Consider the following 57,230-nt stretch of genomic DNA (forward strand, 5'->3'; position numbering starts at 1 on the left):
CCTGACCCAGGCCTATCGGCAAAGCCTTGCCCAGGCCGATGAATTGCAGGCCATCAACGTCAATCTGCAACGTTCCAACGCCGAACTGGAAGAATTCGCCTATATCGCCTCGCACGATCTGCAATCCCCCTTGCGCAACATCGCCAGTTTTTCGCAATTGCTGCACCGCCGGTTCAAGGATCAATTGGGAACCGAGGGCGCGGAATTCATTGACTTTATCGTCAGCAACACCATGCGCATGTCCGGCCTGATCCAAGATCTTCTGACCTATGCGCGGGTATCGCGGCAATGCGCGCCGCCCCCGCCTGTCTCCGTCAACGACGTCGTTAATGTGGTGCTGACCGATCTGGCCCAACCCATCAGCGAGGCGGGAGCCAATATCGACATTGCCAGCCTGCCGGTCATCCCCATCAACGAACACCAATTGTCCAGCTTGTTCATGAACCTGCTCGACAACGCCCTCAAGTACCGCCATCCCGACCGCACACCGGAAATCACCATCGCCGCCGAGCCGACGCAAAACAACATGTGGCTGTTTTCCATCGCCGATAACGGCATCGGCATCGCCCCTGAATACTGGGAGCGGATTTTCAGCATCTTCCAACGCTTGCATACCGTCGATCGCTACGAAGGAACCGGGATCGGCCTTGCCTTGTGTCGACGCATCGTCCATCGCTGGGGCGGCACCATCTGGGTGACCTCGGTTCCGGATACGGGCTCGACCTTTTTCTTCACCGTCCCCGCCCAATAAGCCCGTTATCGGCGGGGCTTGACCCTGGCCGTCGGCTCGGCCTGCATGGGGTCGTCGGGCCACCAATGCTTGGGATATTGCCCTTTCAGGTCGGCTTTGACGGCGTGATAGGCATTGGCCCAAAAGCTGGCGAGATCGCGGGTGACCTGGACCGGACGTCGCGCCGGACTGAGGAGGTGCAACAGCAACGCCACCTGTCCGTCCGCCACGCGCGGCGTATCGGCACAGCCGAACATTTCCTGCAACCGCACCGCCAACACCGGCACCTCCCCGTCGTAATCAAGCGGCACCCGACTGCCCGACGGCACCGCCATATGGGTCGGGGCCATCTCGTCCAGACGCTTGCTCATCCGCCAGTCCAACATCGCGCGCAAGGCGGCGTTCAAATCCAGTTTGTGCAAATGAGCGCGGCGGGTAATGCCGGTCAGATAAGGGACCAGCCAGATTTCCAGGTTATCGACCAGGGCCTGATCCGACAAATCGGGCCAGCCGCCATGCGGATCATTAATCCGCAAGAAGCTGACCCGACGGCGGAATTTGCGCAACTCGTCCGACCATGGCAGGCATTCAAGCCCCATCTGCCGCACGCCCTCGGCCATGGCGGCGGCCAGATCGGCCGGCGGCACCTTGTCGAGTTTGCGTTCTTCCAACACCAAGGCGAACAGGCGCGTCTGTCGCACCGCCTGCACCACCTCGTCGCGCCGATCCCAGACCACCTTGGTTTCGCTTCGGATGGCATCGGCGAAATGTTCGTCAAGATCGCTCCGGGTCAATGGCGCGGCCAGGAAGATCTTGGCCTCGCGGCGGTCGCCGTCCAGTTCCGCCGCCACCAGCCAATCCTCGGCCGCCAGCGGTTCGTGTTGCTGAAAAAAGGCGCCGCGGCCACCCGACAGGGCATAGCGCGGCTCGCCCCCCGGACGGCGCTTGGCGATGCGATCCGGATAGGCGAAGGCCAGCAACACCCCGCAATCGCGCATATGGCCATCCTGCTCGCCGGGCCGCAGCCCCAGCCGCCGCCGCCAGTCCTTGGCCGATTGGCGGGCGCGGGCCAAAGCGCCGCGATCCGCCGCCAAGCCATGGCGCGGATCAAGTCGGTCACCGCCGCGCAAAGCTTCGAGACGCAACCGGATATCGCCGTCACGGGCGCCACGTTCGGCCCGGAGCACGTCGCGTTCCGACAAGATGGCGGCGATGTCGCAAGCCAGCCCGGCCATTGCCAAATCCCGCGCCCGCAAGACCATATGGGCAAGACGCGGATGCATGGATAAGCGGTTCATGGCCTGACCATGGGCGGTGATCGCCCCGTTTTCCCCCACCGCCCCCAATTCGCCCAGCAGATCGCGTGCTTGCGCCAGGGCGGCGGCCGGCGGCGGGTCAAGCCAGGCCAGGGTGCTGACATCGCGCACGCCCCATTGCGCCAGATCCAAAGCCAGCGGGGCCAGATCGGCTTCGGTGATTTCCGGGGCGGTGAAGCCGGCCAAGGCCCGATCCTCGGCTTCCGACCACAGCCGCCAGCAGGTTCCGGGGGCTTGCCGGCCCGCTCGCCCTCGGCGCTGATCGGCGGATGCGCGGCTGACGGGGACGGTGACCAACCGGGTCATGCCGGAACTGGGATCAAAGCGCGGCAACCGCATCAGACCGCCATCGACGACAACGCGTACGCCGTCGATGGTCAGCGAGGTTTCGGCAATCGAGGTGGCCAGCACCACCTTGCGCATTCCCCGGCCCAAGGGACGGATGGCGCGGTCCTGATCGGCCTGCGACAAATCGCCATAAAGCGGCGACACCTGGGCGTCAATCCCGGCCAAGCCAGCCTGCACCCGGCGGATTTCGCCCGAACCAGGCAGAAAGGCCAAAACGTCGCCATCATCCTCGGCCAGGGCTTGACCGATGGCCGCGACCATCGCGTCGACGAATCGCCGTGGCTCGGGCCGGGCCAAAAAGCGGGTTTGCACCGGGTGGGCGCGGCCGGCGCTGGTGACCAGCGGCACGCCGCCCATCAATGCCGCGACCGGGCCGCCATCCAAGGTTGCCGACATCACCAGCAATTTCAGATCGTCGCGCAGGGCGCCTTGGCTTTCCAGACATAGGGCCAGCCCCACATCGGCATTGAGCGAGCGTTCGTGAAATTCGTCGAAAATCACCAGCCCGATTCCCGGCAATGACGGATCGTCTTGCAGCATGCGGGTCAGAATGCCCTCGGTCACCACTTCGATGCGGGTGGCCGGACCGACCTTGGAATCCAGCCGGACGCGATAGCCCACGGTTTCCCCCACCGCCTGGCCCAAGGTCTCGGCCATGCGGGCGGCGGCGGCGCGGGCGGCGAGACGGCGCGGTTCCAGCATCAAGATGCGTTGTCCGCCAAGCCAATCCTGGTCCAACAGAGCCAACGGCACGCGTGTCGTCTTGCCGGCTCCGGGCGGTGCCTGCAAAACCAATCCGGGCGCGGCGGCCAGGGTCTGAAGGATCTCGGGCAGGATGGAATCGATGGGCAGAGCTGTCATGGGGATTTCTTAGCGTTTTCGTGGCCATTAGGGAACCGCAAGCGGTTGAAGTTCGCTTCAATGTGAATGATAATGCGCGCCCGATGCACCCCTAGACGGGTCTGCGGGAGGAAGATGTTTTTCGCCAAGGCCGCGCGCCCTTCAGCCAAGGCGAATTGCCCTATTTCCGCCCAGAAGTTTTTCTATTCTGATCATGGGTCGGTCACCACGCCGGATCGGGCCTGACGTCATAGGACATGGTGTTATTTTCACACTCGCTTAAATAAGCAATTGGGAGATGATGATGAATAAGATGCTCGGTCTGGCTTTCGCCGCTTTGCTGCTCGCCCCGGTCGCCGCCAACGCGGCCGACGCCCCCAAGGCTTTCGACAAGTGCAAGGCCTGTCACAAGGTCGAAGCCGGCAAGCACGGCGTTGGCCCCTCGCTGGCTGGCGTGTACGGCACCAAGGCCGGCACCAACTATCCCGATTTCAAGTACTCGCCGGCTCACACGGCTTCCGGCGTGACCTGGGATGACGCCACCCTGACCAAGTACCTGGAAAACCCCAAGGGCGTCATTCCGGGCAACCGTATGGTGTTCGCCGGCTTCAAGGACGAAGCCGACGCCAAGGCCGTCATCGAATACTTGAAGACCCTGAAGAAGTAATCCTCCACGGATTGCCGACAGGACGCCGCCGCCCCCATCGGGCGGCGGCGTTTTTCATGGCGAAAGGTCCTTGCGCATCAACACCGCGTCGCGCAGGGCGCCAAGGCCGTCAACGCGGTCGAATGCGCTCCATCCGGCGGCGGCGTAAGTCGCGGCGGAATGCTGGGTCATCAGATAAAGCCGGCGAAAGCCAAGAATGACCGCCTCTTGTTCGATACGTGCGAACAAGCTGGTGCCGATTCCGTATCCTCGGGCCGGCGGCGCCACGTAAAGCGAGGCAACCCAAGGCGTCAGCTCTGACCGCAACGGGCAATCGCTGGCCCACAAACTGACCATCCCCACCGCCTGCCCCGCCTCGGAACAAGCAACCAGCGTCAACGGCACGCCATCACGGCGAACGCCTTCATAGCTGGCCATGGCCTCGGTGATCGTCTTGCCCCCGCCCCGTCCCCATTCGGCGTGTTCCCATTCGGCACAGACCGGGATATCGCCGCGCCGATCGGCAAGATAATGAAGGTTAAAGCGCATGCGCCGCTAATGCCCGCGAACGCCACGGCAAAAAGCCGCGAAGCGCGCCGCCCACGGACTGGCTCCGACGCTGCGCATATGGGCGTAATTGGCCAAGGCATTGCCGACGATCAGGCCGTCGCGATGCTGGCCCATGCCGGCGCCGCGCACCACTTCATAGGCGAAGCGCATCTCTCCCGTCAGATTCTCGATGCGGGAATGGTGGAATTCATGCGCCGGAGTGATGCCGGGGCCGGGCTCGAGCCGGGGCCAGGGGAAATCGGCGGTTTCGCGCAGGCGGACATAGCCGCGCCCCTGCGGCCGCGCATGCATCACCGCGTCACCGGGAAGGATGCCGACCATGGCGCGCCGTTCGCCGTTCCAGACAATCGCCCGCGACAGATACATCAACCCGCCGCATTCGGCATAAATGGGCAAGCCGGCCTTGGCCTTGGCCGCCACATCGGCGCGGAACCCCGCATTCGCTTCCAGCCGTTCAGCCTGGGTTTCGGGAAAACCGCCGCCGATGAACAGACCGTCCACATGGTCGGGCAACTTGGCGTCGCCCAAGGCGTCGACGAACAGCAATTCGGCCCCGGCCTGACGCAGTGCCTCAAGGTCATCGGCGTAATAAAAGCCAAAGGCGGCATCGCGGATGACGGCGATGCGCAAATCGGCGGCCGGCGCGGCGGCAGCGTGATGGGGCGAGACCTCCACCGGAATGGTGTCGCCGGCCAAGGCGATGACCGCGTCCAGATCAACCTGGGCGGCGACGCAATCGCGCAATTGGGCGATGGCGGCCTGGGCCTCCGTCTCTTCGTTGGCCGGAACCAATCCCAAGTGACGTTCCATGATGCGCATGGCGCTGGCCCGCTGCACCGCCCCCAGCACCGGAATACCGGTATAATGGGCGACCACCTCGCGCAGCTTCTTTTCGTGGCGCGGCCCGCCCACCTTGTTCAGAATCACCCCGGCGATGCGCAAGGACGGATCGAAGCCGCGATAGCCCAACAACAACGGCGCGATGCCCCTGGTCATGCCCGAGGTATCGACCACCAGCACCACCGGGGCATCCAGCCATTGCGCCAGGCTGGCCGAGGAATTGGAGCCTTCCAGATCGACGCCGTCATACAGACCCTTGTTGCCTTCGATCAGGCTGATATCGGCGTCACGGCTGGCGCTTTCGAACAGGGCGCGGATGTGCTTGGGCGGCTGGGTGTGGAAATCCAGGTTGCGACACGGCCGCCCGGTGGCGGCGGACAGCCATAACGGATCGATATAATCAGGGCCTTTCTTGAACGGCTGCACCACCAGCCCGCGCGCCGCCAAAGCGGCGGCCAGCCCCACGGTCACCGTTGTCTTGCCCGACGATTTATGCGCGGCTGAAATCAGCAGCCGTGGCGCCGCCCGGTAGCTCACGCCGCCCCCGGCAGCGCGCCCTTGATTCGGTCGCGCCACATGGCCAGGGCGGCGCCTTCGGCCTCCGCCACCGATTTGGCCCGGCCGCAATAGCGCAAGACAATGGCCATGGTCCCGGCAATGGCGGCAACCGCCATCTCGTCGTTGCCTTCCCCGCGCCACAACGCCTTGAGCCGGGCGAGGTCCAGGCTTTCCTCCTTTTCGCGCACACCGCTGACCAAGGCCGGCCAATCCTCGGTTCCCGGCTGGCCGTCTTGCAAAAAGAACACCTCGCACGATTTTTCCGGCCGCCGCTCGACTTCGCCGCCATCGCCCTTGAAGGCGGCCATGGCCTTTTCGCCCATCAGCCGCGAGCCTTCCTGGTGGACCGGCAGATAGGGCGGGTGGGTGACGCCATTGATGGAAAAGGCGGCGTTGAGCGGGTTGACCATGCGCGCCACCGTGTGAATGGGCGAGCGCAGCCCCAGCAATTGGCGCAAGCCCATGATCTGATGCAGGGCCGGCGACAGGTGCTCCAGCCGCATATAGGCGAAGGCGTGATCGTTCAGATGAGCCGCCGCCTGGGCAAAGTCAGTGGCCACGGGGACGCCCAACGCCGCCAACACCTGCGACGTATAGACGCGGCCGCCGGTATGGCCCTCGGCCCCGTGCATGAACACCTTGACGCCGTGCTGGGCCAGACAGAGGGCGGCCGGCACGTAATAGGGCAATTGCCGCGACTTGCCGGCATAAGAGGCCCAATCCACATCCACCGCCGGCAGCCCGGCCGGCACGTTCAGATGATCCTTGATCCCCAAGGCCAGCCCGGCGGCTTCTTCCGGCAATTCGGTCTTGACCCGCAGCAGGCACAAAAAGGCCCCCAATTGCGCCTGTTCAACCTCGCCCCGCATGACCATGCCCATGGCGGTCCGGGCTTCGTCCAGGCTGAGCGGGCGCGACAAATTCGGCCCCTTGCCAAGAATGCGCACATATTGGGCAAAGGGATGTTCAAGCGGCGAAGCGGCTGAATGGCTCACGGGACGGTGCCTCCTGGCTGGAATTCTTTCCCACATGATACGCTAATATAGCGGGCAGGAAACAAGCCCGATTCTTCTGGAACAAAAGCGGAACATGCATTAAATTCGACAAATGTCCCACAGCATCTCCCATCGCGGCGTCCGGAGCAATCCCGATGGCCGCTTCGAAAACCAGCGCCGCCAGGCATTCGATGACGGCTGGGACCACCCCGAAGACGCCTTGCCGCCGCTGGCCACCACGGTGATGGTCGATGCCACCCGCACCATCATCACCCGCAACGATTCCCCCGACATTGCCTTCGACCGCTCGATCAATCCCTATCGCGGCTGCGAGCATGGCTGCGCCTATTGCTTTGCCCGACCGGGACATTCCTATCTGGGGCTGTCCCCCGGACTGGATTTCGAAACCAAATTGTTTGCCAAGCCCGAAGCCGCCCGCCTGTTGGAACGCGAATTGCGCAAACGATCCTATCGCCCCGCCCCCATCGCCTTTGGCACCAACACCGACCCCTATCAGCCGATCGAAGGAAAATGGCGGGTGATGCGGCATTGCCTGGAAGTCTTGCGCGATTTCAATCATCCCCTGACCATCGTCACCAAGGGCCATCTGATCACCCGTGACCTTGACATCCTGGCCCCGATGGCGGCGCGGCGGCTGGTGCATGTGGGGATTTCGCTGACCACCTTGGACCGCGATCTTTGCCGCCGCCTCGAGCCCCGCGCCAGCGTGCCGGCCGCCCGGATCAGGGCGATCCGAGCCTTAACCGAGGCCGGAATCCCGGTCACCGCCATGGTGGCGCCGATCATCCCCATGCTCACCGATCATGAATTGGAACGCATCCTGGCGGCGGCGGCGGCGGCCGGCGCCAGCTCCGCCATTTATATCTTGCTGCGCCTGCCGCACGAAGTGAAGGACCTGTTCGCCCAATGGCTGGGCGAACACCGGCCCGAGCGCGCCGCGCATATCTTGTCGCTGTTGAGCCAAAACCGGCATGGTCGCCTTAATGACCCGCGCTTCGGCGCCCGCATGAAAGGACACGGCCACCACGCCGACCTCTTGGCCCAGCGCTTCCATCTGGCGTGCCGGAAATTCGGCCTGCATCACAAGCGTGATTGGGACCTCGATTGCAGCCAATTCGCCCCGCCGCACCAAGCCGGCGATCAATTGGCCTTGCTATGATTTGCCCGCTCACAGCCAAAAGGATATTATCCGCCGCGCAAATGACCATTACGGGTTAATTCCGACAAGGGGGAATGATGTCAGTGAAGATTCTATGCGCCGCCATGGGCCTGTGCCTTAGCCTGGCGGCCTGCGCGGTCGGCAACACCACCGATTACCGCGACGTGGTGCCGCCGCTGGGAGTGGCGACGCAAAAGACCGTCGCCGTCGAAACCATCGACATGCGTCCCTATGTGCTGGCCGACGACAATACGCCGCAATGGGTTGGCATGGTCCGTGGCGGCTTTGGCAATCCCTTCGGCGTGCACACCCAATCGGGCGCCCCCTTAGCCACCGACCTGACCCAGGCGACCATCTCCAGCTTGAAGGCCAGCGGCGTCAAGGCGGCGCCAGCGACGGCGCGCACCGCCTCGGACCGCAACTTGCGCATTACCGTCCGCGATTGGAAAACCGATTCCATGTTCACCACCTCGGTCTATTTCAACGCCGAGGCCGAAGTGCGGGATCAAGCCGGAACGGTTCTGGCCCGGAATGCCGTCAATGACAAGGTCGTGCACGACAACGAATCCATGAACTTGCCGTCCACCAAACTGGAACGGGCCAAGGCCGCCTTTAAGACTTTCATGGATCGCCTGCTCGATGGCGGCATCCGCCAAGCGCTGCGCTGACCGCTTGCGGGCCGGGCGCGATCAGGCGTGCCCGGCTTCCACCGACAACAGGCTGGGATCGACCCCCAGCTTGTGGATGGCCGCTTCCCATTTGTGGGCAAGGTCGGTGGCGAACAGCAAGGATGGATCGGCCGGCACGTTCAGCCAGGAATTTTCCTTGATCTCGGCATCCAATTGCCCGGCGCTCCAGCCGGCATAGCCCAGCGCCAGAATGCTTTTTTCCGGCCCGTCGCCCAACGCGATGGCGCGCAGCACGTCAACGGTGGCGGTCAGGGCGATGCCCTCTTGCACCAGCATGGACGAATCGTGCATGTAATCGTCGGAATGCAGAACGAAGCCGCGGCCACCTTCCACCGGACCGCCCAAATGGACGCGAATGCGCGAACATTCCGGCCCGGTCTCGATCCCCAATTGCTCCAGCAACTCGCCGAAAGTCAGCCCGTCGAACAGGCGGTTAACCACCAGCCCCATGGCGCCTTCGGCCGAATGGGCGCACAGATAGACCACGGCACGCTCGAATCGGGGATCCTTCATCTGCGGCATGGCGATCAGGAATTGGCCGGACAAATAGCCTTGGGTTTTTTGCATCGTCATGGCTCCACAGATAGGCCGGAACGCGTCTCGGTGCAACCCCGCAGACGTGTTGCGGCGCAGCCACCGCATGACCGCCAGTTAAGTTGACAAATGGCCGTGGTATTGCTGTGCTGCGCCGGTTCGGATGCAAGGAATTGATGATGCGACGGCTGCTGCTGGCCCTGGTGGGAATGATGACGGTGCTGGGATCGGCGGCCATGGCGGCGCCGGCAACGTCCGACTGGGTCGAAAACGAAGCCGGCAAGGTCCGCCTGATCGCCGCCGCCACCACCACCGGCAAGGCGGCGAGCATGCGCTTGGGCGTTCATTTCCAATTGCTGCCGGGCTGGAAAATCTATTGGCGCACCCCCGGCGACGCCGGCTATCCGCCCAAGATCGACTGGAGCGGCTCGAAGAATGCCGGCGCGGTGACGGTGCTGTGGCCGGCCCCCAAGCGTTTTGTCCTCGCCGGCCTGCAAAACCACGGCTATGCCGGCGAAGTGGTGCTGCCCCTGGACGTGGCCTTGCCGCGCCCGCACAAGGCGGTCAGCTTGAAGGCCAATCTGGATTATCTGGCCTGTTCCCAGATTTGCGTGCCCATGCAGGCGGATTTAAACCTGACCGTGCCCGCCGGGCCGGCCCAGCCCTCGGATTTCGCCGACGTGATCAGCCGCTTCGCCGCCCGCGTGCCCGGCCCCGCCGATGTTCAAGGCATCAGCATCGATTCGGTGGAATTCATCAGCGCCGGCGAGACGACATCGGTGCGCCTCAGCGTCAGCAGCGCCACCCCCTTCGATCACCCGGATCTATTCATCGAACCCGCCGAAACCGCCAGCTTCGAGGCGCCACGCCTGCGTTTGTCGGCGGATCGCACCCAGGCGATCCTGGAATCGGCAGTGGTGCCCGGCACCCTGACCGCCCCGTTGGGGCAAACCCCGCTGACCGTCACCCTGGTCGATGGCGAACGCGCCATGGAACTGACCGCGATCCCGGTGGCCGGCGCCGCCTTGCCGCCCATGACCGCCGACGCCGTTGACGGGGCGTCTTTTCTGGCCATGCTGGGCATCGCCTTGTTGGGCGGGTTGATTTTGAACCTGATGCCCTGCGTGCTGCCGGTGCTGTCCATCAAGGTGCTGGGCGCCCTGGGCCATGGCGGCGCCCAATTACATCATATCCGCGCAGCCTTCATCGCCTCGGCCGCCGGCATCGTCGTCTCGTTCCTGGCCCTGGCCGCACTGGCCATCGCCATCAAATCGGCCGGCGCGGCGGTGGGCTGGGGCATTCAGTTCCAGCAGCCCGCTTTTCTGGCGGTGATGATCGTGCTGTTGCTGGGCTTTGCCCTCAATCTATGGGGCGCCTTCGAAATCCGTCTGCCTTCGGCGTTGATGAACGTCGGCGGCGGCGGCGGCGGCCATCACACCTTGTTGGGTCATTTCCTTTCCGGCGCTTTCGCCACAGTGCTGGCGACACCGTGCTCGGCCCCGTTCCTGGGCACCGCCATCGGCTTTGCCTTGGCCCGCGGTCCGGTTGAAATCCTGACCATCTTCACCGCCTTGGCTTTGGGCATGGCCGCCCCCTATTTGCTGGTCGCGGTGTGGCCGCAGGCGGCGCACAAGCTCCCCCGTCCGGGCCGTTGGATGGTCCGGGTCAAGCATGTGATGGGCTTGGCCCTGGTCGCCACCGCATTGTGGCTGGGACTCATTCTCGCCACCCAGACCGGCCTGCTGAGCGAAGGCGACAAGGCCGACGGCGCCACCGCCTGGGTCAAATTCGACCAAGCCGCCATCGCCCGCGCCGTCTCCGAGGGCAAGGTGGTGTTCGTCGATGTTACCGCCGATTGGTGCATTACCTGCAAGGTCAACAAGGCCGCCGTGCTGGACCGCGCCCCGGTGGCGACACGGCTTCGGGACGGCTCGGTCATCGCCATGCGCGCCGACTGGACCACCCCCGATTCCGGTGTTGCCGCCTATCTGGCGTCGTTCGGCCGCTATGGCATTCCGTTCAACGCCGTCTATGGGCCGAAGGCGGCGAACGGCATTGCCTTATCCGAATTGCTGAGCAGCGACGAGGTATTGGCGGCGCTCCGCCAAGCCGCCGGGCCTTAACCCCGCGTCACCCGCGCTTGGCCCGCACCCGCGACCGCGCCTCGGCCAGTTCACGGCCCATCTTGCGAATGTCGTGCAGCAGGGTTTCCAGCACCAGGATCACCAGATCGGGGGTCCGGTTCAGCTGCGATTTCAACGCCGCCTTGGGCAAAACCAGACAAACGGTATCCTCGCAGGCTTCAGCCCAGGCCATGCGCGGCTGATCATCGATCAACGCCATTTCACCGAACACGCCGTTATCAATCAGCTCGGCCAAAACCACCTTGTCGCCATTAACCATCTTAAAGATGGAAACCCGGCCGCTTTCGATGACATAGGCCTCGTCGCCCACATCGCCTTCGGCAAAAATCGGCTCCCCCGCCTTGAACCGTCGCCGCGACGACCGTTCCCCCCCGGTCTTGGCCGCCTGCGCCCCCTGCGCCATGGCCTTGCGCACCATCGGCTGGGCAATGCCCGGCGGAATTTCGATCAGCGGCCGAGGTTTCGGCAACGGCGCCGACAATCGCCGATTGACGCCTTCCGGCGGCGGCCGATCCATGCTCCGCCGACAGGGGCCGACGAAGGGATCGGCCTGGACGAATGGTCGCGGGTTCAGCAACACATTGCGCACCCGCCGAAACAGCGATTCAGCCGATACCGGTTTGGCCAGGAATTCGGTGATGCCGGCATTGCGGGCCAACACCACGGTATCCATGTCGGCCGCCCCCGAGACCATGATGATGGGGATATCCGCGCATAAGGGGATTTCCCCGATCCGGATCAGCCGGGTAAAGGCGATGCCGTCCAAGGGCTGCATTTCGTAATCCACCAAGACCAGATCAATCTTGCGATCACGCAGGATTTGCACGCCTTCGGGGCCATCGCCCGCCTCCACCACCTGACGGGCGCCGAACGAATTCAGCGCCGATTTGATGAACGAGCGGGCATAACGGCTATCATCGATGACCAGCACGGTGATGGTGCTGAGGTCGATGTCGACGATCATGGGACAGGTCCTTGCGCCGTGACGGCGGATAATTGATATGATTGTCCTTTCTAACGACAAACAAGTTTCGTTCCAAGGGGCCTCGGCCCTATCTTGCTGTCGCTTGACGGTGGTCAACGCGCGAGGCTATGACCGTTGCCAACAATTGGCCCCCTCCTCCGAAGGACGCGAAAAGATGATGGAAGGGCAATTCCGGCCGGGGCACCGCCCCATGACGCCGCCGTTTTCCCCAGTGTTACTGCTGGGTCTGGCCTTGAAACCGCTGCGCCCGGCCTTGCTGCAACCGCTGTTCGACGCCATGCTCAAGCTGGTGCGCAACCGCCACCCCGATATCTTGGAGCGGATGGAGGCCTATGGCGACAGGATAGTGTGCATTGATCCGGTTGACCTGCCCTTCGCTTTGTTGCTGGAACCCAATCCGGCCGAGCCGCGCCTGACCGTGCGCCGCTTCGTCGATGCCGACGAGGTGCATGCCACCATTCGCGGGCCGCTGGAAACCCTGATCGCCCTGGCCGAGGGCAAGGTCGATGGCGACGCCTTGTTCTTTTCCCGTCAGTTGCAGGTGGAAGGCGACACCGAGGTGGTGGTGGCCTTGCGCAACGCCATCGACGGCGCCGGCATCGACCTGATCGCCGATCTGGCCTCGGCCCTGGGGCCGCTGGCCACCCCGGCCCAACGCGCCGCCAGCAGCGTGCTGGAAACGCTGTCGGCCTTGCGCGGCGGCGTCGAGACCATGCGCCAATCGCTGATCGCTCCGGCCATGCAAAACGCCGCCGCGCGCGACGCCCGCCTGGCCGAGCTGGAAGCGGAGGTCAAAGCCCTGCGCAAGGCCAGCCGCCGAGGACATGCCTGATGACTGAACTGATCCGCCCGGAACTGGTTTGCCCCGCCGGCACCCCGGCCGCGTTGAAAAGCGCCGTCGATGCCGGCGCCGATTGCGTCTATGTCGGCTTTCGCGACGAAACCAACGCCCGCAATTTTCCCGGCCTGAATTTCAATCGCAAGGAACTGGAAGACGGCATCGGTTATGCCCATGCCCGTGGGGCCAAGGTTCTGGTGGCCATCAATACCTTTCCCCGCGCCGGTCACCCCGAAATCTGGCATGCGGCGGTCGATGACGCGGCGCGACTGCAAGCCGACGCCGTCATCTTGGCCGATATCGGCCTGATCGATTACGCCGCCCGCACCCATCCCGATTTGCGCCTGCATTTGTCGGTGCAGGCGGCGGCGTCGAACCCGCAGGCCATCCGCTTTTACGCCGAACGTTTCGGCGTCCGCCGGGTGGTGTTGCCGCGGGTGCTGACCGTGCCGGAAATCGCCGCCATCAACGCCATCATCGCCCCCATCGAAACCGAAGTATTCGTCTTCGGCGGCCTGTGCGTCATGGCCGAGGGCCGTTGCGCCCTGTCGTCTTACGCCACCGGCCAATCCCCCAACATGAACGGGGTCTGCTCTCCCGCCAGCCACGTCCGCTATGTGGAAAGCGGCCACGGCATCACCTCGCAACTGGCCGGCTTCACCATCAACCAATTCGGTCTGAACGAACCGGCCGGCTATCCGACCCTGTGCAAGGGCCGCTTCATCGCCAACGGCAAGACCAGCTATCTGTTCGAGGAACCGACCTCGCTCAACACGCTGACCATGCTGCCCGATCTGATCAAGGCCGGGGTCACCGCCTTCAAGATCGAAGGCCGCCAGCGCGGCCGGGCCTATGTGGCGGCGGTGGTCCAGGCCTTTCGCGCAGGGATCGACGCGGTGATGGCCGGACAGCCGGTTCCCGACATGGATTTGGACTGCATCACCGAAGGCGGCCGCCAAACCACCGGCGCCTATGAAAAGGCTTGGCGATGACCAAACACGATCCCCTTTCGCCGCTGCGCCTGACCCTGGGTCCGGTGCTGTTCAACTGGCGCCCCGAAAAGCTGCGCGATTTTTATTTCCGCATCGCCGACGAAGCCGAGATCGACAGCGTCTGCGTTGGCGAGGTGGTGTGTTCCAAACGCACGCCGTTCTTCGCCCCCTTCGTCGGCGAAGTGGTCGAGCGACTGCGCGCGGCGGGCAAGGAAGTCATCTTGTCGTCACTGGCCCTGATCATGACCGAGCGCGAAGCCAAGCAGGCCGAGGAATTGAGCCAGGCCGGGGATTTTCTCATCGAAGCCAACGATATATCGGTCGCCTCGATGCTGGCTGGCCGGCCTTTTGTCGCCGGCCCCTTGCTGAACATCTACAACGAAGGAACCTTGGCCTATCTGCATGGTTTGGGTGCGGTCCGCGCCTGCCTGCCGGCAGAGCTGCCCGCCACCATCATCGCCACCCTGGCCAAGAACAGCGGCGCTGAAATCGAAGTGCAAAGCTTTGGCCGCCTGCCGCTGGCCATCTCGGCCCGCTGCTATCACGCCCGCTCGCGCAATCTGGCCAAGGATGGCTGCCAATACGTCTGTGCCGACGATCCCGACGGCATGGCCGTCGATACCTTGGACGACGAGCCGTTCCTCGCCGTCAACGGCACCCAGACCATGTCCTATCATTACCTTGACCTGTTGGCCGAGCTGGCGCCGCTGCGCGCCATCGGCGTCAATCGCTTGCGGCTGTGGCCGCACGATGTCGACATGGTCGCGGTCGCGGCCCTGTTCCGCGCCGCCGCCAACGGCTTGATCGCCCCCGAAGACGCCGCCCAGCACCTGGCGCAATTGTGCCCCAAGGCGGAATTCGCCAATGGATATTTCCATGGCCGCGAAGGGCATGCCTTTGTTCAGGCCCAAGCGTGACAGCAGCCCTTGTTCCCGCCCGCAACCCTCGGCATAATCCTTTGCTTGGGTGATGGCGGTACAGGGGGGCTGTGCCGCCGGGGCTAGTTTGGGGACCGGGTATGGCAGAGGCAGTCAACAGCAGCGCCAAATCAAGCGAAGGCGATGACGGTATCGTCCGTTTCGATCACAAGTTCTTTAGCTCGTTCGACGACCTGTATTTTCGCACCACCGATGTCGGCGAACCCGTCGCCGTGCTCAAACTGGCCGCCAACGAAGCCATTTTGGGCTTCGAGGGCATCAAGCGCGAATTCATGCTCAAACCCGATTCCCATGACGCCAAGATGCTGGATCGGGTGGCGGAAGGGCTGCAATTCATCCGCGGCCTGCGTCCGGGCGAGGCCCTGCCCAAGGAAATCACCACCCGCGAAGCATCGTGGGACCCGACCGAGCGCCACCGCCGCATCGCCCGGCAACGTCTGACCATGCAGTTGGTCACCTGGCTGACCGGCAACGAACATATCTTCACCTCGGCCGAGGAACTGATGCAGGTGGCCGAAGATCCGCAGGTGAAGAAGAACATCAACCTCGCCTTCGCCGAAGCCGCCGAAGAACTGGGCCTGGGCCGCGACCGCCGCGAAGAGGTGGTGCAATACATCGAAACCCTGGCCAAGGAACTTGCCTATATCGAATGCGAGCGCGACGTCTTCGCCGAAATCTGCAAGATCGACGACAAGGTGCAGGATTTGCGCCGCATCTATTCCGCCGACCGCTCGATGATTGACACCACCGATCAAGTGGCGCGCCTGTCGCAACGGGCTTTGAAGGTCTTTCGCGATTATTTCGAACAGGTGGATGCCCAGACCGGCGAAATTCTCGCCATGCTGAAGAACATCGACAACCAGATCGAATATATCCGTTCGGTCCGCGACGAAGTGCATCGCCGGCAATTGCCGTGGGAAGATTTCATTCCAATCTGGAAGTCGCTTTATGCCGTGCGGTCGGATGAAAACACCAACCGCATCCGCGACCTTTACCAGTTCCTGGCGCCGCGCTTCATGCAGGTGAACGAATGGGTGCTGGTGACCAAACGCGGATTTGAAACCGGCGGCAAGAAAAAGCCGATCGGCGGGATCATGCGCTGGTAATACCGGCCGCCCTTTAAAATGATCCGTTCCGGCGGCCGGCAAGCCCGAGCGGCATTTGAGCCGGCCGTCTCGGCATGAATTGATCCAACGGATCAGTTCATTGGCCGGGCGGTATAAGACGATCCTTGTTGCAATATTGCTCGACCTCTTCCAGCAATTTGCGCACGGAAATCGGCTTGGTGATGACCTGATTAAAGCCTTCACTCAGGAAGCCGTTGACCGATTCCGGGTCGGCGAAAGCGGTCACCGCCAACACCGGCATGGCGCGGGTGCGGGGATCCTCGCGCAGCTCCTTCAACAAATCGACACCCGAACGTTTCGGCAGTTGAATGTCCATCAGCACCACGTCGGCACCGCCGGCAGCCATCTCGACCAGCCCATCGCCGTCGGACGATTTCAGCGTCCGATAACCGGCGATGGACAGCGCTTGATCAAGCAGCTTCATGTTCATGGCGTTATCTTCGACGATGATTACCGTGCCGCTCATGCCTTCCCCCCCTTGCTCCAGGACGTTCCGTCATAGCCGGCGGCAAACGTACAAAAATCTCCGACCGGCATTGGACGGCCAATCAGATAGCCCTGGATTTCATCACAACCATGGTGCAACAGCAACGAGGCCTGGGCCTCGGTTTCAACGCCTTCGGCGATGGTCTTCAAATTCAACGAATGAGCCAGCGAAATGATCGCCTTGGCGATGGTGCGGCCGTCTTCGTCATGGTCCAGATCGCGCACGAAGGCGCGGTCGATCTTGACCGTATCGACAGGGAAACGCTTTAGGTAAGCCAGCGACGAATAGCCGGTGCCGAAATCGTCGATGGACAGGGTCACCCCCAGATCGGCCAGCCCGCGCAGCACCCGCAGCGTGCTTTCGCCATCGGCCATCAGCATGCTTTCGGTCAGTTCCAGATCCAACAAGCGGGCGTCGATGCCGCTGCCGCGAATGACTTCGGCCACGGTCTCGGCCAAATCGGCTTCGCGGAATTGGCGGCCCGAGATATTGACCCCCATGCGCACATGGGCCAGGGGCGAGCCTTCCCAGATCTTCAACTGCCGACAGGCCTGTTCCAGCACCCAGCGGCCCAAGGGCACGATCAGGCCGGTTTCCTCGGCCACCGGGATGAACTTGTCGGGGGCGATGGTGCCCAGTTCCGGGTGCCGCCAGCGGATCAGCGCCTCGGTGCCGACCAGGGCGTAATCGGACAGCCGCACCTGGGGCTGATAGAACAATTCGAACTGTCCGGCCTTGAGCGCCTCTTTCAGCGAACGCTCCAGCGTCAGCCGCTCCGACACCGCATAAGACATGGCGGTATCGAAGAACCCCAGACGTTGATCGTCACGCTTTTTCACCTGGTGCAAAGCCATTTCGGCGTTGCGCAACAGGTCCAGCGGCTCGTCGCCGTCACGCGGGAACACCGATACGCCGATATCCACCGGCAAGGCCAGATCGCTGCCGCCGATATTCATCGGCCGGTTCAGCAATTCCAGCACCTGCTCGGTGCCGGCGGTAACCCCGGCCAGATCACGCAAGCCCGGCAGCACCACGGCGAATTCATCGCCAGCCAAGCGAGCGGCGGTGCCGTTATGCAGACTGACCCATTGTGACAACCGCCGCGCGGTTTCACGCAGCACGCCGTTGCCGACATCATGGCCCAGCGAATCGTTGATCATGGTGAAGCCGGCCAGATCAATGGTCATCACCGCCACGTGCTGGCCGGTGCCGCGCGCCGCCGCCAACGCCTGGCCCAAACGATCGCACAGCAAGGTGCGGTTGGGCAGATCGGTCAACGAATCGTGATTGGCCAGATAGGCCACGCGCTGGGCCAATTGCTTGTTTTCGGTCAGATCGCGAATGGTCCCGGTGAACAGGCGGCGCTTGTCCAGGCGCAGTTCCGATACCGACAGATGTACCGGGAACAAAGCGCCGTCCTTGCGCTTGGCCATTACCTCGCGCCCGGTGCCGATCAGACCGCCGCCCTGGCCCTGCATATAGGCCTTCATATAGCCGTCATGGCGGCCGGCATCGGGTTCAGGCATCAGAACCGAGACATTGGTGCCGATCAATTCCGACAACGGATAGCCGAAAATGCGCTCCACCGACAAATTGGCGGAAACGATCAGCCCCTCCTCGTCGATGGTGACGATCCCGTCCAGCACGGTATCCATGATGGCGCGAATCCGGTGTTCGCGCGCCGCCACCGCCCGCATGGCCGCCGTCACCTCGGTGGTGTCGCGACCAACCAACAACGCCGCTGTATGGCCATCGCGGCGCAGCGGCACGGCGTTGATTTCCACATCGCGGGTCCGGCCGGCGAAGGTCAGAATCTTGACCGGAACCGGATGATCTTCCTCGTACAGGGCTTCGATGCCCATGTCGAACAAGCCACGGTAATCGGGATGGACGAAATCGACGAACGCCTTGCCCTCGCAGGCCGAGGCGGCCGGAGAGCGCAACAGCCCCAGACCGGCGGCGTTGATGCGTTCGATCTTGCCATCGACGCAAACACAGATCAGATCAGGCGACAATTCGACCAGATCGCGATAGGACGACTGATCTTTCAGCAGCGCCGATTCCAACATGGAAACGTCGGTGATGCGGTCCAGCATCTTCAGGATCTGCGACCCGGAACTGAGGATGGTTTCGCCATATTCGCGATAGCCGACAGGAGCCAACGGCCCCAGCATTTCGGTCGCGATCATCTCAGAGAAGCCGATAACATCATTAAGCGGCGTGCGAATATCCCGGCTCATGCGGCCCATGAACTCGGTTTTCGACCGATTGGCCAGTTCCGCCTCTTCCTTGGCCGCTTCCAAATTGGTTGCCGCCGCCCGCTCGCCGGTGATATCGCGGGTGAAGATAGCGCAGCGCCGCGCCTGGCCCTCGGCCCCGACCGCCAAAAAGCGATGGGTGAACCAGCGCGGGCCGTCATTGTCCTCGGATTGGATGGTGCGCCCAGACCCCAGGGCCTTGTCGAAAAAGGCGCGGCGACGCTCTGCCAGTTCGGGCGGCATCAGGGCAAAGGCGTCCATGCCTTCCAGTTCCTCGGAACGCCGGCCGAAAGCCTCGGCCGCCTGGGCGTTCAAGGTGATGACGTGGCCGTCTTCGTCCAACAGCATCGCCATGTCATGGCTGGCGTCGAGCAACGCCTGGGCGGTCTGGTGCGACAGCTCCAACGCCGTGCGCGATTGCTGGCGCTCGATGGCATGACGGATGACGCGGGGCAGCATATCAAGCCCGGCCAACGACTTGACCACGTAATCCTGCGCCCCGGCGCGGATGGCGTCTTGCGCCACCCGTTCGTCGTCCAGCCCGGTCAGCACCACCAACGCCTTATCCGAAGCGACTTCGGTCAGGCGCAACACCGAGGTCAGGCCGGCGGCATCGGGCAGCCCCAGATCGGCCAGGATACAAGCATAATCATTGGCCCGCGCCAGGGCGACGCCATCGGCCAGAGTGCCACAGCAATCGGCTTTCCACCCGGCCATCGCCTCAGCGAGCTTGATCTCGATGAGGCGTTGGTCGCCAGGGTTATCCTCGATGACGAGGAGCCGTTTGGAGGGGGCGCGGCTATTCATGGTTTCATGAAGATGACGCATGATGGACGGCTTGTAAACGGACTGAAAACAATTGCTTTTACAAGCAGAGCGGTCATAGCAGCACCCCGACCACCGCACCGGTCAGGCACGACGCCAAGGTTCCCGAAACAATCGACCGTCCCCCAAGCGCGACAATGTCGTCGCGCCGCGATGGCGCCATGGCCGACAGCCCGGCGATCATGATCCCAAGCGAGCCGAAATTGGCGAAACCGCACAGCCCATAGGTCATGATGACGCGCGAGCGTTCCGACAGCACGCCGGCCGGTAAATGGGCCAGATCCACATAGGCCAGCAATTCATTCAGCACCGTCTTGGTGCCCATCAGCGCCCCAGCCGCCACCATTTCCGACGCCGGAATCCCCATCAGCCAGACGATGGGGGCCATGACCCAGCCGAACAATCGCTGCAAGGTGACCGGCGCCCCGAACAGATCGGGAAACAGGCCGAGCAGGCTGTTGACCAACGCCACCAGCGCCACCAAGACGATGAGCATGGCGATGATGTTGATGAGCAAGGCGACCCCGTCGGTGGTGCCGCGCACCACCGCATCCATGGAGCTGCCGTAAGCCGTCGGCGCTTCGCCACCGCCGGTCCGGGTATCGTCGGGGACCATGATCTTGGCCACCATGACGGCGGCGGGCACGCTGATCAACGACGCCGTCAGCAGATGGCCGACCGGATCGGCAATCACCCCGGTCAGGAACGTGGCGTAAAGCACCATCATGGTGCCGGCGATGGTGGCCATGCCGCCGGTCATCACCACGAACAGCTCGCCCCGGGACATGGTCGCCATATAGGGGCGGATCAGCAGCGGCGCCTCGACCATGCCGACGAAGGCATTGGCCGCTGACGACACCCCGACCGCGCCGCCCAGGCCCAGGCTGCGTTCAAGCAGCCGCGAAAAGCCTTTGACCACCAGCGGCAGGATGCGCCAGTGATACAGCAGCGCCGACAGCGCGCTCATCAGCAAGACCAGCGGCAGCGCCTGAAAGGCCAAGACAAAGCCGGCGGCCGGATCGGTGATTGAAAACGGCGAGCGCCCCCCGCCGACATACCCGAAAACAAAGGAGGTGCCGGCGATCGTCGCCGATTGCACCGCCGCCACCACCCGGTTCAGTCCCAAAAACAGCGTCTGCGACAGCGGGAATTTCAGCAACAAGGCGGCGATGAGAAATTGCAGGAGCAATCCAGCCACCACCACCCGCCACGAAACGTGGCGGCGTTGCTCGGACAAGGCCCAGGTGATGGCCACCAATCCGGCAATCCCGACGATGCTTTGAATCGCGGCGCCAAACTCCGCTGCCATCACATTCACGGACGCGGCTGCTTGGCCAGCCATTCCATCACGCCGGGGACCATGGATTTGCAGGTCAGGGCAAAGGACGTCATCAGCTTGTCCTTTTCCTGGCTCATGTGCAGCAGGTTGTCGACCACCTTGCGCAAGATGTCTTTGCCCAGATTGGGGTGCCCCAGGACCACGGGCGCCTTATTGCCAAAGGCCTGGCGCAGCGAGGTGACCAGAACTTCCGCCTTGTCGATATTCAGGCGCTGGATTTCCTCAAGGTTTTCGGCGGCGATATAGCAGAGAACCTCGCCATAGACCTTGGCGTTGGCCTTGTCCAGGGCGGCGACGACGTTAAAGAACGCCTTGTCGCGGGCGAAGAAATCCCAGGCGTGATCTTCCAGCAACTTGCGGTAAAATTCGTACATCTCGCGGTTCCAGACGGCGACGCCGGCGATCGCCTGGGGCCGGTTCAGCAAGATATCGACGAAATCGGGACCGGCGGCAGCCTTGACCTTGGTCAGCACTTCCGGGCTGAACGTCCCCACCGTGGCCACCGATTCGGCGCTGCGCAGCGCTAAAATATCCTCTTCGATGGCCATCACCTGCTGGTAATGCAGATGCTGGCGATAGGCCTCCAGCAACGGCAATTGCCAGCCAAAGGCGATATAGCGCATCAATTCGCGGACCTTGCGTTCTTCCACCGGATCGGCGGCGACGCGGGTGACCTCGACCTGCTCGGTCTTTTTGATCAGGCCAAACAGCGCCTTTTTGGTCACCGTCTCGGTCACCGTCTGCGGCGTCTTTTCCGCCTCGAACACTTTTTTGGCGCAGGTGCGCACCAACAATTGCTGAATTTGATTGAGCGAGACATTGCAGACCAGAATCTGGTCGTCGTCGCGCACCGGCTTGCCCCCCTTGGCAATCACGATGTCGTCGCACTCGGCCCGATGCTCGATGAACACCGAGATGAAATGTTCCAGCGGCTGCGGATGGGCGATCAAATCCTGATAGCTGAGGCCAGGATCGATCAGACTCGCCTGCTGGAAGCGGGCCAACACCCTTTTGAGGCCGTCGATGATAGCCTTCTTGGTGGGGCCGTCGATGTCAACCGGCGGCGGCAGAGTGATGGCGTTCATGTGATAAAGAACCTTGGATTAAGCCCGAACCCCAATGGTTTACCGCGTCCACCCTTCCTAGGCAACATTGCCTTCGTTTTGATCCTTAAGAAGGAGCCAAGTCAGTTCATGTTTGTTGTGGGACAAATGCATGAGTTTCGAGCCGGGAATGGCGGCGAAGGCGGCGGCGGTGGCGTGGTCGGTCTCGCCCTGGAACTTGATGGTGCACAGGAAATTCCGCACCAAACCGCTGTCTTGCCAATTCCGCACCAGCCGGTACAGCCGCTCGGGATAGCAGATGATATCGGAAAACAGCCAATCCACCGGCCCGATACTGGCGGGATCAAGACCAAAGGCGCTTTCCTGGCGGATGGAAACCCCGGGCATGGCCACCACGCGCGGGTCCAACGGCGCCTTGTCGATGGCGATCACCGACGCCCCCAACGACGCCAAAACCCAACTCCAGCCGCCCGGACAGGCGCCCAGGTCCAGACAGGTCTCGCCCGGTCCGGGGGCACGGCCCAGCACGGTGAAGGCATCCCATAATTTCAGATAGGCGCGGCTGGGCGGATTGACCCGGTCCTCGATCAGCTGACATTCGCCGTTGGCGAAGGGCGACGAACAGACCGGCGCCGCCAATAATGTGTGTTCGTCCAGCAAGGTGAACGACCCCAAGGGGGCGCTGGGGGCCTTTTGGCCAAATTCCAGCGGCTTGGCCGACACCTTGGGCAATTTATCCACCATCAGCGCCGTGCGCCGATGCAGCCCCGGCGCATAGGGCCACCAGTTGCGCTGAATGGCCTTCAACGCCCGCGCCCCCTCGCCAATGGAAGCGACGGGAATGCGCAGCACGTCGTGCCAGACATTCTGCGCCCAGGCAGCCGGCTTGGCCGGACCGGGGGAAAACAACAGCCGGCCATGCTCGGCGACGATATCGCCCAGTTCATGGCGCAACTCGGCCTCGAACCCCTCGGGGGCCAGATAGCCGGTCCAGCCGGTGGGCTGAGGCGGAGAAGAAAGAGCGTCGTGGATCATGGTGCGGGCTCTATAGCACAGCCGCGCGCCGAAAACCTCATCGGCTCGATTGCGCCAGATTGCTTTCCATCTGCGACAGGTAAGAGTTGACGATGCGGTCGAATTCGCCGCTGGCCCTCAACTGCGCCAGCCCGTCGTTGAAGCGGGCGCACAATGCCGGATCGCGAAAGGCCACTTGGTACGGGGTGGGGGGAAAAACCTCGTGCAGACGCAATTTCTGCGTCACGTCCACCCGGCTGCGCACGTCGGTTTGACCGGCAAACCAGCGAAAGATGTTATCGTCGGCCACCACCGCCTGCACCCGCCCGCTATACAGCAGCAAGGCCTGGACCGCCTGATTGGCTTCCTCGCGGTAGCTGGCGGCGGTATTGGTGGCGCGGGCGTAATCCTCGCCCAGATAGATGTGCGCGTTTTGGAACGCGACCACCGATTTGTCGGCCAGATCGGCGACCGAGTCGATGCGCAGGTCGTCCTTGGCCAAGGTGATGACGTAATTGTGATAGGTGACGTGGGATTGGGAATAACACGCCGCCACCCCGGTGCCCGGCTGCATGGTCAATGCCGCCTCGACATCGTTCGATTGCATTTCCTTGGGCACACGGGCCAGCACCGTCAGCTTGGGCACCATGGTCAGCCCGACCTTGGCCAGGGATTGGCGCACCACGTCATATTCGATGCCGCGCCAGCCATCGGCGATGACATAAGGCGGCACCGAACGCGGCACCGCCACGGTGATGTCGCGCGCTTGCGCCCCACCACAGGCCAGCATCGCCGCCACCCCGGCGCCGACAATCTGCATTGCAGCGTTTTTCATCGCCTTATCTCCCCCCCGTTCGGGCGAGTTTAGCGGCTTCGCCTTGTGCGCAGAAACCAGCTTTATGGTGTAAACGGCGAATTATTGGGAAAGCGGGAAATCCTACTCCGCCTCTTCCGTTTTACGGCGGTGCTGGGTCATGCCGACCTCGTCGAGGAAAATCTGTTCCTTGTGGTCGGCCTCTTCCTGTTCGCGTTTCTCGCGATTGGCTTGGGTGACTTCATAGGTTTTTTGGGTGCGAAAGGCCTCGGCCAGTTCGTCGCGGGCGATTTCGACCTGTTGGCGGATGGTGTTGAGACGGGCGAACAAATTCTGCCGCTGCACCATCCAGGCGCGGTGATACGCACCGTACATGAAGCCGATGCCGGTGGCGTCGGCGGCGGCCAATTCCTGTTCCTGGCGCAACCGCACCTCGGATTGCAGGATGTCATGCAGGGTTTTTTCTTCCTGACTCTGGAGCGCGGTCAGCACCCGCCGCTTTTCATCCACTTCGAACTTGGCCAGACGGATCAGCGTCTTCAAGCCTTTTGCCGGCTTGGCCATGGCTTAGCGCCGGCCCATTCCATCGCCGTCGAACGGCATGCCCAACACCTGGGCCAGCTGGGCATAGCAATCGTGCAACGAGGTGGCGTCCTTCTTGCCCTGGGTCAGCAGTTTTTCCAGCATGGGGTAATAATGGACAGCCTCATCCACCGCCGGATCGGTGCCCTTGCGATAGGCGCCCAGGCGGATCAGCTCGGCCATGTCTTCATAGGTGGCCAGCAGCTTGCGGGCGCGGCTGACCAGGGCGTTTTCCTGTTCGTTGTTGCAGCCCGGCATGGTGCGCGAGACGCTGCGCAAAATATTGACCGCCGGATAGCGGCCACGATCGGCGATGGCGCGGTCCAGCACGATGTGGCCATCCAAGATCCCGCGCACCGCGTCGGAAATGGGTTCGTTGTGGTCGTCGCCATCGACCAGAACGGTGAACAGACCGGTGATCGAGCCCTTGCCGGTGCCCGGCCCGGCGCGCTCCAGCAGACGCGGCAACTCGGCGAACACGGTTGGGGTATAGCCCTTCGAGGCCGGCGGCTCGCCCGCCGACAGGGAAATTTCGCGCTGGGCCATGGCGAAGCGGGTGACCGAATCCATCATGCACAGCACGTCCTTGCCCTGATCGCGGAAAAATTCCGCCACCGACAGGGTCAGATAGGCGGCTTGACGCCGCATCAGCGGACTTTCGTCCGAGGTCGAGACCACGATGACCGAGCGTTTCATGCCCTCGGGGCCAAGATCATCCTCGATGAACTCACGCGCTTCGCGGCCTCGTTCGCCGATCAGGCCGATGACCGAAACATCGCATGACGTGTTCTTGGCCATCATCGACAAAATCGACGATTTGCCGACGCCGGAACCGGCGAAAATGCCCATGCGCTGCCCCCGACACATGGTCAGGAAGGTGTTGACGGCGCGCACCCCCAGATCGACCTTGCCGGAAACGCGTTGACGGGCATGGGCTGAAGGCGGGGTGGCGCGGATGGGATAGGAATCGTCGCCCATGGGCAGCGGCCCCAGGCCATCCACCGGTTGGGCGAAAGCATTGATGACCCGGCCCAGCCAGGCCTCGCAGGGGTGAACCACCGGATCGGTTTCGTGGACTTCGGTGCGACACCCCAGGCCGATGCCGTCAATGGCGGTGAACGGCATCAGCAAGGCGCGGCCATTGCGGAACCCCACCGCCTCGCACGGGACCCGCCGCCCATCACGGGCGACAACGTGGCAGCGATCCCCGACGGAAATCTGGCGTTGCACGCCGCCAGCCTCGACCAACATGCCCTGAACCCCGGCCACACGCCCGTAAACCTGGACGTTGGGAAGGCGGTCGATATCGGAGATGACGTTGCGAACCTGAAATTTCAAGGCGATATCCCATCTTGTTGGGCGCTTGCCGACTTGCAGTCGCCAGCTTACCCCCGTATGGTTACTCAATCCTCAAGAAGTCGGTACGGGGTACGGGGAATGCGTGTGCTGGTGGTCGAAGACGACCGGATGATGGCTCAGGTCATCGAGACCATGCTCAAGGCCGAGGGAATGGTGGTCGACACCACCGCTCTGGGCGAGGATGGGCTTGAGATCGGCAAGCTGTACGATTACGACATCATCCTGCTGGACCTGATGCTGCCGGACATGGACGGCTATGAGGTGCTGCGCCGCCTGCGCGCCTCGCGCATTGAAACGCCGGTGCTGATCCTGTCGGGCTTGACCGAGCCGGACAAGAAGATCAAGGGACTGGGCTTCGGCGCCGACGATTACCTGACCAAGCCCTTCGACAAAGGCGAATTGGTCGCCCGCATTCAGGCCATTGTCCGCCGCTCCAAGGGCCACGCCCAATCCATCATCAAAACCGGCAAATTGTCCGTCAATCTGGACCAGCGCACCGTCGACGTCACCGGCGACCCCTTGCACCTGACCGCCAAGGAATATGGCATCTTGGAATTGCTGTCCCTGCGCAAGGGCCAGACCCTGACCAAGGAACAATTCCTCAATCATCTCTATGGCGGCATCGACGAGCCGGAACTGAAGATCATCGACGTCTTCATCTGCAAATTGCGCAAGAAATTGTCCACCGCCACCGGCGGCGACAATTACATTGAAACCGTCTGGGGACGCGGCTATGTGCTGCGCGACCCCGACGGCCTGGGTCATGCCCACGCGGTTTAATTTTTTTCATTCCCCCAGGATGCGCAACGCCAGCTTGCCCCCATATGATGGGGAAATGCGGGCTTGACGCTGCAAACGCGAAAGCGTTTGCTGAGTGTCGGCTTGTTCCCTGCCCCCCATGTCGCCAAGGTCCACCCTTCATGTCAGCACCCGCCAAACCCAGCGCCGAGCCCATCACCGCGCGCGCGCAACTGGTCGATTGGCTGGCCTCGGGCAGCAAGCCGTCATCGCATTGGCGCATCGGCACCGAACACGAAAAGTTCGCCTTCACCACCGACGATTTGCGACCGCTGCCATACGAAGGCGAGCGCGGCATCCGCGCCTTGCTTGAGGGCATGACCCAATTCGGCTGGCGACCGATCGAGGAAGACGGCCACGTCATCGCCCTGATCGACGATAGCGGCGCCTCGGTGACGCTGGAACCGGGCGGACAGGTGGAATTATCAGGCGCGCCGCTGGAAGATATCCACCAAACCAATTGCGAGACCTATACCCACCTCAAGCAGGTCAAGCAGGTGGCTCAGGGCTTGGGCATCGGTTTTCTCGGCATGGGCTTTCAGCCGAAATGGGGGCGCGCCGACACCCCGTGGATGCCCAAGGGCCGCTACCAGATCATGCGCGATTATATGCCCAAGCGCGGGGCCAAGGGCCTGGACATGATGCTGCGCACCTGCACCGTGCAGGTTAATCTGGATTTCGCCAACGAAGCCGACATGGTCAAGAAGTTCCGGGTTTCGCTGGCCCTGCAACCCCTGGCAACGGCGCTGTTCGCCTCCAGCCCGTTCATCGACGGCAAGCCCTCGGGCCTGTTGTCGTCGCGGTCGGATGTGTGGACCGATACCGACCCCGACCGCTGCGGCATGCTGCCCTTCGTCTTCGAAGACGGCTTCGGCTTTGAGCGCTATGTGGATTACATGCTCGACGTCCCCATGTATTTCGTCTATCGCGACGGCAAATACATCGACGCCTCGGGCCAGTCATTCCGCGATTTCCTCGCCGGGCGGCTGCCGGCCCTGCCGGGCCAGGTGCCGACCATCGGTGATTGGGCCGATCACATGACCACGGCCTTCCCCGAAGTGCGGCTGAAGAAGTTCCTGGAAATGCGCGGCGCCGATGGCGGGCCGTGGCGGCGTCTGGCGGCGCTGCCGGCCTTTTGGGTCGGCCTGCTTTACGACAGCGCCGTCTTGGATGCCGCTTGGGACGTGGTCAAGGATTGGTCCTTGCCCGAACGCGAGCAATTGCGCACCGACGCCCCACGCCTGGGCTTGCGGGCACAGGTCGGCGGCCGCAGCCTGCGCGACATCGGCGTCGAAATCCTGGCCCTATCGGCGCAGGGCTTGCGCAACCGCAAGCGCTGCAATGATTCGGGCCGTGACGAAAGCATCTATCTCGACACCTTGCAGGCCATCGCCGCCTCGGGCCGCACTCCGGCCGAAGAAATGCTGGATGCCTATCAGGGGCGCTGGAACCACAGCGTCGATCCGATTTTTTCCGAATACGCTTATTAAGAACAAAGGGGACGCGACCATGGCAAAGTGCCAAAATCTGGCTGACGTGCGGGAAAACATCGACCGCCTGGACCGTCAGATCGTGCCGCTTTTGGCCGAACGTGCCGATTACGTGCGACAGGCCGCCGGCTTCAAGCAGACCAAGGCCGCCGTCGTTGACCAAGACCGCATCGAGGCCATTGTCTTGAAGGTCCGCCACATGGCCATGGAAGAAAGCTGCGATCCCGACGTCATCGAGCGCATCTATCGGTCGATGATCGACGCCTTCATCATCTTCGAAAGCCGCGAGTGGATGCATCTGCACGAGACCAAAGAGTAACGCAAAAGGGTCACTTAAGAGTCCGTTAACCTTCACTGTTGCACCGCAACATCAGCGCATAGAATCCGACTCCTCCGAAAGCTGAAATCGTGGGGGCGTCATGCGGCTTCATTCCTTGTCCATCGGCCAGCGCATGCTGGGCGGCTTCGCCGTTGTTCTGGTCATTTTGTCGATGGTTTCCGGCTTCGCCCTCCATGGCATGGGCCGGGCCGACGACCATCTCGACCAATTGCGCCAAACCCAGCGCGTCGTCTTGGCCGCCAATCAGGTCGAGCGCGAGTTCCTGGTGCTGCGCCGGGCCTTGCGGGAATATTCCCTGGAAGCCACCCCGCAGACCCAAGCCACCCTGACCGGCGCCGACGAAGCCTTGGCCAGCGCCATTGCCGCCCTGGTGCGACAAGACGAAAATGACAGCCGCCTCAGCGAACTCAAACGCATCTTCGCCGATTACCGCGCGGGCATGGCGGTCCTGGTGGCGGAAATCAACACCAGCGGCGCCATGTCCTCCGCCAGCTATGATCGCATGCTGGATCTGGGCAACCGCACCACCACCCTGGTCGGGCAAATCGGCACCGAGTATCAGGCTCTCTCCGAGCGCCAGGGCGAAGCGGCGGAACAGACATCCCATGCGGGCCGCGACCGCGTGCTGGTGGGAACGGTTCTCGCCCTGATCGCCGGCATCGTCCTGGCTTCGGCCCTGACCCGCGCCATCGCCGGCCCGTTGCGGCAGATGACCAACGCCATGAACGCCCTGGCCCAAGGCAACCTGTTCGTCGATATCCCGGCGTGGCGCCGCTCGGACGAGGTCGGGGCCATGGCCCAGGCCATGGATGTGTTCAAGCAAAATGCCTTGGGCCTGGAAAAAATGCGTCTGGAACAGGAAGAAGCCAAAAGGCGGGCCGAAGCCGAACGCACCCAAGCCCTGCGCGACATGGCCCGCGTGTTCGAGGAACGGGTGTCCAGCGTGGTCACCCAGGTGTTCGCCTCGGCCAATACCTTGCGCGGGGCGGCCGAAAGCATGAACAGCGGCGCCAGTCACGCCGGCCATCACGCCGTCAGCGTGGCGCAATCGTCGGAACAAGCCTCGGCCGGCGTGCAAAACGTCGCCACCGCCACCGAGGAATTGGCCGCATCGATTCGTGAAATCGCCCGCCAGGTCACCTTGTCCGCCGATACCAGCCGCATGGCGGTCGCGGAAGTGGACACCGCCATGGCCAGCGCCGACCAACTGGCCGAAGTGGCCCGGCATATTGGTCAAGTGGTCACCCTGATCAACGAAATCGCCGGCCAGACCAATCTGCTGGCGCTCAACGCCACCATCGAAGCCGCCCGCGCCGGCGAGGCCGGCAAGGGTTTCGCCGTGGTCGCCAACGAGGTCAAGTCCTTGGCCAATCAGACCACGCGGGCCACCGCCGAAATCGCCACCCAGATCGACCAGATTCGCGGTGCCGCCCATGCGGTGGTCGGCGTCATTGGCGGTATCGGCCAGACCATCCGCACCTTGGATGGGATTTCCCAAGGCATCGCCGCCGCCGTCGAAGAACAAGAAGCGGCGACAGCGGAAATCGCATCCTCGCTGGAACGGGTGGCCGGCAGCGCCCAGGCCGTCAGCGACAGCATCACCCAGGTCAGCCACGCCACCGAAACCAACGCCAGCACCGCCGAAACCGTGCTGGTGGCGGCCAATGACCTTAATGCCCAGTCGCAAACCCTGGGCGAGGCGGTGGACGGCTTCTTGTCCACCGTCCGCGCCGCCTGAACGGCCGGCGATCATGACGCCGCGCCGCCACGGGCTTGAACGCGATTATCCGTATCCGTGCCATCCCCTACCGCCCCGACTCCGGCCTTATGGCCGGGGCCGGGGCCAAGGTCGGGGCCAAGGTCGGGGATGGAGCGGCGCTGTGCTTACGCCGGTAGAGACGGATAATCCACATACCCTTCACGGCCGCCACCATATAACGTGGCCCGGTCCAGGCTGTTCAGGTCCGCACCCTGACGCAGGCGGCGGACCAGATCGGGGTTGGCGATGAAATCGCGCCCGAACGACACCAGATCGGCGGCATGGCTGTCGATGGCCGCCTTGGCGCTGTCCACGTTCAGGCAGTTATTGGCCATATAGACGCCGCTGAAACGGCGGCGAAGGGCGGCGAAATCCACCGCCGGGTTGGTGTCCCGAGTCTGACCGGTGAGACCTTCGATCATGTGGATATAAACCGGACCGATGGCGTTGAGCTTGTCCACGGCCATCTCGAACAAGGGCTGCGGATTGCTGTCGGCGCAATCATTGATGGGACCGGCCGGCGAGAGCCGCACGCCGACGCGATCGCGTCCGATTTGGTCGCAGACCGCCTGCGTCACCTCGGCCAGCAAGCGGGTGCGGTTGTCGATAGAGCCGCCATAAGCGTCGTCGCGCTTATTGGCGCCATCCTTCATGAACTGATCGATCAGATAGCCGTTGGCGCCGTGGATTTCCACGCCATCAAAGCCAGCGGCCCGAGCATTGGCGGCGGCGCGGCGAAAATCGTCGACGATGCCGGCAATCTCGGACACTTCCAACGCCCGCGGCGCCGACACCGCTTCGAAACCCTGCCCCAGATAGGTCTTGGTCTCGGCGGTGATGGCCGAAGGCGCCAGCGGCGCCGCCTGCCCCGGCAACAACGAAACATGGGATATCCGCCCCACATGCCACAATTGCATGAAGATACGGCCGCCGGCCGCATGGACGGCGGCGGTGACCGGCTTCCAGCCCTCGACCTGTTCGGCGGAATGAATGCCCGGCGTCGCCAGATAGCCCTGGCCCATGGGACTGACCTGCGAGCCTTCGCTGACGATCAGGCCGGCACTGGCCCGCTGCGCATAATATTCGGCGGTCATCGGCGCGGCGACGTTGCCGGCGCCAGCGCGGTTGCGGGTCAGCGGCGCCATAACCAGGCGGTTGGAAAGCTCTAAACCACCAAGACGGAACGGCTGAAACAGCGGATGAATATCGGCGTTGGTCACGCGCATCTCCTTTGCGATACAGTTTGTCGGCTTGACTGGTGAAAATGTGTATTATAATGTTCGTTAATCTTATCGTATAGCGCGGATTTCCTATCATGAGCGCCTTGCAAATTATCAAATCAGAACACCGGAATTTGTACCGCGTTCTTCACGTTCTGCGCAGCGTCGGCTTCGCCATGCGCGATGGTCAAAGCTTCGACACCGCCTTGCTGGCCGCCATCATCGACTATATCGACGCCTTCCCGGAACGCTTCCACCACCCCAAGGAAAACGAATATCTTTTCAAAGCCTTGCGCCGGGTGTGCTCGGTGGCTGAAACCACCTTGGCCGAGTTGGAAAAGGAACACCACGAAGGCCCCGAGGAAATCGCCCGCCTGCGCGCCGCCTTGGCCGAGATCGATGCCAATGTTGCCGGCGCCCCCGCCCGTTTCGCCGAAATGCTGATCGTTTACGCCGAAATGAGCATGGGCCACATGCACAAGGAAGAAAGCATCATCCTGCCGCTGGCGGCCAAGGAACTGAGCCCCGAGGACTGGGGCGCCCTGGATGCCGCTTTCGCCGATAACCGCGACCCGCTGTTTTCCGAGGACGCCCGCGAGGAAATGCGGTCGCTGTACAGCCGCATCGTCGCCCTGGCGCCGGCTCCGTGGGGCGTCGGCGGCTAAGAGGTTAAGCTTCGTCTGGGGTTTTCGTCACCAATTGCAGGGCATGGACCGGACCGGCCAATTCATCGGCCAAGACGGTGTTGACCATGCGGTGACGTTCGACCCGCGACTTGCCGGCAAAGGCTTGGGCGACAATGGCGACCTTGAAATGGGTTTCGCCGACATGGTCGGCGTGGCCCGGCTCGGTCATGCGATGGGCATGGCCGGCATGACGATGGGAATCGTCGATGATCTCCAGGCTTTGCGGCGTCAGGGCCGAGGTCAACTTGCTTTCGATGGCGGCACGAACCGACATGAGGACATCCTTTCGCCGATGGAAAGCAGGATCTGGGGGGGAAAACCACCAGCGTCAAGCCCCGCCCGGCAAAAAGCCGGCACTCACAGCCAGTGGGAAACGACAATCCGGCCCTTGATCAATCCGGTCGGCGTGCGCTCCTCCATCGAGGTTTTTTGCGCGAAGCGCAACCCATCGACGGCGACGTCGGCAACGTTCTGGTCGGCGACGCTGGGCACGCCATGGAACGTCCCCTGACCCCCGAAAAAATAATGGGCATCCTGAATTTCGCGTTCTTCCTCGGTAACCTCGCCCAGGGTGGTGGTTTTGTCATAGGCGCCGACGACGATGCCGGGCTGGTCGTCGAAAGCGTCATCAATGGCAATGAAGACCAGGGTACACAGACCGGCGATGGTGTATGGCACCCGATCTTTCAGCGGCACTTTTTGCTGGCCCTGAACCCAAGCCATCACCTTGGCGCTTTCCCCCGCCCAATCAATCGCCGCATCCAGAATGGAGGCACCCCCCGCCCCCTTGCGCGCCATTATCAGGGCGAAATGCAGGCAATTGGCCGGACTGGTCCGCGGCGCGCTTTTCTTCGCCGTGGCCTTGGTTTTTTCCAGCACTGCTTGGCGGATGATTCCTTCAAAGGCCATTTTTTTGACCGTCGCATTGCCCTCCTTGTTCGCGGCCGCCTGTTGGGCGGCGGCAATGATCTCGTCCTGCAACGTGACGTCGCCGATGCCCGCCATCTTCAGCTTCATCCGCACGGAGGCGAAAGGATCCTTGGCCGGAACGTTCACCTTCATCTCCATTGCCTGCAAGCAGCGACCAGGGACGAGCGGCCGGGCGGCGGCGGCCGGGCCGAAGCGGGTGGGCGGAATGGCGGCGGCGGTCTTGGCCTGCACCGTCATCGCCGGAGCGGAACCGTAGCGGGTGGGCGGAATGGCGTGACCGGCCACCGGCTTGACTGGCGCAGCCCGAACAGGCTGCGCCACCGCGGCGGCAGGGGCGGGATAGCGAGTCGGCGGAATCGGATGCCTGGCCATGGAGCTTCTCCGGCGGAAACGAACACCGGAGAAGCTAACATGGAAAGCGGCGCAGAGCCGCAACAAGCGCAACTTAGGCGATCAAGCCGCCCGCACCGAGTGCAGGAAGTTTTGCACTTCGGCCCGCAACCTTTCGCTTTGGCTGCCCAGCAATTCGGCCGCCGACAGCAACCCCTCGGCCGCTTGCGCGGTTTCGCCGGCGGCTTCGCGGACAGTGCTGATATTGCGCGAGACACTGTTGGTGCCCTCGGCCGCCAATTGGACGTTGCGGCTGATTTCCTGGGTTGCCGCGTTCTGCTCTTCAACCGCGGCCGCGATGGCCGAAGCGATTTGGTTGATATTGGTGATGGTGCCGCCCATGCCCTCGATCGACGTCACGGTCGCCCGCGTCTCGGCTTGAATGCCGTTGATCTGGGAGCCGATTTCCTCGGTCGCCTTGGCGGTCTGATTGGCCAGCGCCTTGACCTCGTTGGCGACCACGGCGAAACCCTTGCCGGCATCGCCGGCGCGCGCCGCCTCGATGGTGGCGTTCAACGCCAGCAAATTGGTCTGGCTGGCGATGTCGTTGATCAGCTTGACCACCTCGCCGATGCGGGCCGCCGCCTGGGACAGCCCCTGCACCATCTCGTTGGCGCGGCCGGCCTCGGTCACCGCTTCGGCGCTGATGTCGGATGACCGCGTGACCTGTTGGCCGATCTCGCTGATCGCCGCCGACAATTCCTCGCTGGCGGCGGCCACCGTCTGCACGTTGGCCGAAGCCTCTTCCGCCGCGCTGACCACCTGAGTGGCGCTTTCACGGCCGATGGCGGCGGTTTCCCGCATTCCTTGGGCGATGGAGCGCAGATTGCCGGCGGCACTGACCACGGCGCCGACGATATCGCCGACACTGGCTTCGAAGCTGTCGGCGACACGAGCCATGCCGGCGACGCGCTCGGCTTCGGCCCGCTTGGCCGCCTCTTCCTGTTCGGCTTCCAGTCGCACCTTGTCGCGAGCATTGTCGCGGAACACCAGCAGGGCCTTGGCCATGCCGCCGATCTCGTCGCCGCGATCATCGCCGACCACCGGGCTATCGACATCCCCCGTCGCCAAGCCATGCATGCGCCGTGTCAAGCCCCCCAGCGGCGAGACCACCGAATGGATCGCCAACCAGGCCAACGTCAAACCAATAACGATGACAAGAGCGGCAACCATGCCCATTTCCAGGGCCAGACCACGGACCATCTCATCGACGTCATCGACATAGACACCCGTTCCGACCACCACATTCCAGCCCTTGGCGAGTTGGGCGTATGACACCTTGGGAGAAGGTTTGTCCGATCCTGCCCGGATCCAACTATACGACACAAAACCACCGCCTTGCTGGGCGGCCTTGATCAGGTCCAAGGCGAAGGAAACGCCGTTGGCGTCCTTGACCCCGGCCATGTTTTTCCCGATCATCGCCTTGTTGGTGTTCACCAAAGTGGTCCCATCCAGGGCGGTGACGAAAACGTAGTCGCCTTTTCCAAAGCGCATGCCGTCAAGGGCCAGGAACGCGAGACGGCGGGCCTCGTCCTCGGACAGGCGCCCGGCTTCGACTTCTTGACGATAGTTGGCCATGACGCCGATAGCGGTCTCGACGATGTCTTGGACCTTGGCCTGATGCTCGTCCATCACCGATGCCGAAATCAGCTTCAGGCTGTATCCCGCCATCAGCACGAAGGCGACAATCAAAAGAATGACTGGCGACCAGATTCGAACACTAATAGATGCATTCCGTAAATTCATGGCAACCCCCGCCTTTGATCCACTAAAGCGAATGTCAGCCGACATTAGTAGTGGGCTTAGTTAAATTAGACAAAACTAACCATAAAGCCATACAAACGAAAAGCTATATTTGCCAGAATCTTAATGGTTACCATCAACCGGTTTGATCTTCGCGCCTCGACACGCAACAGGTGGCAAAGCATGCCTTTTGTATGCCAGATTATCCTCACCTTGCCTCGCTCGCCGCCGCCCATCATTATAGGCGGATGAAAGCCAACGCTTCGAAACGCGCGTGGTCGAACAGGTCCCCCGAACCGCCGCCGCAAGCGGCAACGCGGACTTGCGACCACCCTGAGTGCACCGCCGCCGGCGAATACCGGGCGCCGCGGGCCCGCGACCAATTGAATCAGTATTACTGGTTCTGCCTGAACCATGTCCGCGCCTATAACGCCTCGTGGGATTTCTACAAAGGCATGACCGCCAGCGAGATCGAGGACGAGATCCGCCGCTCGACCACCTGGCAACGCCAGACCTGGCCGCTGGGGGCCAAAACCGGCAACAAGCACTTTACCTTTTCCATGCACGACCCCTTGGGCGTGTTCGAGGAAGAGGCGGAAGAGATGAAAAAAGCCCGCACCCGCCCCCCTTCCCCGGAAGAAGAAGCCCTGCGCGTCCTGGGGTTGACGGAAATGCCATCCGTTGCCACCCTGAAAGCGTGTTACAAGAAACTGGTCAAAAAGCATCATCCCGATGCCAATGGCGGCGACAAGGATGCCGAGGAGACCTTCAAACAGATCTCTTTGGCCTATAAGGCCTTGCTTGACAGCCTGACCGCTGAAGACTGAACGCCGGACTCGACCGGCCAAAAGGGAAAAGCTCACCATCATGACCGCGAATACTGCCAGCCCGCTCGCTTCGGACCACCCGCTCGCCATGCCCGACATCACCTTGAACGTCCGTGACGTTTTCGGCCTCGACGTCGATCTGAGCGTCCCCGCCTTCAGCGTCGGCTCGGAACACGTTCCGGACATTGATCCCGCCTATCGCTTCGACCGCGACACCACCTTGGCCATCCTTGCCGGTTTCGCCTTTAATCGCCGCGTCATGGTTCAGGGCTATCACGGCACCGGCAAGTCCACCCATATCGAACAAGTGGCGGCGCGGCTGAACTGGCCATGCATCCGCGTCAATCTGGACAGCCATGTCAGCCGGATCGACCTGATCGGCAAGGACGCCATCGTCTTGAAGGACGGCAAGCAGATCACCGAATTCCGCGAAGGCATCCTGCCGTGGGCGTTGCAGCATCCCTGTGCCCTGGTGTTCGATGAATACGATGCCGGCCGCCCCGACGTCATGTTCGTCATCCAGCGCGTGCTGGAAGTCGAGGGCAAGCTGACCCTGCTGGATCAGAACCGGGTCATCCGCCCGCATCCGGCCTTTCGCCTGTTCTCCACCGCTAACACCGTCGGCCTGGGCGACACCACCGGCCTGTACCACGGCACCCAGCAGATCAACCAAGGCCAGATGGACCGGTGGAACATCGTCGCCACCTTGAACTACCTGGAACACGACGCCGAATGCGCCATCATCGCCGCCAAGCTGCCGACATATGACACCGACGAAGGCCGCACCCAGATCAGCCGCATGGTGTCGCTGGCCGATCTGTCACGCCAAGGCTTCATGAATGGCGACATTTCCACGGTGATGAGCCCACGCACGGTGATCACCTGGGCCGAAAACACCAGCATCTTCGGCGATATCGCCTTTGCCTTCCGCCTGACCTTCCTCAACAAATGCGACGAGGTCGAGCGCCCGGTCATCGCCGAATATTATCAGCGGTGCTTTGGCGTCGAACTGCCCGAAACCTTGGCGCGGGTCGCCCTATAAGGAGGCTGGCTGGTGCCCGAGCGCAATTCAGCCCCGCCGTCGTCATCGACGCCAGCGCGGGAAGAAAGCCCCGCCGACACCATGAAGCGGGCCACCGCCATGGCGTTGCGCGCCATTGCCGGCCGCGCCGATCTGGATATCGGCTATTCGCCCGGCGCCGCCAGCGTCCGCGGCGTCGAAATCAAGCTGCCGAGCCCGCAAAAGAACCTGACGGCGGGCGATCTGGTGCGCCTGCGCGGGACCGCCGATGCGGTGGCGCTGCGTTTTCGCTATCACAATGACGCCGTCCACGCCCGCCGCATGCCGCCCGACCCGCAGGCCCGCAAGGTCTATGAGGCGGTGGAACAGGCCCGCATCGAGGCGTTGGGGGCGCGGCGCATGGCCGGCGTCGCCGAGAACATCGCCGGGGTGCTGGAACAACGCTGTCGCGCCGAAGGTCTGGACCGCATCACCAAGCGTGACGACATGCCCTTGGCGGAAGCCATGCGCTTCATCGCCCGCGAACATTTCACCGGAGCCGAACCGCCGGCGGCGGCGGAACGCGCCGTCAATCTGTGGCGCCCCTTCATCGAGGAAAAAATCGGCGGCGGCCTGGATCGGTTGAAAGACCTGATCGCCGACGAAGACGGTTTCTCCGGCGGGCTTAAGGATCTGCTGTTCCAATTGGATATTTTCGCCGACAGCGAACTGGAATCGGAAGAAAAGCAATCGGACGAAGAAGGCCAGGACGCGCGCGAGGGCCAATCCGAAGGATCCAAGGACAAGGAAAGCGACAGTCAAAGCCAGGGCCAACAGGGCGAGGGCCAACCCAAGGCGGCCCCCAGCGCCGCCGAAGGCTCGGGCGAACAAGACGGGCTGGAAAGCGCATCCGAGGAAGTGCTGATGGCCGGCGCCGGCACCGAGGAAGCCGGCGGGCCATCGCGCCAGCGCCAGAATTTCACCCCGCAAGCCGGGGCCAATGGCGAAAAGCCCTATCACCCCTATACCACCAAATACGATCAAGTGATCGTGGCGGAAGAATTGTGCGAGCCGGAAGAACTGAGCCGGCTGCGCAATCAACTTGACCAGCAAATGAGCCATTTGCAGGGCGTAGTCGCGAAACTGGCCAACCGCCTGCAGCGCAAATTGATGGCGCAGCAAACCCGCTCTTGGGCTTTCGACCTGGAAGAAGGCATGCTCGATACCGGCCGCTTGGCCCGGATCGTCGCCAATCCCACCCACTCGCTGTCGTTCAAGATCGAAAAGGAAACCGATTTCCGCGATACCGTGGTGACGCTGCTGATCGATAATTCCGGCTCCATGCGCGGCCGCCCGATCACCGTCGCCGCCATGAGCGCCGAGATCCTGGCCCGCACCTTGGAACGCTGCGCCGTCAAGGTCGAGGTTCTGGGCTTCACCACCAAGGCGTGGAAAGGCGGCCAAGCACGCGAGCAATGGCAAGCCGACGGCAAGCCGCAACAGCCCGGCCGCCTGAATGATCTGCGTCACATCGTCTACAAGGCCGCCGACGCCCCCTGGCGCCGCGCCCGCAAGAATCTGGGGCTGATGCTGCGCGAAGGCATCTTGAAGGAAAACATCGACGGCGAGGCGTTGCTATGGGCGCATGACCGCCTGATGGGACGCAACGAACAACGCCGCATCCTGATGGTGATTTCCGACGGCGCCCCGGTCGACGATTCCACCTTGTCGGTCAATTCCGGTAATTACCTGGAAAAGCATCTGCGCGACGTCATCGACTATGTGGAAACAAAATCGCCGGTGGAACTGATCGCCATCGGCATCGGTCACGACGTCACCCGCTATTACCGCCGCGCCGTCACCATCATGGACGCCGAGGAGCTGGGCGGCGCCGTCATGCGTCAACTGACCGCTTTGTTCGATGAAGAAGAGGTGACAGGGCCAATCCGGCCTGGACACAGATAGATATTGAATGTACACCTTTGTCTAAACAATCAGTATGACCAAAGACTTAAAACGCTCCATGGCTCAGCCTTGGGGCGTTCTGTTTTTTTCCAACCGGATCGATACCCCGCACGGCCCCAATTCGTGCTATAATTTATCGGTTAATTATCGACGGTGAGGTGAGGAGGCAACCATGCCCGTCTCGACCGTGACCTCCAGCGTTTCGTCGCAAGTGACCTATCCGGTCATGGTGAACGGCTTCCTGTGCTACAGCGCCGCTGAAGTGCAGGCGGTTCGCCGCGGCCAATCGCCCGACTCGGTCAAGCCCGGCGCAGCCCCCAGCGCCAACGGCGAAGCCGCCGCCGCGCAGGCGCAAGTTCAGGCTCAGGCTCAGGCGCTGACCGAAGCGCAAAACCGCATTGCCCAATTCGCCCAAGCCCCGCAAGACGTCATCCGCCAAGCCCAGCAACAAGGCGCCCCGCGCGGCGGCATCGTCGATATCTACGCCTGACAGCAAAAAAAGCCCGCCGGTCGTTGATCCGGCGGGCTTAAGGCGGGGGGACAATCGGAAAAGTCAGGCGACGCGGCGGCCGGTCATGCCCTGAATATGGGCGTGAATGGCGGCGGCGGTATCGGGGTGGGCCAGGGCTTGATCGATGATCGCCTGAACATAGCCGGCCTTGGTCCCGCAGTCGTAACGGGCGCCGACAAAGCGAAACCCGGACAGCCCGACCTGGGCGATGGTGGCGGCGATGGCGTCGGTGAGCTGGATTTCTCCCCCCTGGCCTTTTTGCTTACGTTCCAGAGCGTCGAACACCACCGGATCAAGGATATAGCGACCGATCACCGACAAGGTCGACGGCGCTTCGTCCGGCGTCGGCTTTTCCACCATGCCGCGGGCCCGGGCCACTTGGCCGTTTTCCTCGATGACGTCCAAGATACCGTAGCGATTGACGTGCTCCACCGGCACGTTCTCCACCGCCACCAAATGGCCACGGGTGATTTCCCACTGCTTGACCATCTGCGCCAGCGCGCCGGGCTTGCCGAGAATAAGATCATCCGGCAGCAGCACGGCGAAAGGATCGTTGCCGATCACCGGTCGGGCGCACCACACCGCATGGCCAAGACCCAAGGGGGCCGGCTGACGAACAGCGGTGATGGTCACCCCTTTGGGGCAGGTCGAGCGGGCGATTTCCAGCAATTCCAGCTTGCCGCGTTCCTCCAACTGGCGTTCCAGTTCGGGCGAGCGGTCAAAATGGTCAACCAGCAATTCCTTGCCCTTGGCGGTCACCAGAACGATGTCGGTGATGCCGGCCTCGGCCGCCTCTTCCACCGCGTACTGGATCAGGGGCTTATCCACCACCGGCAGCAGCTCCTTGGGCAGCACCTTGGTGGCGGGCAGAACACGGGTGCCCATACCGGCGACAGGAAGAACGGCCTTGCGGATCATGGTCAACTCTTTGGTTCGAGTGTTTCGATGCCGGCAACAATGCCCGGTCATCGTGTCGCGACCATGACGCGATTATGGCGAATCGGGGGCGCAGCCCCCTGATTACTTCAATCCGGTCTCGCCATAGAATTTGTCGGCCCCATCATGCAGGGGAATGGGAATGCCATCGCGGGCGCTGTCGGCCTTGGTCAAGCCGCGCAACACCGGATGCAGATGGGTGAGCGCGGTGAAATTGGCATGAATGGCCTTAAGCCAGTCATGCGTCGTCTCCCCGCTCATGCGGGTCGTGCTGACCAGCAGGGCGCGGACCTGAAGACTGGCGATGTCGTCCTTCACTCCGTCATAGCTTCCCTTGCGCACGCTGGCATGGGTCACCCAGGCATGGTGCTTGAGAAAGGATTCCAAGGTCTTCGATTTGATGGCGATGGGCTGGGCGTCACATTCGCTCACCGCCATTTCCGCCTCCGGCATGGGGTGAAAGCCGGTATAGATGGCGGCGTCGATATTGCCCTCGCACAATTCCGGCGTCTGTTCCGACAATTCCAGCTCGACCGCCGGAGCCAAATCGCCTTCGGACAGCCCAGCGGCGTCCAAAGTAGCTTCGGCCATGGCCCGCTGGAACGAACCGGGCCGCCCCAAATTGACCCGCTTGCCCTTAAGATCGGCAAGGCTTTCAATGCCGGCGCCTTGCCGCGCCAGCACCAGCACCGATTCCCCCGGCAAACTCATGATCGCCCGCAATTCAGCGAAGGGACCGATCTCTTTGAACGGCCCTGTCCCGGCCTGGGCGAATTGGGCGGCTTGGGCCTGAACCACGGCAAGCTCGACGGTGCCAGCCCGCAAGGCGGCCAAATTGGCGGCCGAGCCCGACGATGGCAACACCGCGCACGTCTGCCCGCCCGGAGCTTCCTTATTCAGCACCCGACACAAGGCGCCAGCCGCCGGATAGTAATACCCGGTCACCTCGCCCGAGCCGATCAAGACCGGCCGACCGGTCTCCGCCCAAGCAGGAACCGAGGCGAACCCCGCCGCCACAAGCATGCACACCGCCACCAATCGCCCCACGGGTCACCCCTTTCGTCGTCAAAAAAGCTCAATATTGTGTGGGCGGCGATCATAGACGGAACCGAGGCTGGACCGAAAGCCCCCTTAGCCGAAAAACCTATGCCGATGGTATCGTAAAACCCTATAGCACGGTCAAAACGAAAGGAATTTCCCTAAAAAGCGATTCAAAAGGGTTGCTATCGGCTTTTCAAATGGACACAATCGGCCCGGTTCATAAGGCCAGATCAATGGCTTCGTCGGTGTGACGGCGATAAATGAAGGGGAGAGGGAATAATGCAGAAAGGCTTGCTCGCGCTTGTGACTGCCGTCGTGCTGTCCGCCCTCGCGGTTCCCGCCCAAGCCATTCAATGCGTTCCCTATGCCCGCCAAATCTCCGGTATTGATCTGCAAGGCGATGCCTGGAAGTGGTGGAATGCCGCCGCCGGTCGCTATGATCGTGGCCGCACCCCCAAAAACGACGCCGTCATGGTTTTCGGCCGTCAGGGCTCCATGCGTTTCGGCCATGTCTCGGTGGTCAACAAGGTCGTCAACAGCCGGATGATCCTGGTTGATCACGCCAATTGGGCCCCGGTCCGCAGCGCCGGTCGCGGCGCCATCACCAAGCTGGTGCCGGTGCTCGACGTTTCGCTCAAGAACGATTGGACCACGGTCCGCGTTTGGTACGAACCCAGCAGCAGCTTCGGCAGCAAGGTCTATCGCACCGATGGCTTCGTCTACAACCCTTCGCGCCGCACCACCCCCACCAAGAACGCCCTGCAAAGGGTTGCCCTGACCCGCTCGGCCCTGGCGGTCTCCGCCGCCGAACGCGACATGACGGCCGAACGCTCGGTTGTCGCGATCGACGTTCCGGCCAAGCCCGAAGAAATTAAGGCCCCGGTTGTGGCCAAGGCCAGCGAACCGACCGCCGCCCCGGTTGTCGTTGCCGCCCCGGTTGTCGTTGCCTCCTCGGTTACCGCCACCGCGCCCGCTCCGGTCGCCCCGATTGCGCCCCCGGCCGCCCCGGTCGCCGTCGCTGCCGCCCACACCGCGGAACTGCCGGCCCCCGCCGCGCGCTCGACCTCGGTTCAGGTTAACGACAATCTCGGCACCGCCATCGTCGTCGCCAAGAATTCGTTCGGCCCGCGCGGTTCCGCCTCGAACTTCATGTTCAACTAACCTCTTCACCCAAGACGCTTTTACGACCTGACCCTTTGGACTAAGATTGTTGACTCAGTGTCACATCTTTGGTCCCGATGGTTATGTCCCCTTCCCTTCCGGCTTCGGCTTCATTGTCACCGATCCAATTATTGGATCTGGTCGATGACGTCTTGTGCCTATGCGACGGCGACACCATCGTCTGGATCAACGAATCGGGCGCCAGCCAATTGGGCGGCAGTCGCCAAAAGCTGATCGGCACCTCTTTTCGCCACTTGCTGCATCCCGATCATCGCCGCCACCTCGATGACGGTCTCGGCGCCCTCGCCGACGACCCCAAGGGCCTCCCCATGATCCTGGCCCGTCCCGATGGCGGCACCATGGCCGCCTTGGTGCTGTCGCGTTGCTTTGGCGACAATGTTTACGGGGTGGTGTTGCGCGATCTGACGGGACGCATGCCCGCCTGGGACACCCTGGTCCGCGCCGTCACCCGCTTGGAAGAACGCGCCCGCGACCTCAGCCGTCAGGCCAGCTTCGATTCGCTCACCGGCCTGCCCAACCGCACCCTCTTCATGGACCGGCTGAATCAAGCCGTGCATCAGGCCGAACGCAACGGCCAGATGGTTGGACTTATGTTCATCGACCTTGACGGCTTCAAACTGGTCAACGACACCCTGGGCCACGACATGGGCGACCTGCTGTTGCAGGAAACCGGCCGTCGGCTGGCCGCCTGTATCCGCTCTGGCGACACGGTGGCGCGGTTGGGTGGGGACGAATTCACCGTGCTCATGCCCAATCTGGGCACCTATCAAAATGCCCCCGCCGTTGCCGGCCGCATTCTCGACACCTTGAAAAAGCCGTTCGATCTGGCCGGGCGCGAAGCTTTTGTCTCGGGCTCCATCGGCATCACCGTCTTTCCCGACGACGCCGCCGATGCCCTGTCCATGCTGAAAAACGCCGACGCCGCCATGTATCGGGCCAAGGAACACGGCAAGGCCAATTTCCAGTTTTTCACCACGGATATGAATGCGGCGGTGGAAGAACGCCTTGCCATCAAGACCGGCCTCAGCCAGGCGCTGGAACGGGGCGAGATGACCTTGGCCTTCCAGCCCAAACTGGACCTGAAAACCGGCGCCTATACCGGGGTCGAGGCCCTGTTGCGCTGGAATGCCGCCGCATTGGGCCAAGTGTCACCGGCCAAGTTCATTCCCGTGATGGAAGAATCCGGGCTGATGGGGCGTGTTGGCGAATGGGCCATCGACGCCGCCTGCCGGCAATATCGCGACTGGCTCGACCACGGTAAAACGGCGCCACGCATCGCCATCAACCTGTCGGTGCGGCAATTGCGGGCGGCGGGGTTCGTCACCCTGGTCAAGAGGGCGCTGGAACGCACCGACGTCCCGGCCTCGGCCCTGGAATTCGAAATCACCGAAGGCATGGTCAGCCGCGACAGTGATAGCGCCGTGGCCATTTTGCGCGAATTAGCCGATATGGGGATCGGTCTGGCCATGGACGATTTCGGCACCGGCACCTCGTCGCTGTCGGTCATCCGCCGCTTTCCCATCGATTCGATCAAGATCGACCGCGCGTTCATCGCCGATATCGCCACCGATGCCAGTTGCCTGGAAATCACCCGCGCCATCATTTCCATGGGCCACGCCCTGGGCCGGCGCATCATCGCCGAAGGGGTGGAAACCACGGATCAAGTCGTGGTGCTGCGCCAACTCGGCTGCGATGAAATCCAAGGCTATGTGCTGGCCCCGCCGGTCCCCGCCGATCAACTGGCCGCCCTGCTGACCACCCCCTCGCACGTATAGGTGCGGCGCACAACCGCCCCTTTCGGGTGGGATTAAGAATTGCACCAAAACACGGGTAGGGCAAAACCTACTCTTTCCCTTGCATCCCCGGCCGGCGTGCTTATAATGCCCTTTATCCCGCCGTGGCCATTGGGGTCGAGCCGGGCAAGGAATAGTGATATGGCCGCCCAGCAAAGCCGACCGATCGACATCGTCATCGCCGAAAAGAACCCGTTGCTGCAAAGCTCTTTGGTGAAGATTTTCGCCGGCGACGAACGCTTTTGCCTGGCGGCGGTCACCGATGATGGCGAACGCTTCATGGAAGCGATCGAGCGAATTCCCTTTGACGTCGGCATCATCGGTTGGGAAATGCCGTATATGGATGGCCGCGCCGTGCTTCAGGCTTTGCGCAATCGTCCCGACACGCCGCGCCTGATCGTCTATACCGGCAGCCCCAACCCCGATGTCCCACGACAGGCGATGACGCTGGGCGCCGCCGGCTTTTGCTCGAAGCGGGAAACACCGGAACAATTGCTCGACACCATTCTAGCGGTGGCCGCCGGCCGCATGGTGTTTCCGTTCATCGACGTCTCGTCGCTGGCTTCGGACCCGCTGGCCGGCCTCACCCCGCGCGAGCGGGAATTGCTGGCCGCCCTCGCCAGCGGCCTGACCAATCAACAGATGGCCACCCAGCTGGATATCTCGCTCAACACGGTGAAGTTCCACCTGAAAAATCTGTACGACAAGCTGGGCGTCGGCAATCGCGCCCAGGCGGTGGCCTTTTACCTGAAGGGCCGCGAGGGACGCTGACCCCTCGCATCATCGTTCAGGCTGCGTTCAGGCGAGGCGGGCAACAATGCCCGCCTCTTCTTTTCCTGACCGGAGAACACGATGAATTCCGCCGCCCGCTACGATGCCGTCGCCATGGCCTTGCATTGGTTGATGGCCCTGATGATCATCGGCCTGTGGAGCCTGGGTCTGGTGCTGGAAGATTTACCCAAGGGCGATTTCCGCAGCCAGATGTTCGGTCTGCACATCAGCATGGGCACCATCATCTTGGTTCTGACCTTCGCTCGTCTGGGCTGGCGGCTGGCCCGACCGACGCCGGAATTGCCCGCCGCCATGGTCGGCCTGGAGCGTCTGGCCGCCGGCGCCGCCCATATCGGCCTCTACGCCCTGATGGTTGGCTTGCCCCTGGCCGGGATCTTGCTTGTGGAAACCGGCGGCCGGCCGCTGTCGGTGTTCGGCCTTCAGGTCCTGCCGGCCCTGATGGAGAAATCCGAAGTCCTGCATGATGCCTTCGAGGGAATCCATAGCGCCTTTGCCTGGATCTTGGCCGTGCTGGTCGCCGGTCACGCGCTGGCGGCGTTGCGTCACCACTTCCTGCTCAAGGATGACGTGCTCTCCCGCATGCTTCCGGGTGGGAAATAACCACCCTGTTCATTTTCCTTGTAGCGCAAGATTGACTCTCCCTGCCCTCTCGGGCAGGGTTCCGCCCCTCCACAAGAGATTTGTGCCTTATCCCCGCGGGTGTTCCTTCTGTCGCCGCAAGCCGCCAGGATAAGAAAAAAAGATCATCTTCGTGGGAGGGAGTTGGGGTCATGACCGAATTGCGCGACGTCCGCCACGGCCAGTCGCTTTGCGCCTATGAACTGCGCAAGGCGACCGAATCGGCTGCGCGCGCGGCATTCGCCCTGCTCGGCCAAGCCGATAAAAGCCAAGGCGCCGCCGCCGCCCTGGCCGCCATGCAAGCCGAGCTGTCCGCCCAAGCCATCGACGCCCGCATCATCGCCGGAGAACCGGAACGACGCCTGGGCGACCCCACCCGGCTGCCGCGCTGGGATCTGTTGATGGACCCGGCCGAAGGCGCCGGCTTCCTGACCAAGGGCATGACCAATGCCATGTCCTGCCTGGCTTTGGCCCCAACCGGATCGCTGTTCGATCCCGGCCCGGCCTTTTACATGGAAAAGCTGGTCGCCCCGCCCCAGGCCGCCGCCTGTATCGACCCCATGGCCCCGGTGGCCGACAAATTGGCCGCCTTGGCCCGCTGCCTGGGCAAGGATGTTTCCGACCTGACCATCTATGTGCTGGAAAAGCCCCGGCATCGGCCCTTGGTCGAACGCATCCAAAGCCAAGGCGCCCGTGTCGCCTTGTATCCGGCCGGCGATGTCGCCGGTGCTGTTCTGGCGGCCATGCCCGATTCGAATATCGACGCCCTGATGGGGACCGGCGGCTGCCTGGAAGGCCTGCTCGCCGCCTGCGCCGCCAAGGTCATGGGCGCAACCTTCCTGGCCCGGCTGGACCCGCAACTGGCCACCGAACGCCGCGCCGTGGCCGAGGCCGGGCTTGACACCACAAGCTGGCGGGACTTGGCCGAGCTGGTCCGCAGCGATTGCGTGGCATTTTGCGCCACCGGCATCACCTCGGGGCTGTTGCTGGACGGGGTCGAACGCTCGGGCAACAGCGAGCGCACGCACAGCTTGCTGGTCGGCGGCGGCGCCGGCGACCGCCAGATGCTGGCCTCGTGGCACCGGCTGGCAGCGTGAAGGGACCCCCCATGCCCCCCATCGCCGCCGATGCCGCCCCCATCATTCTTGGCGTGGTCGGCGATTCCGCCGCGGGCAAAAGCACGTTATCGGGCGGCATCGCCGCCATTTTGGGCCATGACCGCGTCGCCATGCTGCAAGCCGACGATTACCACCGCTATTGTCGGGCCGAACGTCGCCGCATCGGTGTCACCGCCCTGGACCCGGATGGCAACCATATCGACATTTTAGAACAGCATTTGTGTCTGCTGCGCCAAGGCCAGCCGATCCTCAAGCCGGTCTATGACCATGTCCACGGCGTCTTGGCCGCGCCCGAGCGCCTGGAGCCCAAGCCCTTCGTCATAGTCGAGGGTTTGTTGGCCTATCACACCCGTGGCCTGCGGGATTGCTTCGACGTCAAAGTCTTCGTCGAACCGGACGAGGATTTGCGCACCCGTTGGAAACTGGCCCGCGATTGCGCCGAACGCGGTTATACCGCCGATCTGGTGCGTCAGTCGCTGGACCGGCGCGAGGCCGATTCCATCGCCCATATCCAGCCGCAACGCACCTTCGCCGACATCGTCGTCCGCTTCGCCCCCGCCGCCGAACACCCCGATGAAGCCGGCGCCGGCCTCAACGTCCGGCATCTGCTGCGCCCGACCCTGCCCCATCCGGATTTGGGTCCCGTGCTTGATGCCGGCGGCAAAAACGGCTTTCACCTGGCCTTGGCCCGCGACAGCGACGGCAAGCCGGTGGATGTTTTGGACATATCCGGCCGCATCGATGGCCGCCGGGCCAAGGCGGTCGAGGATCTTTTGTGGAGTCTGATCCCCGAAGCCAGCCATTTGCGCGCCCCCCTGGGCCGCTTCACCGATATCCAAGGCAAGGCTTCGATCAGCCATCCCTTGGCTTTGTCACAATTGCTCATCACCTATCATCTGGTCAAAGCCGCCTTGGCGGCGTTCCGCGACCAGGGCACCCGCTAACCCGCACAAGGACGAGACGATGACCGCAGCCGCGCCCAGCACCGCCACCCATGCCGAGATGGCCTCGGCCATCCGCTTTTTGTCCATGGATGCCATCGAAAAGGCCAAGTCCGGTCATCCCGGCATGCCCATGGGGATGGCCGACGTGGCCACAATCTTGTTCACCCGTTTCCTGAAATTCGACGCCAAATCGCCCAAATGGGCCGATCGCGACCGCTTTGTCCTTTCCGCCGGCCATGGCTCGATGCTGCTGTACGCGCTCGGTTATCTGACCGGCTACGACGATCTGGACATCGAGCAGATCAAGAATTTCCGCCAGTTGGGCTATCGCACCGCCGGACACCCGGAATTCGGTCACGTCTCCAACGCCGACACCACCACCGGCCCGCTGGGCCAGGGCATCACCAACGCCGTCGGCTTCGCCTTGGCCGAGGCCATGCAGGCCGCCCGTTACGGCGCCGGCATCAGCAATCACTATACCTATGTGGTTGCCGGCGACGGCTGTCTGATGGAAGGCATCAGCCAGGAAGCCATCACCCTGGCCGGCCACCTGAAGCTGAACAAAATGATCGTGCTGTGGGACGACAACCACATCTGCATTGACGGCGACACCGCGCTTTCCACCTCGGACGATCAATGCGCCCGCTTCGCCGCCGCCGGCTGGGCCACCGCCAAGATCGACGGCCACGACCCCGAACAGATCGCCGCCGCCATCGCGGCGGCGCGCAACGCTGACAAGCCGACCCTGATCGCCTGCCGCACCGTCATCGGCAAGGGCGCCCCCAACAAGTGCGGCAGCGAAAAGGTCCATGGCGCCCCCTTGGGCGCCGACGAGATCAAGGCCGCCCGCGACGCCGCCAACTGGCCGTACGAGCCTTTCGTCATCCCCGAGCATGTGCTCAATGCCTGGCGCGTCGCCGGAACCCGCGCCACCGACGAACGCGCTGACTGGCAAGCCCGCGTCGATGCGCTTGCCCCCGCCGCCAAAGCCGCATTCAACCGCACCCAGGAAGGCCGTCTGCCCGATGGCTGGCAGGCCGCCGTCCAGGCCTTCAAGGCCAAGATTTCCGCCGAACAGCCGAAGGTGGCCACCCGCAAGGCCAGCCAGGACGCCCTCGAAGTCCTTACCGCCGCCATCCCGGAAATGATCGGCGGCTCGGCCGATTTGACCCATTCCAACCTGACCAACACCAAGGCCTGCGCCCCGTCCATCGCCGCCGGCGCCTTCGCCGGCCGCTATATCCATTACGGCATCCGCGAACACGGCATGGCGGCGGTGATGAACGGTCTGGCGCTGCATGGCGGTTTCATCCCCTATGGCGGCACCTTCCTGATTTTCGCCAATTACCTGTGGCCGGCGCTGCGCATGTCGGCGCTGATGGAACAGCGGGTTCTGTACGTGCTGACCCATGATTCCATCGGCCTGGGCGAGGACGGCCCCACCCATCAGCCGATCGAAACCATCGCCGCCCTGCGCGCCACCCCCAACACCTTGGTGTTCCGCCCGGCCGACGCGGTGGAAACCATGGAAGCCTATGAAGTGGCGCTGTTGAACCACAAAGGCCCCAGCTGCTTCGCCCTGTCGCGCCAGAACCTGCCGACCTTGCGCACCACCCACAATGCCGACAACCTGACCGCCAAGGGCGCCTATGTGCTGTCCGAGGCAGACGGCAAGCGTCAGGTGACGTTGCTGGCCACCGGTTCGGAAGTGTCCATGGCCTTGGAAGCCCAGAAGCTGCTGGCCGCCAAGGGGGTGGCCGCCGCCGTCGTCTCCATGCCGTGCTGGGAGCTGTTCGACCAGCAGTCAAAGGAGTATCGTGCCGAGGTCCTGGGTGAAGGATGCGTGCGAGTCGCCGTCGAGGCGCTCAGCACCTTTGGCTGGGAACGCTATGTCGGCCTGGATGGCGCGGTCATCGGCATGACCGGTTTCGGCGCTTCCGCCCCGGCCGACAAGCTGTACGCTCATTTCGGCATTACCGCGGATGCGGTGGCGGACGCGGCCCTGGCCCGTCTGTAAAAGAATTCATAAGGGAGAATAAGAAATGCCTCTCGTTTCCATGCGCCAACTGCTCGACCACGCCGCCGAGTTCGGCTATGGCGTCCCGGCGTTCAACGTCAACAACATGGAGCAGGTCAAGGCCATCATGGAGGCCGCTGCCGAAACCGACAGCCCGGTCATCCTGCAAGCCTCGGCCGGCGCCCGCAAATATGCCGGCGAGCCTTTCCTGCGTCACCTGATCCTGGCCGCCGCCGAAGCCTATCCGCATATCCCGGTGTGCATGCACCAAGATCACGGCACCAGCCCGGCGGTGAACATCCGCGCCATCCAATCGGCGTTCTCGTCGGTGATGATGGACGGTTCGTTGCTCGAAGACGGCAAGACCCCGTCCGATTGGGATTACAACGTCGCCGTCACCAAGAAGGTGGTCGACCTCGCCCATGCTTGCGGCGTCTCGGTCGAGGGCGAGCTGGGCTGCCTGGGTTCCCTGGAAACCGGCATGGCCGGCGAGGAAGACGGCATCGGCGCCGAAGGCAAGCTGGATCATTCCAAGCTGCTGACCGACCCCAACGAAGCCGCCGAATTCGTCAAATTGACCAAGGTCGACGCCCTGGCCATCGCCATCGGCACCAGCCACGGCGCCTATAAGTTCACCCGGCCGCCGACCGGTGACGTGCTGGCGATTTCGCGGATCAAGGAAATCCACGCCCGCATTCCCAACACCCATCTGGTCATGCACGGTTCCAGCTCGGTGCCCCAGGACTGGCTGAAGATCATCAACGAATTCGGCGGTGATCTGGGCGAGACCTATGGCGTGCCGGTGGAAGAAATCGTCGAAGGCATCAAGCACGGCGTGCGCAAGGTCAATATCGATACCGATCTGCGCATGTCGGCAACCGGCTCGATCCGCAAGTACATGGCGGAGAATCCGAAGAAATTCGATCCGCGCGATTACCTCAAGCCGGCCATGGCCGGTATGAAGGGCATCTGCAAGGCGCGCTACGAAGCCTTCGGCACCGCCGGCAACGCGTCCAAGATCAAGCCGGTTTCGCTGGAAGACATGGCCACGCGCTATGCCTCGGGCGATCTGGACCCCAAGATCAACTAAGAAAATCAGGGCCGGGAACCACCATTCCCGGCCCTGATTCCGTCCACAGGGAGGAAACCATGTCCGTGCTGATCGCCCCATCTATCCTGTCCGCCGATTTCGCCCAATTGGGCGCCGAGGTCAAAGCCATCGACGAAGCCGGCTGCGACTGGATTCACATCGACGTCATGGACGGCCATTTCGTTCCCAACCTGACCTTCGGCCCGCCGGTGATCAAGGCCATCCGCCCATGGACCAAGAAAGTCTTCGACGTCCATCTGATGATTGATCCGGCGCAGCCCTATCTGGAAGATTACGCCAAGGCCGGCGCCGACATCATCACCGTCCATGCCGAGGCCGACAAGCACCTGCATCGCTCGGTCCAGGCCATCCGCGCCCTGGGCAAGAAGGCCGGGGTGTCATTGAACCCGCATACGCCGGAAAGCGTGATCGAATACGTCATCGACACCATCGACATGGTGCTGGTGATGAGCGTCAATCCCGGTTTCGGCGGTCAAAGCTTCATCACCAGCCAGTTGGACAAGATCGCCAGGATCAAGCGGATGATCGGCGATCGCCCCATCGACATTCAGGTCGATGGCGGCGTCACCGCCGATAATGCCGGCAAGGTCGTCGCCGCCGGCGCCACCTGCCTGGTCGCCGGCTCGGCGGTGTTCAAGACCAAGGATTACGCCGGAAACATCGCCGCCATCCGTAATTCCAAGGGCTGAACATAAGCTATTGCGCCCCAGCACCAACCCGAGTACCTACACCGGTCCATATTTCGGGGGCGGCCACAAGTCGCCCCCCTCAACGCCGGCCGCGCCAGCCGCGGCGGGGCAGAAAGGCCGGTAGATGTTCGTAGGCATGGATTTCGGCACCTCCAACAGTGCCGTCGGAATGGTCGATTCCAAGGGGGTGGCCCGTATTGTCAGCCATGACAATGCCGGATTGTCGGAACGTGCCCACTCGGACACCTTGCGCTCCATGGTCGCCTTCGACCGCGCCCATCGCAACGCCGACGGCTTGCCGCTGCCGCTGGTCGGACAAGAGGGCATCGCCGCCTATCTCAACAGCGGCGACGAATGCCGTCTGCTGCAATCGTTCAAAAGCCATCTGACCAGCCAACTGTTCACCAGCGCCACCATCTTCAACCGCCCCTACACCCTGGAACGGCTGATCGCCATCGTCGTCGAACGCTTGCGCCGCGGCGCCGAAGCCGACGGCAGCGCCCCCGTGACCCAAGTGGTCGCCGGCCGCCCGGTGCGCTTTGTCGCCGAAGACGGCAAGGATAGCGATGAATACGCGCTAAAACGGCTGTCCGAGGCTTTTGCCCAAGCCGGCATCGCCGAAATCGCCTTTGAATTCGAGCCCATCGCCGCCGCTTATTATTACGAACGCACCCTTGATCGCGACGAAACCGTGCTGGTCGCCGATTTCGGCGGCGGCACCAGCGATTTCTGCCTGGTGCGGCTGGGGCCAAGCCGGGCCGGCATGGCCAATCCCAAGGATGCCATCATCGGCACCAACGGCATCGGCATCGCCGGCGACACCTTTGATCGCCGCATCGTCGAGCGCGGCATCGCCGAATTCTTCGGCAAGAACACCACCTATCACAGCAACCGCAAGGATCTGCCGGTTCCCGACTGGATCTACGGCAAATTCTCGCGCTGGCATCATATCGGCTTTCTCGGCACCGGTTCGACTTTGCGCATGCTGCGCGATATCCAGCGCCACGCCAGCCACCCCGAGCGCATCGAGGATTTGCTGACCCTGATCGAATACAATTTGGGCTATCACCTGTATCGCGCCGTCGAGCAAGCCAAAGTGGCGCTGTCGCAGCACGAGGAAACCACCTTTGTCTTCGATCACGCCCCGGTGCGGGTGGAACGCCGCATCACCCGCGCCGAATTCGAAAGCTGGATCGCCCCGGAACGCGAACAGATCGAAGCCTGCGTCGACAGCCTGCTGGAAAGCACCGGGACGACGGCTTCCCAAGTGGATCGGGTGTTCATGACCGGCGGATCGTCCCTGGTGCCGGTGGTGCGCGCCATCTTCGACCGCCGTTTCGGCGCCGATCGGGTCAGTGCCGGCGGCGAATTCGTCTCGGTCGCCAGCGGCCTGGCCTATCGTGCCGCCGAATTGTTCGGCCGACGCTAAACCTCACTCAATAATGCGGCGGCGGTCGGTCGTCCTGGGGCGAGCGTTCGCCCGCCGATTCGGCGCTTTGCAGCCGATCGACCAGACGCCGCACCACCAATTGCAGGCGGGTGATTTCGTCTTGCTGCCACGCCATGACCTCGGACATCTCTTCCATCGTCTGCTCGTGGTGGGCCAAACGGATTTCCAGATCGGTCAGACGCGAGGCGGTATCTTGGGACATGAAGGCTCCGGGACGAGGAAGTCGTGCAATGCGGACATTCTGAATCCCATGCGCTTGATGGTGGTTCGCCTGGTCTCCCTGGTGCAACCCGGCGCTTGGGGGAGCTCGGTCATAGCATGGTAAAAAGGGGGCTTCCAGCTCGCTTCCTGTGAGCGAGGGGTGTGAAGGCGTGAAAACGGGGCGTGCGTAGACGCCCGATGACACGGCCCCGTCCGTATCGTGGCTTGGGTGCTTTGGCATTTTCTTGGCATTCGCGAAGGCCACAATGCCAATCTCCCCAGTGCTCCGGAGTGCCCTGGGGGGGGGGCCTAATTGGCTGATATCATTGTTTTTAAATGGTGCCGACGGAGGGACTCGAACCCCCGACCTTGGCTTTACGAAAGCCCTGCTCTACCAGCTGAGCTACGTCGGCACGGCCTTGTGCTTCACAAGGCGAGGGAAACTAGCTTTTGTCGCCGGCTTTTGCAAGCCCGCACATCGGGTTAAGCCAGTGGACGGACAAAGCGGGCGATGGCGCCGCGTTCGATGGCGGCGGCGATAAGCCGATCAATCTCGAGCCAGTGGCGAAGCATCTCCATCAACCGACGGGTTTCCGCGTGCCCTTCGCCATCCGAAGCGGCAACGTCGCAGGCCAGGGCATAGGCGGTTTCACGCAAGGACAACGGTACCGAGGCCTTAATGAATTCCAACGCCTGATTCATGCCGTCATCGGAATCCAGCAATTCGGCGCAAGCTGCGGTTGTCTTCAAGATCAGTGACGGGTCATAATCGCTGAAAACGGGGAGGAATTCGACAATTTCGCCGATCGTCTTCAATTCTGCGTCGGTCATGTTGCCGTCGGCGGCTGACACCAACACCATGACATAGACCAGACCTGCGTGATGGCTCAGCATGATTAACCTTCCCAGGAATTTACGGCATCGGACTTTAGGCTTGCGGCAAGGCCATGCGTCAAGCATAGATTTCCTGGGGATATATTTGTGACGCAAGGAGCGGGCGGTGGTGGTCAAGAAAACAGTTCTTCTGGTTGACGACAGCCGGGTCGCACGCATGATGACGCGCCGGATGATCGAAACCGATCGGCCGGGTTGGGTCGTGGTCGAAGCCGCGACCGGCGAGGAAGCCTTGGAAGTTTACGCCCGCGTCTTGCCCGACTTCGTCATCATGGATGTCAACATGCCCGGCATGGGCGGCATCGAGGCGACACGACGACTGAAATCGGTTTATCCCCAGGCGCAGGTGACCATGCTGACCGCCAACATCCAAGACCCGGTGCGCGATCAGGCCGAGGAAATGGGTGTCGGTTTCATGTCCAAGCCGGTGCGGGGCGATGTGTTGATGGCGTTTCTGAGCGTGGATGAAGCATGACCGACTTTCTTAACGACGTTCAGCGCGACGCGGTCACCGAAATCATCAACATCGCCATTGGCCAAGCCGCTTCGGCCCTGTCGCAATTGGTCGAGGACGAGGTTCGCCTGTCGGTGCCGCTGGTCCATTTCCTCACCCCGGATCAGGCGGCGGCGCGGCTGGACGAAGAAACCGGCGGCGGCGAATCGGTGGCGGTGCGGCAATCCTTCCAGGGCCGCTTCAACGGCGATATCTTGCTGATTTTCCCCGAACGCCGCAGCTTGCATCTGGTGCGGCAGATGTTGGGCGATGACCTGCCGGTGGACCAGTTGACCGAACTGGAACAAGAAGCGTTGATGGAAGTGGGCAACATCATTCTCAACGCTTGCCTGGGCTCTTTGGCCAATCAGTTGGGCATGGGGGTGGAAAGCTCGTTGCCCAGCTATATTCGGGGGCGTGGCGGCCGTATTCTCGACAATGGCGAGCGCCGCCCCCACGATGTTTCGGAAATGGTCATGTTCCTGCATGTGGATTTCGCCGTGAAAACCAAGGATGTTCACGGTTATCTGGCTTTTGTCATGGACATCACCTCGGCCCACCACTTTGTCGATGCCGTCCATGCCTATGTCCTGGCTCAGCTCGGAGAGTAAGATCATCGCATGCCAGGAATAGCTCCCGATCACATATTGCGGACAATCACCGATGCCGGCGAAATCGGCATCGTGTTGATTGGCCAGGACGGCAAGGTCGTGCTGTGGAATGCCTGGATGGCCAAGGCCTCGGGTATCGCCGCCGAGGCGGCTCTGGGCACCCGGCTCCATGAACTATTCCCGCAATTGGCGGGAGCGCGGGTTATCGCCGCCGTGGACGAGGCGCTGAACGGCGGTCTGTCGGCCATTTTATCATCGTCGATCAACAAACGCCTGTTTCCCCTGCGTCACGAAGGCCGTGCCCCCGGCAAGGTCGAACCCATGCAGCAGATCGTCGCCGTCAAGCCGGTGGCGGCGGCCAAGGGCGAGCGCGACTGCCTGGTCCAGGTGTTCGACGTCACCACCATGAGCCACCGCGAGGCGCTGCTGCGCCAGCAGGCCCGCACCATGCAGGCCTTGGCGGAAAATTACCGCCTCTCCGAACTGCACAATCGCGCCATCGTCGACAATACCGCCGATGCCATCGTCACCTTTGGCGAGGATGGCGCCATCGGCACCTACAACCCGGCGGCCATCCGTATTTTCGCCTATGACCCTTATGAAATCGTCGGCAAGTCGGTCGGCGTGCTGATTCCCGAATTGTTGAACGCCGATGGCGCGGTGGAAGCCGGCCGCTTTCTCGATATCCGGGCCGAAGTGACGGGCCAGCGCAAGATCGGCGCCACCTTTCCGCTGGAATTGTCGCTTAACGCCATGGAATTGGGCGGCCAGCGCCTGTTCGTCGCCATCGCCCACGACATCACCGAACGCAAGGCGGCGGAAGCCGAGCTGCGCAAGCAAAAGGAATGGCTGTCCACTCTGATCAACGCCATGCCCGATCTGGTCTGTTTCAAGGATGGCCGGGGCAAATGGCTGGTCGCCAATAAATTCTACCTCGATATCGCGGGTCTGGACCGCATCGATTACCACGGCCGGTCTTCCGCCGATCTGGCCCATATGTCGCACAGCTTCGGCGAGTTCATGCTGACCGGATCGCTGTCGGACGAGCGGGCTTGGCAGGAAAAAAAGCCTGTCGCCTACGAAAAGGAACTGCCCACCCCCGATGGCGGCACCAAGGTGTTCGACGTCATCAAGATCCCGCTTTACGAAGATGACGGCAGCCGTCGCGGTCTGGTCATGGTCGGGCGCGATGTCACCGAACGCAAGCTGGCGGCGGCCCGTATCCACCATCTGGCCCATCACGATTCCCTTACCGGCCTGCCCAACCGGATGCTGTTCCAAGAGCGTCTGCGCACGGCCCTGGCCCAAGCCAAGCGCCTCGGCCACGCGGTGGCGCTGATGTTCTTGGACCTGGACAAGTTCAAGGACATCAACGACACCCTGGGCCATCATCTGGGCGATCTGTTGTTGAAAGCGGTGGCCAAACGGCTGTTGCGGTGCGTGCGCGAAACCGACACCGTCGCCCGGCTGGGGGGCGACGAATTCGCCGTGATTCTGACCAATTTGGAAGATCCCGAAGGCGCCAGCAATGTGGCGGAAGCCATCATCGCCTCGATCAACGAACCCTTTGGCCTGGAAGAGCACGAGGTCAACACCTCGACCTCCATCGGCATCACCGTCTTCCCCGACGACGCCCCCGATTCCGAGCAATTACTGAAAAACGCCGATC

52 protein-coding genes, 1 tRNA gene and 1 pseudogene (2 of these 54 cut by a window edge) are annotated in these 57,230 nt (G+C 62.8%); 31 read left to right on the top strand and 23 right to left on the bottom strand.

Annotated features, from left to right (window positions below; all coding sequences use genetic code 11):
* On the top strand, positions 1–751 hold the 3' portion of the coding sequence (locus tag KEC16_RS06645) for a sensor histidine kinase (RefSeq protein WP_211547092.1). 950 nt of this gene lie to the left of the window's left edge; 751 of the gene's 1,701 nt are visible here — the last part of the coding sequence; the start codon falls outside the window, past its left edge; its stop codon occupies positions 749–751.
* A gap of 5 nt (positions 752–756) precedes the next feature.
* Here the strand turns inward: KEC16_RS06645 and hrpB are convergent, their stop codons facing one another.
* Positions 757–3,255, bottom strand: a complete 2,499-nt coding sequence (hrpB, locus tag KEC16_RS06650) for an ATP-dependent helicase HrpB (protein WP_211547094.1) — start codon at positions 3,253–3,255, stop codon at positions 757–759.
* Between the two features lie 283 nt (positions 3,256–3,538).
* Between hrpB and KEC16_RS06655 the strand changes: the two genes are divergently transcribed.
* The gene (locus KEC16_RS06655; protein WP_346344044.1) at positions 3,539–3,901 is read left to right on the top strand and encodes a c-type cytochrome; all 363 of its coding nucleotides are present in this window, start codon (positions 3,539–3,541) and stop codon (positions 3,899–3,901) included.
* 54 nt (positions 3,902–3,955) lie between these two features.
* Here the strand turns inward: KEC16_RS06655 and KEC16_RS06660 are convergent, their stop codons facing one another.
* The 3 genes from KEC16_RS06660 to KEC16_RS06670 are packed head-to-tail and all read right to left on the bottom strand — an operon-like array spanning position 3,956 to position 6,843.
* On the bottom strand, positions 3,956–4,429 hold the full coding sequence (locus KEC16_RS06660; protein ID WP_211547098.1) for a GNAT family N-acetyltransferase: 474 nt from the start codon (positions 4,427–4,429) through the stop codon (positions 3,956–3,958).
* 6 nt (positions 4,430–4,435) lie between these two features.
* On the bottom strand, positions 4,436–5,827 hold the full coding sequence (locus tag KEC16_RS06665; protein WP_211547100.1) for a cobyrinic acid a,c-diamide synthase CobB: 1,392 nt from the start codon (positions 5,825–5,827) through the stop codon (positions 4,436–4,438).
* Entirely contained in the window at positions 5,824–6,843 is a 1,020-nt protein-coding gene (locus tag KEC16_RS06670; protein ID WP_346344045.1) for a glycosyl transferase family protein, read from the bottom strand. Before KEC16_RS06670 ends, KEC16_RS06665 begins: the two co-directional genes overlap by 4 nt.
* 112 nt (positions 6,844–6,955) lie before the next feature.
* Between KEC16_RS06670 and KEC16_RS06675 the strand changes: the two genes are divergently transcribed.
* Positions 6,956–8,023 (top strand): PA0069 family radical SAM protein, encoded by a 1,068-nt coding sequence (locus tag KEC16_RS06675; RefSeq protein ID WP_211547104.1) that lies wholly within the window; start codon positions 6,956–6,958, stop codon positions 8,021–8,023.
* Positions 8,024–8,097: 74 nt separating this feature from the next.
* Positions 8,098–8,691 (top strand): hypothetical protein, encoded by a 594-nt coding sequence (locus KEC16_RS06680; RefSeq protein ID WP_211547107.1) that lies wholly within the window; start codon positions 8,098–8,100, stop codon positions 8,689–8,691.
* A 21-nt stretch (positions 8,692–8,712) separates the two neighbouring features.
* Here the strand turns inward: KEC16_RS06680 and KEC16_RS06685 are convergent, their stop codons facing one another.
* Positions 8,713–9,285 (bottom strand): YqgE/AlgH family protein, encoded by a 573-nt coding sequence (locus KEC16_RS06685; RefSeq protein WP_211547109.1) that lies wholly within the window; start codon positions 9,283–9,285, stop codon positions 8,713–8,715.
* 137 nt (positions 9,286–9,422) lie between these two features.
* On the opposite strand from KEC16_RS06685, the gene KEC16_RS06690 reads away from it, so the two are divergent.
* Positions 9,423–11,369: a protein-disulfide reductase DsbD family protein gene (locus KEC16_RS06690; protein WP_249208878.1), complete on the top strand. Its 1,947-nt coding sequence runs from the start codon at positions 9,423–9,425 to the stop codon at positions 11,367–11,369.
* A gap of 7 nt (positions 11,370–11,376) precedes the next feature.
* Here the strand turns inward: KEC16_RS06690 and KEC16_RS06695 are convergent, their stop codons facing one another.
* Positions 11,377–12,354, bottom strand: coding sequence for a cyclic nucleotide-binding domain-containing protein (locus tag KEC16_RS06695; RefSeq protein WP_211547111.1), 978 nt, complete (start codon positions 12,352–12,354; stop codon positions 11,377–11,379).
* Between the two features lie 175 nt (positions 12,355–12,529).
* Between KEC16_RS06695 and ubiT the strand changes: the two genes are divergently transcribed.
* From ubiT to KEC16_RS06715, 4 genes are all read left to right on the top strand, one after another.
* Complete coding sequence (gene ubiT, locus KEC16_RS06700; RefSeq protein ID WP_211547113.1) at positions 12,530–13,207, top strand: ubiquinone anaerobic biosynthesis accessory factor UbiT; 678 nt, start codon at positions 12,530–12,532, stop codon at positions 13,205–13,207.
* A complete protein-coding gene (ubiU, locus tag KEC16_RS06705) occupies positions 13,207–14,205 on the top strand; it encodes a ubiquinone anaerobic biosynthesis protein UbiU (protein ID WP_211547115.1) in 999 nt (332 codons plus the stop codon). Before ubiT ends, ubiU begins: the two co-directional genes overlap by 1 nt.
* The gene (gene ubiV, locus KEC16_RS06710; protein ID WP_211547117.1) at positions 14,202–15,122 is read left to right on the top strand and encodes a ubiquinone anaerobic biosynthesis protein UbiV; all 921 of its coding nucleotides are present in this window, start codon (positions 14,202–14,204) and stop codon (positions 15,120–15,122) included. Before ubiU ends, ubiV begins: the two co-directional genes overlap by 4 nt.
* Positions 15,123–15,223: 101 nt before the next feature.
* A complete protein-coding gene (locus tag KEC16_RS06715; RefSeq protein WP_211547119.1) occupies positions 15,224–16,249 on the top strand; it encodes a hypothetical protein in 1,026 nt (341 codons plus the stop codon).
* Positions 16,250–16,346: 97 nt separating this feature from the next.
* Here KEC16_RS06715 and KEC16_RS06720 read toward each other — a convergent pair whose 3' ends face one another.
* From KEC16_RS06720 to fliI, 8 genes are all read right to left on the bottom strand, one after another.
* The gene (locus tag KEC16_RS06720) at positions 16,347–16,736 is read right to left on the bottom strand and encodes a response regulator (RefSeq protein WP_211547121.1); all 390 of its coding nucleotides are present in this window, start codon (positions 16,734–16,736) and stop codon (positions 16,347–16,349) included.
* Positions 16,733–19,843 (bottom strand): EAL domain-containing protein, encoded by a 3,111-nt coding sequence (locus KEC16_RS06725; protein WP_211547123.1) that lies wholly within the window; start codon positions 19,841–19,843, stop codon positions 16,733–16,735. Before KEC16_RS06725 ends, KEC16_RS06720 begins: the two co-directional genes overlap by 4 nt.
* A gap of 52 nt (positions 19,844–19,895) precedes the next feature.
* Positions 19,896–21,149 (bottom strand): NupC/NupG family nucleoside CNT transporter, encoded by a 1,254-nt coding sequence (locus KEC16_RS06730; RefSeq protein WP_211547125.1) that lies wholly within the window; start codon positions 21,147–21,149, stop codon positions 19,896–19,898.
* Positions 21,150–21,154: 5 nt separating this feature from the next.
* A complete protein-coding gene (locus KEC16_RS06735; protein WP_211547127.1) occupies positions 21,155–22,264 on the bottom strand; it encodes a hypothetical protein in 1,110 nt (369 codons plus the stop codon).
* Between the two features lie 57 nt (positions 22,265–22,321).
* A complete protein-coding gene (locus KEC16_RS06740) occupies positions 22,322–23,278 on the bottom strand; it encodes an SAM-dependent methyltransferase (protein ID WP_211547129.1) in 957 nt (318 codons plus the stop codon).
* A 37-nt stretch (positions 23,279–23,315) separates the two neighbouring features.
* Positions 23,316–24,092 carry a substrate-binding periplasmic protein gene (locus tag KEC16_RS06745; RefSeq protein ID WP_211547131.1) on the bottom strand — a complete coding sequence of 259 codons (777 nt, stop codon included), beginning with the start codon at positions 24,090–24,092 and terminating at the stop codon, positions 23,316–23,318.
* 102 nt (positions 24,093–24,194) lie between these two features.
* Positions 24,195–24,635, bottom strand: coding sequence for a flagellar FliJ family protein (locus KEC16_RS06750; RefSeq protein WP_211547133.1), 441 nt, complete (start codon positions 24,633–24,635; stop codon positions 24,195–24,197).
* 3 nt (positions 24,636–24,638) lie between these two features.
* Positions 24,639–25,991 carry a flagellar protein export ATPase FliI gene (gene fliI / locus KEC16_RS06755; protein WP_211547134.1) on the bottom strand — a complete coding sequence of 451 codons (1,353 nt, stop codon included), beginning with the start codon at positions 25,989–25,991 and terminating at the stop codon, positions 24,639–24,641.
* A 99-nt stretch (positions 25,992–26,090) separates the two neighbouring features.
* Between fliI and ctrA the strand changes: the two genes are divergently transcribed.
* From ctrA to KEC16_RS20265, 4 genes and pseudogenes are all read left to right on the top strand, one after another.
* Positions 26,091–26,792 carry a response regulator transcription factor CtrA gene (ctrA, locus tag KEC16_RS06760; RefSeq protein WP_211547136.1) on the top strand — a complete coding sequence of 234 codons (702 nt, stop codon included), beginning with the start codon at positions 26,091–26,093 and terminating at the stop codon, positions 26,790–26,792.
* A gap of 140 nt (positions 26,793–26,932) precedes the next feature.
* A complete protein-coding gene (locus KEC16_RS06765; protein WP_211547138.1) occupies positions 26,933–28,300 on the top strand; it encodes a glutamate--cysteine ligase in 1,368 nt (455 codons plus the stop codon).
* A gap of 19 nt (positions 28,301–28,319) precedes the next feature.
* Entirely contained in the window at positions 28,320–28,619 is a 300-nt protein-coding gene (locus KEC16_RS06770) for a chorismate mutase (RefSeq protein WP_211547140.1), read from the top strand.
* A 709-nt stretch (positions 28,620–29,328) separates the two neighbouring features.
* Positions 29,329–30,378: pseudogene (locus KEC16_RS20265) on the top strand (methyl-accepting chemotaxis protein); the annotation flags it as partial.
* Between the two features lie 146 nt (positions 30,379–30,524).
* Here the strand turns inward: KEC16_RS20265 and KEC16_RS06780 are convergent.
* On the bottom strand, positions 30,525–31,619 hold the full coding sequence (locus tag KEC16_RS06780) for an alkene reductase (protein ID WP_428846054.1): 1,095 nt from the start codon (positions 31,617–31,619) through the stop codon (positions 30,525–30,527).
* 95 nt (positions 31,620–31,714) lie between these two features.
* Between KEC16_RS06780 and KEC16_RS06785 the strand changes: the two genes are divergently transcribed.
* Entirely contained in the window at positions 31,715–32,284 is a 570-nt protein-coding gene (locus tag KEC16_RS06785; protein ID WP_211547145.1) for a hemerythrin domain-containing protein, read from the top strand.
* 4 nt (positions 32,285–32,288) lie between these two features.
* Here KEC16_RS06785 and KEC16_RS06790 read toward each other — a convergent pair whose 3' ends face one another.
* From KEC16_RS06790 to KEC16_RS06800, 3 genes are all read right to left on the bottom strand, one after another.
* Positions 32,289–32,579: a BolA family protein gene (locus tag KEC16_RS06790; RefSeq protein ID WP_211547147.1), complete on the bottom strand. Its 291-nt coding sequence runs from the start codon at positions 32,577–32,579 to the stop codon at positions 32,289–32,291.
* A gap of 83 nt (positions 32,580–32,662) precedes the next feature.
* Positions 32,663–33,607: a hypothetical protein gene (locus KEC16_RS06795; protein WP_211547149.1), complete on the bottom strand. Its 945-nt coding sequence runs from the start codon at positions 33,605–33,607 to the stop codon at positions 32,663–32,665.
* Positions 33,608–33,688: 81 nt separating this feature from the next.
* Positions 33,689–35,317: a methyl-accepting chemotaxis protein gene (locus KEC16_RS06800; RefSeq protein WP_211547151.1), complete on the bottom strand. Its 1,629-nt coding sequence runs from the start codon at positions 35,315–35,317 to the stop codon at positions 33,689–33,691.
* Positions 35,318–35,616: 299 nt separating this feature from the next.
* On the opposite strand from KEC16_RS06800, the gene KEC16_RS06805 reads away from it, so the two are divergent.
* The 4 genes from KEC16_RS06805 to KEC16_RS06820 all read left to right on the top strand — a co-directional run bounded on the left by KEC16_RS06805 (position 35,617) and on the right by KEC16_RS06820 (position 39,650).
* Positions 35,617–36,195 (top strand): J domain-containing protein, encoded by a 579-nt coding sequence (locus tag KEC16_RS06805; protein WP_249208880.1) that lies wholly within the window; start codon positions 35,617–35,619, stop codon positions 36,193–36,195.
* Between the two features lie 40 nt (positions 36,196–36,235).
* Positions 36,236–37,237, top strand: a complete 1,002-nt coding sequence (gene cobS, locus KEC16_RS06810; protein ID WP_211547155.1) for a cobaltochelatase subunit CobS — start codon at positions 36,236–36,238, stop codon at positions 37,235–37,237.
* 12 nt (positions 37,238–37,249) lie between these two features.
* A complete protein-coding gene (gene cobT, locus KEC16_RS06815; protein ID WP_346344046.1) occupies positions 37,250–39,160 on the top strand; it encodes a cobaltochelatase subunit CobT in 1,911 nt (636 codons plus the stop codon).
* 172 nt (positions 39,161–39,332) lie between these two features.
* Positions 39,333–39,650: a hypothetical protein gene (locus KEC16_RS06820; RefSeq protein ID WP_211547157.1), complete on the top strand. Its 318-nt coding sequence runs from the start codon at positions 39,333–39,335 to the stop codon at positions 39,648–39,650.
* A gap of 63 nt (positions 39,651–39,713) precedes the next feature.
* Here the strand turns inward: KEC16_RS06820 and galU are convergent, their stop codons facing one another.
* The gene (galU, locus tag KEC16_RS06825) at positions 39,714–40,589 is read right to left on the bottom strand and encodes a UTP--glucose-1-phosphate uridylyltransferase GalU (RefSeq protein ID WP_211547159.1); all 876 of its coding nucleotides are present in this window, start codon (positions 40,587–40,589) and stop codon (positions 39,714–39,716) included.
* A 102-nt stretch (positions 40,590–40,691) separates the two neighbouring features.
* Positions 40,692–41,654: a TAXI family TRAP transporter solute-binding subunit gene (locus KEC16_RS06830; RefSeq protein ID WP_346344047.1), complete on the bottom strand. Its 963-nt coding sequence runs from the start codon at positions 41,652–41,654 to the stop codon at positions 40,692–40,694.
* 297 nt (positions 41,655–41,951) lie between these two features.
* Here KEC16_RS06830 and KEC16_RS06835 point away from each other — a divergent pair, with 297 nt between their 5' ends.
* From KEC16_RS06835 to KEC16_RS06880, 10 genes are all read left to right on the top strand, one after another.
* Positions 41,952–42,809: a CHAP domain-containing protein gene (locus KEC16_RS06835; protein ID WP_346344048.1), complete on the top strand. Its 858-nt coding sequence runs from the start codon at positions 41,952–41,954 to the stop codon at positions 42,807–42,809.
* Between the two features lie 83 nt (positions 42,810–42,892).
* Positions 42,893–44,605 carry a putative bifunctional diguanylate cyclase/phosphodiesterase gene (locus KEC16_RS06840; protein WP_211547163.1) on the top strand — a complete coding sequence of 571 codons (1,713 nt, stop codon included), beginning with the start codon at positions 42,893–42,895 and terminating at the stop codon, positions 44,603–44,605.
* 159 nt (positions 44,606–44,764) lie between these two features.
* Positions 44,765–45,394, top strand: coding sequence for a LuxR C-terminal-related transcriptional regulator (locus KEC16_RS06845; RefSeq protein ID WP_211547165.1), 630 nt, complete (start codon positions 44,765–44,767; stop codon positions 45,392–45,394).
* Between the two features lie 81 nt (positions 45,395–45,475).
* A complete protein-coding gene (locus KEC16_RS06850; RefSeq protein WP_211547167.1) occupies positions 45,476–46,015 on the top strand; it encodes a cytochrome b in 540 nt (179 codons plus the stop codon).
* A 170-nt stretch (positions 46,016–46,185) separates the two neighbouring features.
* A complete protein-coding gene (locus KEC16_RS06855; protein ID WP_211547169.1) occupies positions 46,186–47,130 on the top strand; it encodes a fructose-bisphosphatase class II in 945 nt (314 codons plus the stop codon).
* A gap of 11 nt (positions 47,131–47,141) precedes the next feature.
* The gene (locus KEC16_RS06860; RefSeq protein ID WP_211547171.1) at positions 47,142–48,095 is read left to right on the top strand and encodes a phosphoribulokinase; all 954 of its coding nucleotides are present in this window, start codon (positions 47,142–47,144) and stop codon (positions 48,093–48,095) included.
* 19 nt (positions 48,096–48,114) lie between these two features.
* Positions 48,115–50,112, top strand: a complete 1,998-nt coding sequence (gene tkt, locus KEC16_RS06865; RefSeq protein ID WP_211547173.1) for a transketolase — start codon at positions 48,115–48,117, stop codon at positions 50,110–50,112.
* Positions 50,113–50,137: 25 nt separating this feature from the next.
* Positions 50,138–51,202 (top strand): class II fructose-bisphosphate aldolase, encoded by a 1,065-nt coding sequence (gene fba / locus KEC16_RS06870; RefSeq protein ID WP_211547175.1) that lies wholly within the window; start codon positions 50,138–50,140, stop codon positions 51,200–51,202.
* A 59-nt stretch (positions 51,203–51,261) separates the two neighbouring features.
* Complete coding sequence (gene rpe, locus KEC16_RS06875) at positions 51,262–51,912, top strand: ribulose-phosphate 3-epimerase (RefSeq protein WP_211547177.1); 651 nt, start codon at positions 51,262–51,264, stop codon at positions 51,910–51,912.
* 124 nt (positions 51,913–52,036) lie between these two features.
* Positions 52,037–53,341: an Hsp70 family protein gene (locus tag KEC16_RS06880; RefSeq protein ID WP_211547179.1), complete on the top strand. Its 1,305-nt coding sequence runs from the start codon at positions 52,037–52,039 to the stop codon at positions 53,339–53,341.
* 7 nt (positions 53,342–53,348) lie between these two features.
* On the opposite strand, the gene KEC16_RS06885 is transcribed toward KEC16_RS06880, so the two are convergent.
* The 3 genes from KEC16_RS06885 to KEC16_RS06895 all read right to left on the bottom strand — a co-directional run bounded on the left by KEC16_RS06885 (position 53,349) and on the right by KEC16_RS06895 (position 54,457).
* A complete protein-coding gene (locus tag KEC16_RS06885; RefSeq protein WP_211547181.1) occupies positions 53,349–53,564 on the bottom strand; it encodes a SlyX family protein in 216 nt (71 codons plus the stop codon).
* Positions 53,565–53,900: 336 nt separating this feature from the next.
* Positions 53,901–53,976, bottom strand: a tRNA-Thr gene (locus tag KEC16_RS06890).
* A gap of 70 nt (positions 53,977–54,046) precedes the next feature.
* Positions 54,047–54,457 (bottom strand): tellurite resistance TerB family protein, encoded by a 411-nt coding sequence (locus KEC16_RS06895; protein WP_211547183.1) that lies wholly within the window; start codon positions 54,455–54,457, stop codon positions 54,047–54,049.
* A 109-nt stretch (positions 54,458–54,566) separates the two neighbouring features.
* On the opposite strand from KEC16_RS06895, the gene KEC16_RS06900 reads away from it, so the two are divergent.
* The 3 genes in view from KEC16_RS06900 to KEC16_RS06910 are tightly spaced (at most 9 nt apart) and all read left to right on the top strand, a layout consistent with a single transcriptional unit that may run on beyond the window.
* On the top strand, positions 54,567–54,932 hold the full coding sequence (locus KEC16_RS06900) for a response regulator transcription factor (RefSeq protein WP_211547185.1): 366 nt from the start codon (positions 54,567–54,569) through the stop codon (positions 54,930–54,932).
* A complete protein-coding gene (locus KEC16_RS06905; RefSeq protein WP_211547187.1) occupies positions 54,929–55,561 on the top strand; it encodes a chemotaxis protein CheX in 633 nt (210 codons plus the stop codon). The genes KEC16_RS06900 and KEC16_RS06905 overlap by 4 nt, the downstream gene beginning before the upstream one ends.
* Before the next feature lie 9 nt (positions 55,562–55,570).
* Positions 55,571–57,230, top strand: the 5' portion of a protein-coding gene (locus tag KEC16_RS06910) for a sensor domain-containing protein (protein ID WP_211547189.1). Its footprint extends 863 nt past the window's final position; 1,660 of the gene's 2,523 nt are visible here — the first part of the coding sequence; it begins with the start codon at positions 55,571–55,573; the stop codon falls past the right edge of the window.

The sequence above is a fragment of the Magnetospirillum sulfuroxidans genome, from assembly GCF_018224925.1.
Classification (GTDB): Bacteria; Pseudomonadota; Alphaproteobacteria; order Rhodospirillales; family Magnetospirillaceae; genus Magnetospirillum; species Magnetospirillum sulfuroxidans.

What these genes read in the sequence shown, in the direction of transcription:
- KEC16_RS06735 (WP_211547127.1), bottom strand. Translation starts at nt 22,264, where the DNA reads ATGAACGCCATCACTCTGCCGCCGCCGGTTGACATCGACGGCCCCACC.
- KEC16_RS06855 (WP_211547169.1), top strand. Translation starts at nt 46,186, where the DNA reads ATGACCGAATTGCGCGACGTCCGCCACGGCCAGTCGCTTTGCGCCTAT.
- KEC16_RS06770 (WP_211547140.1), top strand. Translation starts at nt 28,320, where the DNA reads ATGGCAAAGTGCCAAAATCTGGCTGACGTGCGGGAAAACATCGACCGC.
- KEC16_RS06845 (WP_211547165.1), top strand. Translation starts at nt 44,765, where the DNA reads ATGGCCGCCCAGCAAAGCCGACCGATCGACATCGTCATCGCCGAAAAG.
- KEC16_RS06695 (WP_211547111.1), bottom strand. Translation starts at nt 12,354, where the DNA reads ATGATCGTCGACATCGACCTCAGCACCATCACCGTGCTGGTCATCGAT.
- KEC16_RS06740 (WP_211547129.1), bottom strand. Translation starts at nt 23,278, where the DNA reads ATGATCCACGACGCTCTTTCTTCTCCGCCTCAGCCCACCGGCTGGACC.
- KEC16_RS06880 (WP_211547179.1), top strand. Translation starts at nt 52,037, where the DNA reads ATGTTCGTAGGCATGGATTTCGGCACCTCCAACAGTGCCGTCGGAATG.
- KEC16_RS06750 (WP_211547133.1), bottom strand. Translation starts at nt 24,635, where the DNA reads ATGGCCAAGCCGGCAAAAGGCTTGAAGACGCTGATCCGTCTGGCCAAG.
- KEC16_RS06725 (WP_211547123.1), bottom strand. Translation starts at nt 19,843, where the DNA reads ATGCGTCATCTTCATGAAACCATGAATAGCCGCGCCCCCTCCAAACGG.
- KEC16_RS06730 (WP_211547125.1), bottom strand. Translation starts at nt 21,149, where the DNA reads ATGGCAGCGGAGTTTGGCGCCGCGATTCAAAGCATCGTCGGGATTGCC.
- KEC16_RS06715 (WP_211547119.1), top strand. Translation starts at nt 15,224, where the DNA reads ATGGCAGAGGCAGTCAACAGCAGCGCCAAATCAAGCGAAGGCGATGAC.
- ubiV (WP_211547117.1), top strand. Translation starts at nt 14,202, where the DNA reads ATGACCAAACACGATCCCCTTTCGCCGCTGCGCCTGACCCTGGGTCCG.
- KEC16_RS06765 (WP_211547138.1), top strand. Translation starts at nt 26,933, where the DNA reads ATGTCAGCACCCGCCAAACCCAGCGCCGAGCCCATCACCGCGCGCGCG.
- KEC16_RS06785 (WP_211547145.1), top strand. Translation starts at nt 31,715, where the DNA reads ATGAGCGCCTTGCAAATTATCAAATCAGAACACCGGAATTTGTACCGC.
- KEC16_RS06745 (WP_211547131.1), bottom strand. Translation starts at nt 24,092, where the DNA reads ATGAAAAACGCTGCAATGCAGATTGTCGGCGCCGGGGTGGCGGCGATG.
- KEC16_RS06685 (WP_211547109.1), bottom strand. Translation starts at nt 9,285, where the DNA reads ATGACGATGCAAAAAACCCAAGGCTATTTGTCCGGCCAATTCCTGATC.
- KEC16_RS06655 (WP_346344044.1), top strand. Translation starts at nt 3,539, where the DNA reads ATGAATAAGATGCTCGGTCTGGCTTTCGCCGCTTTGCTGCTCGCCCCG.
- KEC16_RS06795 (WP_211547149.1), bottom strand. Translation starts at nt 33,607, where the DNA reads ATGGCCAGGCATCCGATTCCGCCGACTCGCTATCCCGCCCCTGCCGCC.
- KEC16_RS06675 (WP_211547104.1), top strand. Translation starts at nt 6,956, where the DNA reads ATGTCCCACAGCATCTCCCATCGCGGCGTCCGGAGCAATCCCGATGGC.
- ubiU (WP_211547115.1), top strand. Translation starts at nt 13,207, where the DNA reads ATGACTGAACTGATCCGCCCGGAACTGGTTTGCCCCGCCGGCACCCCG.
- rpe (WP_211547177.1), top strand. Translation starts at nt 51,262, where the DNA reads ATGTCCGTGCTGATCGCCCCATCTATCCTGTCCGCCGATTTCGCCCAA.
- KEC16_RS06680 (WP_211547107.1), top strand. Translation starts at nt 8,098, where the DNA reads ATGATGTCAGTGAAGATTCTATGCGCCGCCATGGGCCTGTGCCTTAGC.
- KEC16_RS06885 (WP_211547181.1), bottom strand. Translation starts at nt 53,564, where the DNA reads ATGTCCCAAGATACCGCCTCGCGTCTGACCGATCTGGAAATCCGTTTG.
- KEC16_RS06905 (WP_211547187.1), top strand. Translation starts at nt 54,929, where the DNA reads ATGACCGACTTTCTTAACGACGTTCAGCGCGACGCGGTCACCGAAATC.
- KEC16_RS06790 (WP_211547147.1), bottom strand. Translation starts at nt 32,579, where the DNA reads ATGTCGGTTCGTGCCGCCATCGAAAGCAAGTTGACCTCGGCCCTGACG.
- tkt (WP_211547173.1), top strand. Translation starts at nt 48,115, where the DNA reads ATGACCGCAGCCGCGCCCAGCACCGCCACCCATGCCGAGATGGCCTCG.
- KEC16_RS06820 (WP_211547157.1), top strand. Translation starts at nt 39,333, where the DNA reads ATGCCCGTCTCGACCGTGACCTCCAGCGTTTCGTCGCAAGTGACCTAT.
- KEC16_RS06805 (WP_249208880.1), top strand. Translation starts at nt 35,617, where the DNA reads ATGAAAGCCAACGCTTCGAAACGCGCGTGGTCGAACAGGTCCCCCGAA.
- hrpB (WP_211547094.1), bottom strand. Translation starts at nt 3,255, where the DNA reads ATGACAGCTCTGCCCATCGATTCCATCCTGCCCGAGATCCTTCAGACC.
- ctrA (WP_211547136.1), top strand. Translation starts at nt 26,091, where the DNA reads ATGCGTGTGCTGGTGGTCGAAGACGACCGGATGATGGCTCAGGTCATC.
- KEC16_RS06850 (WP_211547167.1), top strand. Translation starts at nt 45,476, where the DNA reads ATGAATTCCGCCGCCCGCTACGATGCCGTCGCCATGGCCTTGCATTGG.
- KEC16_RS06860 (WP_211547171.1), top strand. Translation starts at nt 47,142, where the DNA reads ATGCCCCCCATCGCCGCCGATGCCGCCCCCATCATTCTTGGCGTGGTC.
- KEC16_RS06840 (WP_211547163.1), top strand. Translation starts at nt 42,893, where the DNA reads ATGTCCCCTTCCCTTCCGGCTTCGGCTTCATTGTCACCGATCCAATTA.
- cobS (WP_211547155.1), top strand. Translation starts at nt 36,236, where the DNA reads ATGACCGCGAATACTGCCAGCCCGCTCGCTTCGGACCACCCGCTCGCC.
- KEC16_RS06720 (WP_211547121.1), bottom strand. Translation starts at nt 16,736, where the DNA reads ATGAGCGGCACGGTAATCATCGTCGAAGATAACGCCATGAACATGAAG.
- fba (WP_211547175.1), top strand. Translation starts at nt 50,138, where the DNA reads ATGCCTCTCGTTTCCATGCGCCAACTGCTCGACCACGCCGCCGAGTTC.
- KEC16_RS06690 (WP_249208878.1), top strand. Translation starts at nt 9,423, where the DNA reads ATGATGCGACGGCTGCTGCTGGCCCTGGTGGGAATGATGACGGTGCTG.
- KEC16_RS06660 (WP_211547098.1), bottom strand. Translation starts at nt 4,429, where the DNA reads ATGCGCTTTAACCTTCATTATCTTGCCGATCGGCGCGGCGATATCCCG.
- ubiT (WP_211547113.1), top strand. Translation starts at nt 12,530, where the DNA reads ATGATGGAAGGGCAATTCCGGCCGGGGCACCGCCCCATGACGCCGCCG.
- galU (WP_211547159.1), bottom strand. Translation starts at nt 40,589, where the DNA reads ATGATCCGCAAGGCCGTTCTTCCTGTCGCCGGTATGGGCACCCGTGTT.
- KEC16_RS06895 (WP_211547183.1), bottom strand. Translation starts at nt 54,457, where the DNA reads ATGCTGAGCCATCACGCAGGTCTGGTCTATGTCATGGTGTTGGTGTCA.